The 57,671-nt window shown below is 44.1% G+C and carries 55 protein-coding genes and 1 pseudogene (2 of these 56 only partly in view); 20 read left to right on the top strand and 36 right to left on the bottom strand.

The features are described 5' to 3' along the window. From OCU36_RS15485 to OCU36_RS15495, 3 genes are all read left to right on the top strand, one after another. A protein-coding gene (locus tag OCU36_RS15485; RefSeq protein ID WP_261840439.1) for a DUF3833 domain-containing protein crosses the window boundary here: on the top strand, positions 1 to 45 show its end. It extends 498 nt beyond the left edge of the window; only the last 45 of its 543 coding nucleotides appear in the window; the start codon falls outside the window, past its left edge; it ends in the stop codon at positions 43 to 45. A gap of 240 nt (positions 46 to 285) precedes the next feature. After that, positions 286 to 549, top strand: coding sequence for a hypothetical protein (locus OCU36_RS15490; protein WP_017061275.1), 264 nt, complete (start codon positions 286 to 288; stop codon positions 547 to 549). 131 nt (positions 550 to 680) lie between these two features. After that, positions 681 to 920 carry an RNA recognition motif domain-containing protein gene (locus OCU36_RS15495; RefSeq protein WP_261840440.1) on the top strand — a complete coding sequence of 80 codons (240 nt, stop codon included), beginning with the start codon at positions 681 to 683 and terminating at the stop codon, positions 918 to 920. A 136-nt stretch (positions 921 to 1,056) separates the two neighbouring features. On the opposite strand, the gene OCU36_RS15500 is transcribed toward OCU36_RS15495, so the two are convergent. Together OCU36_RS15500 and OCU36_RS15505 are read right to left on the bottom strand one after the other, a co-directional pair. Next, entirely contained in the window at positions 1,057 to 1,401 is a 345-nt protein-coding gene (locus OCU36_RS15500) for a ribosome recycling factor family protein (RefSeq protein ID WP_261840441.1), read from the bottom strand. A gap of 92 nt (positions 1,402 to 1,493) precedes the next feature. Next, positions 1,494 to 2,429, bottom strand: a complete 936-nt coding sequence (locus OCU36_RS15505) for a LysR family transcriptional regulator (RefSeq protein WP_261840442.1) — start codon at positions 2,427 to 2,429, stop codon at positions 1,494 to 1,496. A 117-nt stretch (positions 2,430 to 2,546) separates the two neighbouring features. Between OCU36_RS15505 and OCU36_RS15510 the strand changes: the two genes are divergently transcribed. The 3 genes and pseudogenes from OCU36_RS15510 to OCU36_RS15520 all read left to right on the top strand — a co-directional run bounded on the left by OCU36_RS15510 (position 2,547) and on the right by OCU36_RS15520 (position 5,682). Further along, positions 2,547 to 3,230: an SDR family oxidoreductase gene (locus OCU36_RS15510; RefSeq protein WP_261840443.1), complete on the top strand. Its 684-nt coding sequence runs from the start codon at positions 2,547 to 2,549 to the stop codon at positions 3,228 to 3,230. Positions 3,231 to 3,316: 86 nt separating this feature from the next. Next, positions 3,317 to 4,517, top strand: a pseudogene (locus tag OCU36_RS15515) (MFS transporter). A 76-nt stretch (positions 4,518 to 4,593) separates the two neighbouring features. Then, on the top strand, positions 4,594 to 5,682 hold the full coding sequence (locus tag OCU36_RS15520) for an alkene reductase (RefSeq protein WP_261840444.1): 1,089 nt from the start codon (positions 4,594 to 4,596) through the stop codon (positions 5,680 to 5,682). Positions 5,683 to 6,000: 318 nt separating this feature from the next. Here the strand turns inward: OCU36_RS15520 and rlmJ are convergent, their stop codons facing one another. The 5 genes from rlmJ to OCU36_RS15545 form a co-directional block, all read right to left on the bottom strand. Next, on the bottom strand, positions 6,001 to 6,867 hold the full coding sequence (gene rlmJ, locus OCU36_RS15525) for a 23S rRNA (adenine(2030)-N(6))-methyltransferase RlmJ (protein WP_261840445.1): 867 nt from the start codon (positions 6,865 to 6,867) through the stop codon (positions 6,001 to 6,003). A 200-nt stretch (positions 6,868 to 7,067) separates the two neighbouring features. Beyond that, positions 7,068 to 8,006 carry a protein translocase subunit SecF gene (gene secF, locus OCU36_RS15530; protein ID WP_261840446.1) on the bottom strand — a complete coding sequence of 313 codons (939 nt, stop codon included), beginning with the start codon at positions 8,004 to 8,006 and terminating at the stop codon, positions 7,068 to 7,070. A gap of 2 nt (positions 8,007 to 8,008) precedes the next feature. After that, positions 8,009 to 9,808, bottom strand: coding sequence for a protein translocase subunit SecD (secD, locus tag OCU36_RS15535; RefSeq protein WP_261840447.1), 1,800 nt, complete (start codon positions 9,806 to 9,808; stop codon positions 8,009 to 8,011). Positions 9,809 to 10,142: 334 nt separating this feature from the next. Continuing rightward, positions 10,143 to 10,607, bottom strand: coding sequence for a hypothetical protein (locus OCU36_RS15540; protein WP_261840448.1), 465 nt, complete (start codon positions 10,605 to 10,607; stop codon positions 10,143 to 10,145). Between the two features lie 467 nt (positions 10,608 to 11,074). Next, positions 11,075 to 11,509, bottom strand: a complete 435-nt coding sequence (locus OCU36_RS15545) for a carboxymuconolactone decarboxylase family protein (protein WP_261840449.1) — start codon at positions 11,507 to 11,509, stop codon at positions 11,075 to 11,077. A gap of 127 nt (positions 11,510 to 11,636) precedes the next feature. On the opposite strand from OCU36_RS15545, the gene OCU36_RS15550 reads away from it, so the two are divergent. Beyond that, on the top strand, positions 11,637 to 12,551 hold the full coding sequence (locus tag OCU36_RS15550) for a LysR family transcriptional regulator (protein WP_261840450.1): 915 nt from the start codon (positions 11,637 to 11,639) through the stop codon (positions 12,549 to 12,551). A gap of 144 nt (positions 12,552 to 12,695) precedes the next feature. Here OCU36_RS15550 and OCU36_RS15555 read toward each other — a convergent pair whose 3' ends face one another. The 3 genes from OCU36_RS15555 to OCU36_RS15565 form a co-directional block, all read right to left on the bottom strand. After that, entirely contained in the window at positions 12,696 to 13,595 is a 900-nt protein-coding gene (locus OCU36_RS15555) for an NAD(P)-dependent oxidoreductase (protein WP_261840724.1), read from the bottom strand. A 343-nt stretch (positions 13,596 to 13,938) separates the two neighbouring features. Next, complete coding sequence (locus OCU36_RS15560; protein WP_261840451.1) at positions 13,939 to 14,655, bottom strand: YebC/PmpR family DNA-binding transcriptional regulator; 717 nt, start codon at positions 14,653 to 14,655, stop codon at positions 13,939 to 13,941. A 96-nt stretch (positions 14,656 to 14,751) separates the two neighbouring features. After that, a complete protein-coding gene (locus tag OCU36_RS15565) occupies positions 14,752 to 14,961 on the bottom strand; it encodes a DUF3283 family protein (protein ID WP_004732615.1) in 210 nt (69 codons plus the stop codon). A gap of 89 nt (positions 14,962 to 15,050) precedes the next feature. On the opposite strand from OCU36_RS15565, the gene OCU36_RS15570 reads away from it, so the two are divergent. Beyond that, the gene (locus OCU36_RS15570) at positions 15,051 to 15,248 is read left to right on the top strand and encodes a hypothetical protein (protein ID WP_261840452.1); all 198 of its coding nucleotides are present in this window, start codon (positions 15,051 to 15,053) and stop codon (positions 15,246 to 15,248) included. Here the strand turns inward: OCU36_RS15570 and OCU36_RS15575 are convergent. Further along, complete coding sequence (locus tag OCU36_RS15575; RefSeq protein ID WP_261840453.1) at positions 15,216 to 15,554, bottom strand: 4a-hydroxytetrahydrobiopterin dehydratase; 339 nt, start codon at positions 15,552 to 15,554, stop codon at positions 15,216 to 15,218. The two genes, OCU36_RS15570 and OCU36_RS15575, sit on opposite strands and share 33 nt — an antisense overlap. Further along, positions 15,544 to 16,338 (bottom strand): phenylalanine 4-monooxygenase, encoded by a 795-nt coding sequence (phhA, locus tag OCU36_RS15580; RefSeq protein ID WP_261840454.1) that lies wholly within the window; start codon positions 16,336 to 16,338, stop codon positions 15,544 to 15,546. The genes OCU36_RS15575 and phhA overlap by 11 nt, the downstream gene beginning before the upstream one ends. 199 nt (positions 16,339 to 16,537) lie before the next feature. Here phhA and OCU36_RS15585 point away from each other — a divergent pair, with 199 nt between their 5' ends. Beyond that, positions 16,538 to 18,574 carry an acetoacetate--CoA ligase gene (locus OCU36_RS15585; RefSeq protein WP_261840455.1) on the top strand — a complete coding sequence of 679 codons (2,037 nt, stop codon included), beginning with the start codon at positions 16,538 to 16,540 and terminating at the stop codon, positions 18,572 to 18,574. Between the two features lie 477 nt (positions 18,575 to 19,051). Further along, positions 19,052 to 19,981 carry a carbamate kinase gene (locus OCU36_RS15590; protein ID WP_261840456.1) on the top strand — a complete coding sequence of 310 codons (930 nt, stop codon included), beginning with the start codon at positions 19,052 to 19,054 and terminating at the stop codon, positions 19,979 to 19,981. A gap of 729 nt (positions 19,982 to 20,710) precedes the next feature. On the opposite strand, the gene OCU36_RS20165 is transcribed toward OCU36_RS15590, so the two are convergent. The 5 genes from OCU36_RS20165 to uxaC all read right to left on the bottom strand — a co-directional run bounded on the left by OCU36_RS20165 (position 20,711) and on the right by uxaC (position 26,462). Beyond that, positions 20,711 to 20,980: a Tn3 family transposase gene (locus OCU36_RS20165; RefSeq protein ID WP_261840457.1), complete on the bottom strand. Its 270-nt coding sequence runs from the start codon at positions 20,978 to 20,980 to the stop codon at positions 20,711 to 20,713. A 101-nt stretch (positions 20,981 to 21,081) separates the two neighbouring features. After that, positions 21,082 to 21,831, bottom strand: coding sequence for a GntR family transcriptional regulator (locus OCU36_RS15600; protein WP_261840458.1), 750 nt, complete (start codon positions 21,829 to 21,831; stop codon positions 21,082 to 21,084). Positions 21,832 to 22,018: 187 nt separating this feature from the next. Continuing rightward, positions 22,019 to 23,506: a UxaA family hydrolase gene (locus OCU36_RS15605; RefSeq protein ID WP_261840459.1), complete on the bottom strand. Its 1,488-nt coding sequence runs from the start codon at positions 23,504 to 23,506 to the stop codon at positions 22,019 to 22,021. Next, a complete protein-coding gene (locus OCU36_RS15610; protein ID WP_261840460.1) occupies positions 23,499 to 24,977 on the bottom strand; it encodes a tagaturonate reductase in 1,479 nt (492 codons plus the stop codon). Before OCU36_RS15610 ends, OCU36_RS15605 begins: the two co-directional genes overlap by 8 nt. Positions 24,978 to 25,046: 69 nt before the next feature. Further along, the gene (gene uxaC, locus OCU36_RS15615; protein WP_261840461.1) at positions 25,047 to 26,462 is read right to left on the bottom strand and encodes a glucuronate isomerase; all 1,416 of its coding nucleotides are present in this window, start codon (positions 26,460 to 26,462) and stop codon (positions 25,047 to 25,049) included. A gap of 287 nt (positions 26,463 to 26,749) precedes the next feature. Here uxaC and OCU36_RS15620 point away from each other — a divergent pair, with 287 nt between their 5' ends. The 4 genes from OCU36_RS15620 to OCU36_RS15635 are packed head-to-tail and all read left to right on the top strand — an operon-like array spanning position 26,750 to position 29,649. Continuing rightward, a complete protein-coding gene (locus OCU36_RS15620) occupies positions 26,750 to 27,271 on the top strand; it encodes a TRAP transporter small permease (protein WP_261840462.1) in 522 nt (173 codons plus the stop codon). Between the two features lie 21 nt (positions 27,272 to 27,292). Continuing rightward, positions 27,293 to 28,654, top strand: coding sequence for a TRAP transporter large permease (locus OCU36_RS15625; protein WP_261840463.1), 1,362 nt, complete (start codon positions 27,293 to 27,295; stop codon positions 28,652 to 28,654). Between the two features lie 16 nt (positions 28,655 to 28,670). After that, positions 28,671 to 28,934, top strand: a complete 264-nt coding sequence (locus tag OCU36_RS15630; protein WP_261840464.1) for a hypothetical protein — start codon at positions 28,671 to 28,673, stop codon at positions 28,932 to 28,934. After that, complete coding sequence (locus OCU36_RS15635; RefSeq protein ID WP_261840465.1) at positions 28,903 to 29,649, top strand: TRAP transporter substrate-binding protein; 747 nt, start codon at positions 28,903 to 28,905, stop codon at positions 29,647 to 29,649. Before OCU36_RS15630 ends, OCU36_RS15635 begins: the two co-directional genes overlap by 32 nt. A 344-nt stretch (positions 29,650 to 29,993) precedes the next feature. Here OCU36_RS15635 and maiA read toward each other — a convergent pair whose 3' ends face one another. The 14 genes from maiA to OCU36_RS15705 form a co-directional block, all read right to left on the bottom strand. After that, complete coding sequence (gene maiA / locus OCU36_RS15640; RefSeq protein ID WP_261840466.1) at positions 29,994 to 30,683, bottom strand: maleylacetoacetate isomerase; 690 nt, start codon at positions 30,681 to 30,683, stop codon at positions 29,994 to 29,996. Between the two features lie 38 nt (positions 30,684 to 30,721). Continuing rightward, on the bottom strand, positions 30,722 to 31,759 hold the full coding sequence (locus OCU36_RS15645) for a fumarylacetoacetate hydrolase family protein (RefSeq protein WP_261840467.1): 1,038 nt from the start codon (positions 31,757 to 31,759) through the stop codon (positions 30,722 to 30,724). A 9-nt stretch (positions 31,760 to 31,768) separates the two neighbouring features. Then, positions 31,769 to 32,929: a homogentisate 1,2-dioxygenase gene (locus OCU36_RS15650; RefSeq protein ID WP_261840468.1), complete on the bottom strand. Its 1,161-nt coding sequence runs from the start codon at positions 32,927 to 32,929 to the stop codon at positions 31,769 to 31,771. After that, on the bottom strand, positions 32,922 to 33,995 hold the full coding sequence (gene hppD / locus OCU36_RS15655) for a 4-hydroxyphenylpyruvate dioxygenase (RefSeq protein WP_261840469.1): 1,074 nt from the start codon (positions 33,993 to 33,995) through the stop codon (positions 32,922 to 32,924). Before hppD ends, OCU36_RS15650 begins: the two co-directional genes overlap by 8 nt. A 359-nt stretch (positions 33,996 to 34,354) precedes the next feature. Continuing rightward, positions 34,355 to 35,014 (bottom strand): HAD family hydrolase, encoded by a 660-nt coding sequence (locus OCU36_RS15660; protein WP_261840470.1) that lies wholly within the window; start codon positions 35,012 to 35,014, stop codon positions 34,355 to 34,357. A 1-nt stretch (position 35,015) separates the two neighbouring features. Continuing rightward, positions 35,016 to 36,035, bottom strand: coding sequence for an ABC transporter ATP-binding protein (locus OCU36_RS15665; protein WP_261840471.1), 1,020 nt, complete (start codon positions 36,033 to 36,035; stop codon positions 35,016 to 35,018). Further along, positions 36,035 to 36,820 carry an ABC transporter permease gene (locus OCU36_RS15670; RefSeq protein WP_004732591.1) on the bottom strand — a complete coding sequence of 262 codons (786 nt, stop codon included), beginning with the start codon at positions 36,818 to 36,820 and terminating at the stop codon, positions 36,035 to 36,037. The genes OCU36_RS15665 and OCU36_RS15670 overlap by 1 nt, the downstream gene beginning before the upstream one ends. Further along, positions 36,820 to 37,713 (bottom strand): ABC transporter permease, encoded by an 894-nt coding sequence (locus OCU36_RS15675; protein ID WP_261840472.1) that lies wholly within the window; start codon positions 37,711 to 37,713, stop codon positions 36,820 to 36,822. Before OCU36_RS15675 ends, OCU36_RS15670 begins: the two co-directional genes overlap by 1 nt. Continuing rightward, the gene (locus OCU36_RS15680) at positions 37,710 to 38,597 is read right to left on the bottom strand and encodes an alkaline phosphatase family protein (RefSeq protein ID WP_261840473.1); all 888 of its coding nucleotides are present in this window, start codon (positions 38,595 to 38,597) and stop codon (positions 37,710 to 37,712) included. The genes OCU36_RS15675 and OCU36_RS15680 overlap by 4 nt, the downstream gene beginning before the upstream one ends. Before the next feature lie 61 nt (positions 38,598 to 38,658). Continuing rightward, positions 38,659 to 39,762 (bottom strand): ABC transporter substrate-binding protein, encoded by a 1,104-nt coding sequence (locus OCU36_RS15685; protein WP_261840474.1) that lies wholly within the window; start codon positions 39,760 to 39,762, stop codon positions 38,659 to 38,661. Between the two features lie 273 nt (positions 39,763 to 40,035). Continuing rightward, a complete protein-coding gene (locus OCU36_RS15690) occupies positions 40,036 to 40,890 on the bottom strand; it encodes an amino acid ABC transporter ATP-binding protein (protein WP_290334990.1) in 855 nt (284 codons plus the stop codon). Continuing rightward, the gene (locus OCU36_RS15695; protein WP_261840475.1) at positions 40,883 to 41,563 is read right to left on the bottom strand and encodes an amino acid ABC transporter permease; all 681 of its coding nucleotides are present in this window, start codon (positions 41,561 to 41,563) and stop codon (positions 40,883 to 40,885) included. Before OCU36_RS15695 ends, OCU36_RS15690 begins: the two co-directional genes overlap by 8 nt. 151 nt (positions 41,564 to 41,714) lie before the next feature. Next, on the bottom strand, positions 41,715 to 42,356 hold the full coding sequence (locus tag OCU36_RS15700) for an amino acid ABC transporter permease (protein WP_261840476.1): 642 nt from the start codon (positions 42,354 to 42,356) through the stop codon (positions 41,715 to 41,717). A 130-nt stretch (positions 42,357 to 42,486) separates the two neighbouring features. Next, the gene (locus OCU36_RS15705) at positions 42,487 to 43,353 is read right to left on the bottom strand and encodes a transporter substrate-binding domain-containing protein (protein ID WP_261840477.1); all 867 of its coding nucleotides are present in this window, start codon (positions 43,351 to 43,353) and stop codon (positions 42,487 to 42,489) included. A 238-nt stretch (positions 43,354 to 43,591) separates the two neighbouring features. Between OCU36_RS15705 and pdxR the strand changes: the two genes are divergently transcribed. After that, complete coding sequence (pdxR, locus tag OCU36_RS15710; RefSeq protein ID WP_261840478.1) at positions 43,592 to 45,106, top strand: MocR-like pyridoxine biosynthesis transcription factor PdxR; 1,515 nt, start codon at positions 43,592 to 43,594, stop codon at positions 45,104 to 45,106. Between the two features lie 168 nt (positions 45,107 to 45,274). Here the strand turns inward: pdxR and OCU36_RS15715 are convergent, their stop codons facing one another. Next, entirely contained in the window at positions 45,275 to 46,591 is a 1,317-nt protein-coding gene (locus tag OCU36_RS15715) for an aspartate aminotransferase family protein (RefSeq protein WP_261840479.1), read from the bottom strand. 362 nt (positions 46,592 to 46,953) lie between these two features. On the opposite strand from OCU36_RS15715, the gene OCU36_RS15720 reads away from it, so the two are divergent. Then, on the top strand, positions 46,954 to 47,649 hold the full coding sequence (locus OCU36_RS15720) for a sulfite exporter TauE/SafE family protein (protein WP_261840726.1): 696 nt from the start codon (positions 46,954 to 46,956) through the stop codon (positions 47,647 to 47,649). A 12-nt stretch (positions 47,650 to 47,661) separates the two neighbouring features. Beyond that, on the top strand, positions 47,662 to 48,414 hold the full coding sequence (locus tag OCU36_RS15725; RefSeq protein WP_261840480.1) for an SDR family NAD(P)-dependent oxidoreductase: 753 nt from the start codon (positions 47,662 to 47,664) through the stop codon (positions 48,412 to 48,414). Positions 48,415 to 48,491: 77 nt separating this feature from the next. Here the strand turns inward: OCU36_RS15725 and OCU36_RS15730 are convergent, their stop codons facing one another. Beyond that, positions 48,492 to 50,867: a response regulator gene (locus OCU36_RS15730; protein ID WP_261840481.1), complete on the bottom strand. Its 2,376-nt coding sequence runs from the start codon at positions 50,865 to 50,867 to the stop codon at positions 48,492 to 48,494. Positions 50,868 to 50,954: 87 nt separating this feature from the next. Between OCU36_RS15730 and OCU36_RS15735 the strand changes: the two genes are divergently transcribed. Next, entirely contained in the window at positions 50,955 to 51,713 is a 759-nt protein-coding gene (locus OCU36_RS15735) for a substrate-binding periplasmic protein (protein ID WP_261840482.1), read from the top strand. A 197-nt stretch (positions 51,714 to 51,910) separates the two neighbouring features. Here the strand turns inward: OCU36_RS15735 and OCU36_RS15740 are convergent, their stop codons facing one another. Both OCU36_RS15740 and OCU36_RS15745 read right to left on the bottom strand, forming a co-directional pair. After that, positions 51,911 to 52,396, bottom strand: a complete 486-nt coding sequence (locus OCU36_RS15740; protein WP_261840483.1) for an NADAR family protein — start codon at positions 52,394 to 52,396, stop codon at positions 51,911 to 51,913. A gap of 282 nt (positions 52,397 to 52,678) precedes the next feature. Next, a complete protein-coding gene (locus OCU36_RS15745) occupies positions 52,679 to 52,873 on the bottom strand; it encodes a PA3496 family putative envelope integrity protein (RefSeq protein WP_004732575.1) in 195 nt (64 codons plus the stop codon). 481 nt (positions 52,874 to 53,354) lie between these two features. Between OCU36_RS15745 and OCU36_RS15750 the strand changes: the two genes are divergently transcribed. After that, a complete protein-coding gene (locus OCU36_RS15750) occupies positions 53,355 to 53,894 on the top strand; it encodes a transcriptional regulator (RefSeq protein WP_261840484.1) in 540 nt (179 codons plus the stop codon). A gap of 355 nt (positions 53,895 to 54,249) precedes the next feature. On the opposite strand, the gene OCU36_RS15755 is transcribed toward OCU36_RS15750, so the two are convergent. Beyond that, entirely contained in the window at positions 54,250 to 56,223 is a 1,974-nt protein-coding gene (locus OCU36_RS15755; protein ID WP_261840485.1) for a replication initiator protein RctB domain-containing protein, read from the bottom strand. 1,257 nt (positions 56,224 to 57,480) lie between these two features. Between OCU36_RS15755 and OCU36_RS15760 the strand changes: the two genes are divergently transcribed. Further along, positions 57,481 to 57,671: the 5' portion of a ParA family protein gene (locus OCU36_RS15760; protein ID WP_261840486.1), read on the top strand. 1,027 nt of this gene lie beyond the right edge of the window; 191 of the gene's 1,218 nt are visible here — the first part of the coding sequence; its start codon is at positions 57,481 to 57,483; the stop codon falls past the right edge of the window.

A 57,671-nucleotide genomic window follows, 5' to 3' on the forward strand; every position in this document is an offset into this window, starting at 1 on the left:
GGCTTTAAAGTCGGAGAGATCATTTTATACATCGAGAAGATTTGATTTAACTGCTGTTTCTGACTCTCAGTTTCAACATGATAGCCGCAGTACACAACCAAACAGCTCACAACGAAAATTGTGGGCTGTTTTATTAAATCTCTCAAATCACATATCTGCATGCTCAAGCCACTGTGCTAAGATGCGCCACCAGCATACAAATGGGCGAGACTGACACTAAGCAGTCCCTATTTGTTTCGCTAAGCGTAGATTCCCTACCATGAATAATTGAAAAGGCTTTAAAGCATGAGCAAGTTGACCTCAGCGGAGCGTAAAGCTCGCGACAATGAACGTTTCTCACAACGCGTAAACGACCGCAGAGAAAAGGGTGAAGACGTAGTTGCTTACGCACTGACCAACAAAAAAGCTGTAAAATTCCTGACTAAGTCAGAGAAAAAACGTTTCAACGAAACGAGAGCGACTCTGCAAGAAGAGAAGCGAGTGAAAGAACAAGAAGAGCTTAACCGAATCGAAGACGCATTCACGATCAAACAGTTCGACGACGAATAACCACGTCTGATGACTCAAAAGCGCGGGCTCTGCGTAGTAAAACCAAGCAAGCGTGATCTCAAATTATTATGCCAGGGTGGGCACAAAAATGTGCGACAATGCCCAGCGTACATTCATATTCAAGGTTTATTATGAAACTTCTCGTTCGTAACCTATCGCGCTCTACATCTGAGCAAGACATCCGTGTGCTATTTTCTGAGTTCGGCTCAGTAAAAGAGTGCAGCCTAGTTTTAGACCAAGAAACTGGCGAATCTAAAGGCTTTGCTTTTGTTGAAATGCCAGAGCACGAAGAAGCTAAAGCGGCACTCAACAAGCTGAACATGACTAAGCTTGGCAAAAACACGATTCGTGTAAAAGTGGCTAACTCTTAATCGAATAAACACTTTATAAGCTGTATGGTTTAGCAGCACAGATGATAAAGCCCGTAACGATATGACGTTTTCCAGCGCAATATCGTTACGGGCTTTTTGCTGATCGCGATTCTCTTTTTACACGGTTCGAATACGCCTACAGTCCTTCGTGTTCATCAATAGCACGTCTTGCTTCTGCCATTGAACATCCAGATTCCATCACCAGTTGAGCAACGGTCATTGAAGGTGTCGCGGCCAACAGAGATGCCAAACACACCACAGGTTTCGGCAGGACTTTGTCGATAGCAATGACTATCCAACCATCTTTCTCATGAGTTAACATCGTTTTAAATTCAATGAGTTGATGTTCTTGAGCGACCAGTAACCAATTACGTGAACGGCGAACTCGTTTCAACTGACATCCACATTCCGCAGCACTTGCCATCAGTTGACTTTTATCACTGACACGATGCACAAAACTATTCAATGGGACGCTAAACATATTTCCTTCCAAGAGCTCACCAGATCTCTACTTTTATCTCTGTCCGTTATCTGGCTTTAAGTTACTAAGAGCGATGTGGCCATGGTGTTCGATTACCCTTCATTTGATTTTTCGACCAAGCAGTTAAACCTCTCGAAAAGAAAATCCAAAAACAAACGAATCCGCTTCGGCTGATACTTTTTACTGATGTATACCACGTTCAAATCGGCACTGGAGACGGAAGTGGAAGTATTGAAGTTCTTCATATAACCATTTAACAACGTCACTAAACGCCGATTGTTGATATCCCCTTGCACATCCAAAACCGATTTGAGAGCAATCCCCTCGCCTTGTAACGCCCAATAACGAATCACTTCACCGTCATCCGAAAATCGCTTAGGAACTACCGTTACAGCCTTCTTCATGTCATGATCTTGGAAGTGCCAAGTCTTAAGTTCTTCGTTGCTGCGAAGCATCGCCAAACACGCATGATCAACCAAATCTTGAGGTTTGATGGGGGTACCATGTTTCACAAGATATTCTGGTGATGCACACAATACACGTCGACTTGGTGACAAGCGTCTTGATATCAAACTGCTGTCGACCAACTCACCATAACGGAGCACAATATCCATTCCAGATTCTGCGATATTGGATAAGCGATCGTTCAAATACAAGTATGGAATAACGTCTGGATATTGCTGACAAAACTCCGACAAAATAGGGAGAATATATTGCTTACCAATGTCCTTTGGCGCTGCGATTTTTAACGGGCCTTTTACTTCCCTAACCCCATTTTGGATCAAGTTCTCAGCTTCACTAACGTTCTCGAGTATCTCAAGACACGCCTTATAATACAGCTCACCAGAATCGGTCAAAGACACATGTCTCGTGCTTCGGTTTAGCAACTTCACACCATATCGCTCTTCAAGTGCCTGAAGCCTTGTCGTCATAGTGGCAGGAGATAAACCCAATTCACGTCCTGCTGCAGCCAATCCATGATGCTTAACGATACCCACAAACATTGTCATATCGGAAAATTTGTCCATTCTCATCTCCTACTATTTGAAAATTTCAAATAATGATTTCGCATTTTAACCAATTATCAAAATTAGTCGAATAAATATAATACTAACTATCAATAGAACAATGCAGGAATTCAGAATATGAAACATAACCATACCAAACAAAATAAAACAACCTTTGTCATTGTTGGTGGTACATCAGGTATCGGTAAAGCTTTAGCGATGCAACTGAAAAACGAAGACCACATCGTACACATTGCTAGCCGACATACCGGTCTGGATATCAGTGATGAAAAATCTATCTGTAATTACTTCGAATCGATTGGCGTCTTTGATCATTTAATCGTAACGGCTGGCTCATTCGCACCGGGTGGGAAAGTCACCGACGTTGCCACCGAGGATGCAAAAACGGCTTTTGACACCAAATTCTGGGGAAGCCTAAATGTTGCCAAACATGCTGCGCGTTATATCACTTCAAATGGCTCAATCACGCTAACAACCGGCATGCTATCTCGCAAAGTGGTTGCCGGTACGTACGTAAAAACAGCCATCAACGCCGCACTTGAAAGCGTGACTAAAATACTCGCGAAAGAGTTATCTCCAATTCGAGTCAACGCGGTAAGCCCGGGACTCACCATGACAGATGCATACAAAAACATGGACGATGCAGCTCGCGCAACTATGTACGATAACGCTAAACAACAGCTACCGGCGGGTAAGGTAGGAGAAGCTGAAGATATTGCAATGGGTTACCTATTTGCAATCAACAACCCATACGTAACAGGGTCTGTCATCGATATTGATGGCGGCGCGTTACTCGGGTAATCAGAACATTTTCCAAAAGAAACAAGAAGTAATCGTAAGGGCGTACATATCAACGCCCTCAACAAAAAACCACATTGGTAAACGTCATGAAACAAGAAAAGATACCATTTCAAGTTTGGATATTAACACTCGCGGCTTTTGCGATAGGTACTGCTGAATTTGTTATCGCAGGTATCCTTCCACAAATCGCGACGTCCCTCTCTATCACAGAAGGTCAAGCCGGATACTTAATCAGTGCGTATGCGCTTGCTATCGTTATCGGTGGACCAATCTTAACCATCTACCTTGCACGCTTTAATAAAAAAATGGTGCTTATCGGATTAATGGCACTGTTCATTATCGGTAACGTGTTATCCGCCTTAGCGCCAAGCTACCCATTATTGTTAGCAAGTCGCGTTATCGCTGGCCTTGTTCAAGGTCCTTTTTATGGTATAGGTGCCGTTGTAGCAACTAACCTAGTGTCTGAAAAAATGGCTGGTCGCGCGGTGGGTCAAATGTTTGCAGGTCTAACGCTTGCTAACGCTTGCTAACGTTCTTGGCGTTCCTGCGGGTACGTGGGTTAGCTTGCAATTCGGTTGGCACACCACTTTCTTTAGCGTGGCTGCACTTGGCACTATTGCGATGATCTCAATCCTAACGTCAATCAAATCAGCAGGTCACAGTGAAGCGAAAGACATTAAAACTCAGCTATTGGCGTTTAAAAATCCAATACTACTGATCAGTTTAGCAATCACCGCTTTCGCTTGGTCTGGCTTCATGACACTTTACGGCTACCTTGCTCCTATCGCAATGCACATCACAGGTTACAGTCAAGAATCAGTGACTTGGATCTTAGTCATTGTTGGGGTTGGCTTAATCATTGGTAACACTTTAGGCGGACGTTCTTCAGATAAAAACCTGGGTAAAGCATCCATGTTTTGGGCTATCGCGATGATCGTATCATTAGTGATTGTTGGCCTTGTGGTCGGTAATAAGATTCTGTTTGTTGCAGCGGCATTTGTCTTTGGTATTGCATCATTTGCCAACGTTCCAGCCATGCAGCTTCGAGTGATGAACAACGGTGGCGAAGGCCAAGAGCTAGCAGCAACAGCCAATATTTCTGCCTTTAACTTGGCGAATGCCTTCGGTGGCTTCTTAGGTGGCATTGTACTTGACAGCCAACTCGGGGCAGGAATGATTCCTTTCGCAGCCGTTGTTGTTCCAATTATCGGTCTGTTCTTAATTGTGAAAGCGAACCGAGCTGAAAAACAGAGCACCCCAGAATTGGCGCCAACAACAGCTAATTAATTTCAATGTGCCGATGTCAAATTCACACCAACATTGGCACAGGCACAGCAACCCATCTTTCCTAGAGGTAAATACCATGAGTAAGTTATTCGAAAACACAGAACTGAAAGATCTTAAGCTACAAAACCGTGTTGTTATGGCACCCATGACACGCGCTCGTACTAGCCAACCAGGAAACGTACCCAACGACATGATGGCGACGTACTACCAACAACGTGCCAGTGCAGGGCTAATCATCTCTGAAGCGACACAAATCTCAGATGACTCTCAAGGTTACTCATTTACACCCGGCGTTTATACCGATGCACAAATCGAAGGTTGGAAGTCAGTAACAACCGCAGCAAAAGCACAAGGTGCCGCGATATTCTGCCAACTATGGCATGTAGGCCGCGTGTCACACCCTACCTTTCAAAAAGGCGAGCTGCCGATTGCCCCTTCAGCATTAGCACCAATAGAAACTCAGGTTTGGATCGCTGATGAGAATGGCAACGGCAACATGGTGGATTGCATCCAACCAAGAGAGATGACCCAAGCAGACATCGACCGTGTTGTTCAAGATTTTGCTAACTCAGCGAAAAAAGCGATCGAGGCAGGGTTCAATGGCGTCGAGATCCACGGTGGCAATGGTTACCTGATTGACCAGTTCCTAAGAACCAACTCAAACAAGCGCACCGACAACTACGGTGGCACTCGTGAGAATCGACTTCGCTTTTTGATTGAAGTGGTTGATGCGGTGATTGAAGCGATTGGTGCTGACAAAGTGGGCGTACGTTTGGCCCCATTCATCACCTTCAAAGACATGAACTGCCCCGATATCGTGCCAACGATTTTAGAAGCGTCAAAAGCGCTACAAGATCGCAATATCGCTTATCTGCATCTATCAGAAGCCGACTGGGATGACGCACCTGTTATCCCTGAAAGCTTCCGTGTGGAATTAAGAGAAATATTCTCCAACACCATCATTGTTGCAGGCAGCTACACACCAGAGCGCGCCGAAGAAGTATTAAGTAAAGGCTACGCCGACCTCGTCGCATTTGGTCGCCCATTCGTAGCAAACCCAGATTTGGTATCACGTCTACAAAACGGCAGCGAACTGTCAGAACTCGATGGTGCCACTCTGTTTGGTGGTAACGAAAAAGGCTATACCGATTATCCAGCGTTGTAGTCGGTTTTGATGAAATGATCGCTTCTAATTTTTAGGCGACATTTCAGGCAGACAAAAGAAAGGCTCGCATGACTAGTGCGAGCCTTATGCAGTTTAGGGGGTAAACCACAATATCGTATTAATCTGGAACTCATTATTTCACTTATGAACCAGTATGCACCTGAGCACATCAGTGCCCTATTTTTAAATCATTCACTAAAAATAATCAATCAATCAAAGTTAGCGTTTCGTCAATTTAAATCGCATGAATACCAATAATTGAGTGATTCAAATCTAAACAATAACCATAACATCCAGATCAATAAGCCTCTCCTTTACCTATAAACTTCTCATTTGCCAATAACCTTCGCCCTTAGTGGCAAGTTGGCGGTGTAAATAATCGAGCGTATCTGCGACCATACCAGCAATGCCTTGTGGTGGATTGAACAACAATAAACCACTGCCTATAAGGCGATCATCCCCCTTAGGATCTCGAAGGCGAAGCTCTGACTTAATCGGACTTGGTAGCAAGCCATCTTTCACCGCTGTCACGCAGTGGTTGAGAATCAGTGAGCTCTTATCATCCGTGTAAAGCGGATACCAAATCAAGGCAGATACCTTCTCAGACTGCTGATACGCCTTAACCAAGGCATCAATGACTGCCAGATATTCAGAGTCGGTTTCATAAGGTGGGTCGATAACAATCAAGTGATGATCATCGTGCTTTGCGATGTCGTCAGGTAGTGCTTTCAAGCCATCGCCCGCGGTAATGGTGAGCTTACTTGAAACATCGAGATCGCGTTGCAGCTTCTCAATATTGGTTTGTAATAGGTCGGCTTCATCTTGCTGAATGTCTGAAAAATAGAAGCTATCTTGGCTGCGGCCTTGTTGGTAGGTGATGGCTGCAGAACCCGGATAGAGAGAGATAAGTTGATTCGGGTTGTAGTATTCCAGTACCGACATAAAAGAGCTGAATGCCGGAGGAAGATAAGCCTTATTTCGCCATAAGTACCCGACCCCTTCAGCAAACTCACCAGCATGATTGCTTGGTGCGGTAGTGAGGTCATAACACCCTGTACCAGAGTGGGTGTCGATAACATTGAGGCGTGAATGTTGCTGCATTAATGACTGAACAAGTGCACTCAATACTGGATGCTTTAGCGCATCACCATGGTCGCCTACATGACATTGATGTCGATATTCCATTCCCTTGCCTCATTTCTACGAACGTCATCTAAACATACTTCATATCATGAGGGCTTGCCTGCTCAATCCATCGTTTTTTGAAATAGGCTCTCTTTTCTGTAACTGTTTGACTCTTATAAAAAATAAAGCCCCTCGTTTTGTTATAAACGAAGGGCTTGTTGACGTTACTGGCTAAGTCGTACAGTTAATCAATAGAAAGCCTAAGGGTACTCGCCCTCAACTTCTACTGGCACTTTCACTTGATAGTGACAAGGCTTTAAGCCAAGTAGCTTAGGCAGCGTGATACCGACAGATACTGAAGACCACGTACCGCTGACAATACCTACAACCAGTGCAATCGCGAATCCTTGCAGCGCAGCACCACCCAGTAGCCAAAGCGCAGATACGGTGATTAGCGTTGTACCTGAAGTCACCATGGTGCGCGAGAAGGTCGCTTTCACCGATTCGTTGAGCAGGTTATCCGTGTCACCATTTGGATTGCCACGCAGCATTTCACGAACACGGTCGGCAATGATGATCGAATCATTCAATGAGTAACCCAAAATTGCCAACACGGCTGCCAATACGGTCAGGTTGAACTCGAACTGAGTAAAAGCGAACAGGCCCAAAATAAGCGTCACGTCATAGATGATCGCGGCAAGGGCGCCTAATGCCAAACGCCACTCAAATCGTACACTCAGGTACAGCATGATCATTAGGAAACACACCAATACCGCCAAGCCACCTTGATCAACCATGTCTTGCCCTACTTGAGGGCCAACCACGCTGCTGTTAAGCACTTTTACTTGGTCACTCACGGATGACAAAGCATCCATTAAATTGGGTTGAGATGCGTCCGTCAGTTGGCTGTAACGGATTGTCCAGCGATCCTGTTCTGCCATACCAACCACTTGTACGTCTTGTTGAAAAGCCGTATCAAGTTTTGTTTTTAACGCATCTTTGGTGACTTGATCAGAGAGTTGCACCTCGGCAACCACACCACCGGTGAAGTCTAGGCCCCAGTTAAAACCTTTCACCGCCACCAGCATCACAGAGCTCATGAACAGCACAATAGAAATCACAGACATCACCTTACGAAGGCGAGTCATGCTGCTGTTTGAAATATAGCGGTCTGAAATCGTCATTTTTGAAGTACTCATGCTTAAATCCTTACATCGTGGCGTTGGTCACGCCCCCAAACCAAATTGATGATCGCGCGTGAAGCAAAAATGCCCGTGAACATACTGGTTAGAAGACCTAAGCCCAGTGTCAGAGCGAAGCCCTGAATCGGCCCATTACCGATGGTGTATAGAGCCACAGCAACGATCATGGTGGTGACGTTAGCATCGAAAATTGATGAGAATGCGCTATCAAAACCACGGTCGATAGCGCTCGCAAAACTGCGCCCTTCTTCCATCTTGTCTCGAATACGCTCGAAGATAAGTACGTTAGTGTCTACCGCCATACCGACGGTCAGTACCAAACCCGCAATACCCGGCAGAGTTAATACCGCCCCCGGAAGCAAAGCAATCAAACCAAACAATGTGGTCATGTTAATCATCAGGGCACAGTTCGCGACCCAGCCAAGACGGCGGTACCATAACGCCATGAACGTTAGCGTAAGGCCAAGACCAAGTGCCAAAGCTGCAAAGCCGTTGGTTACGTTTTCCGCCCCCAGAGAAGGGCCAATGGTGCGCTCTTCAATGATGGTGACAGGCGCGGTTAATGAGCCAGCTCGCAACAATAGAGCAAGTTCCTGCGCTTCACCTAGAGTGCCAGCCCCCGTGATACGGAAACGACTGCCTAACTGAGATTGAATGTTCGCAACACTAATGACTTCACTGGTTTTTTTGCTGTTACCCGCTCTGTCACGGCTGTATTCGCTGTAAACAGTCGCCATTGGCTTGCCGATATTATGGCGAGAAAATTCAGACATTTTCTTGCCACCCGCAGAATCCAACGTGATGTTTACTTCTGCACTACTCATCTCACCAATGCCGCTACGCGCATCGATAATATGTTCGCCGCTTAATACCGCTTTGCGAGCCACCACGACACGATTACCATCGGAATCTGTCAAAGTTTGAGTATTGCGAGTTGCATTATCGTACACCGCATAAAAAGCCAATGAAGCGGTCGCACCAATCACATCTTTTGCAGCAGCAGGATCTTGCACACCTGGAAGCTCAATACGAATACGGCTTTCACCTTGACGCTGAATCGATGCCTCCGTAATGCCTAACTCTTCAATACGGCTGCGCATAATTTGTAGGTTTTGTTGCACCGTTAGGTTACGTAACGTCCTTTGTTCATCTTGAGATTGCTCCAAGGTCAACGCTTTATCTGAACGGGCACGTAACCAATTGGGAAACTCTTCACGAATCAGTTTTTGTGCTTGTTCAAAATCAGCGTCGGTACGAAAGGTCAACTTCACTTGATTGTTCACCACTTCACCACGAGCGTAGCGTACTTGGCTGGTGATCTCGTCGACCACAGATTGCGCTTGTGCGTGATAAACCGGTTCCATGTCTACTTCGAGCAGGAACTGCACACCACCACGTAAATCAAGGCCTAGCTGAATCGGTGCAAAGCCCATGTCAGTCAGCCATTTGGGGGCAGCTGGCTCCATCGCGAGCGCAACTGTCGCGTTATCCAATAGGTACTTATTAAGCACTTCTTTCGCTTTTGCTTGTTGCTCAGCATCTTCCAAGATCACGACTAAACGTTGGCCTTTTTGAAAGGCTGATTTAGCTTGAATGCCTTCACTCGCAAGATATTGGGTAATTTGAGTCGCATCGATGGTCTGTTCAGAGCGGTTGCTGATTTGAACCGATGCATTCTCGCCATACCAAGACGGTAGAGCACTCAGAACCATGATGATAATGGTGGCGATAAGCACCACGTATTTCCACTTTGAGTAGTGGTTAATTTGTTTTCTTGGAATGCGTTTTTTCACAGTCAAGATCTCTTCTTTTTACCAATCACGGTGAATAAATGATCGACACTAGCGAAGGAAAAAGGCTTGAGAACAAGGCAGGATTTTTCGATAAGTAGCTATTCTACAATCAAAAATTCTAACGCAGTTATCGAGCATTTTAACCAGCTAGGGTGTTCAGTTATTTACTACGATTGGTATGTCTAATGTTTTGCGAACACGAGCAAGGCTAATCGCAACCAAAACAAACTGATTGAACGATAGTAATGCCAAAGCTGATGTCGCTATGTTTGTCTTAGTGAATGGGTGAGTTCAATGGGCACAAGGCGACCATTGATACAGCCAATTTAGGGTCAAACGATTAGCTAAGAAGTTCTCGAAAATGTGAGTATTGGATGTTGCCCTCTTTCCACCCCGAAAGCCGGGAGGACGGAGAACTCACCATACTGGTCCAGTGCTGCTTAGAATCCAACAACGGGGTGTTGAAGAGCAGAGAAGCCAGTAATGAAGGAGGGGAGAAATCGATAAGCAGATGGTAAGCAGGCTCAAGATCGGCCCCGCTCTCTTGCTCATTAAGTAATAGACGTCGGTATGTCGTCGCTTGGAGACTTGATTTAGAATCATGGTAATGGGATCGGTCACCTAACGCTGAACCACCCAACTGAACTTTTTCACACTCCAAATAAGCGGATGAATCATCAATCCCGACTTGTTTACACAGCTGACTAACCGAAGATGTCTCTTGAAGAGCATCCATGTTAAAAGGCTGAGAAAGAAACGAATAGCCGTTAGTGTTCACAAAGCCAAGGCTCAGTAAAAACAACATGAATACTAATCGTGTACCGAGTTTAACCAATGAACAACTATCCCGAATGATGCAAACAGCGACAATATATAACAGCCCACCAAGTTACAATTGATTTAAAATCACAACCCAACATATTTGACACTGCGCTGACAATCGAACGCACTCCAATCAAAATCAATCTTAATAAAAAAGCCAAACGACTTCATGTTTGGCTATTGTCCATCCCCAGAGATTCAGGGCTAAAACGTGACTTTTTGAAAAAGCACGCTAGTCAATAAGTGTCACTTTTAGGTCTCAAAATATTCTTCAATTGATAGTCACATGAGCCGGTATCGGCCTCGACAGCCTTTTCTTTACCTTGGTTAATAGCCGAAACATTCATCACCACTGAACGAAAAATTCGACCTAATTAATTTAAAAGATTACAAGCTTAAATAGCCTGTAACCTTTTCATTTTCAGTTACATGCACATGTTATGATTATTATCAGTGAGTCATCTTTGTGGCCAGTGCAAATCGATTCCAAGCATTAATCATGATGACTTGCATCATAGATTGTGCGAGTAACTCCTCTCCTAATAAGCTTAGGCATTGCTGATAAGTCGTATCCGAAACACCTGTATTCGAAATCAGCGTCATTTCATCCGTTAGGGTCAAGATAGCCTGCTCCGTTTCATTGAACAGTGGTGACTCTTGCCATGCTGCGAGCGCAAACAATTTTTGCTGTGAGATATCAATCTTCAATGCTTCAGCTGTGTGCATTTGAATACAGTAAGCACATTTGTTGATGATTGATGCTCTGATTTTGATCATCTCTTTTAGTTCGCTAGATAATTCCACATTAGATAAATAGCCTTCAATTGACAGCATTGCGCTTAAAGCGTCAGGTTGAACTTGCGCGAGGTCGATACGTTTTAACATTTTGCCACCTAAATTTGATTAATGAATATCGCTATCAATGCGACAGATCCATTGTGCATAATTCGATATAAAATCAGAATACGCGTATTATATGAATCAGTTGTGCACAAAACGCAAAGGTGAATATGTGTTAGAGCTAATCAAAATATTTGACCAAGTCGTGGAGTCTGGAAGCTTTTCTAAAGCTGCTCAAGCTCTCAATATGGCTCCTTCTTCAGTCGCAAGAAATATAGATAACCTGGAAAGTAAGATTAAATCTTCGCTTTTTAAACGCAGTACACGGCAGCTAATTCTGACTGAAGAAGGGCAATATTTTTACCAACAATCCGCCAAAATCTTGCAAGATAGCAATAGACTGCTAGAAGAAATGCAAGGCAATCAAGTCGCTCCAGAAGGGGTACTACGAGTTTCAGTTTTTGAAAGCTTTGGTAATTTGTGTCTGACTCCATTAATTCCAGAGTTTCTTGAGCGATACCCTAAGATACAAGTTGAGTTAGAGCTGGATAACAACGTCGTCGATTTAAACAGTGAAAATATTGATGTGGCTATCCGTATTGGCACACCACAAGACAGTCGACTCAAAGCTCGTCACCTACTGACAAATAACGCGTCGTTGGTCGCTGCTCCATCGTATATTGAAAAGTACGAAGCGATCGATAAACCCGAAGACTTACAAAATCACAACTGTCTATTGATAAGCCATGAGCGACAGAAAAATTATTGGTACTTTGAGAAGAGTACAGTTAACAAAAAAGTACGAGTGACCGGGAATTTGATATCAAAAGGTGGCTCACCGCTTTTACATGCCGCGCTTAGCGGAGTAGGCGTACTTTTGTTGTCTGACTGGATGCTAAAACCGTACTTGGAAAATGGGCAGCTAAGGGAGTTACTCCCTCAATGGACATCAATGCACAGTGAGCAAGGAAGTGGCGAAATCTTCGCAATATATAAGAATGTTCAATACCCAAGGCCTCATGTCCGTTTGTTTATTAATTTCTTAGTTGAGAAATTAGAGCCGTTGAAGCGCATATCCCAGCCTTAGTTTGGCTTGGATAAATTGCTTTCAGGGGCTCCGAGTTTCAAAACCAAAACTTTGCTTATACTTCTATACAAACCAAACAAAAATAGCCGCTAATCAGCGGCTATTTTGAGCAGTCTAAATGAAGCTTCTATTGCTTCGATCTTTCTACTTCTTCGTCTCTTCAACCACCGCTTTCATCAAGACTGACGTGTCCATGCGACCTTGCCCTTCGGCAGACAGCGCTTTGTAAGCGTTGTTGATCTTTTCAGTCAGTGGAAGCTGGATGCCTTGGCGCTCTGCTTCATCTAGACAGAAACCTAAGTCTTTGATCATCCAATCAATGGCGAAGCCGAAATCGAACTTGTCTTGCGCCATTGTGGTAGCACGGTTTTCCATCTGCCATGAACCCGCAGCGCCGTTTTTAAGGCAATCAACTAGCGTTTGGATATCCAAACCTGATTTCTCGGCAAGTACTAAGCCTTCAGAAAGACCATTCAATACACCGGCAATGCAGATCTGGTTAACCATTTTTGCGCGTTGGCCTTGACCGACTTTACCCATCAGAACTGACGACTTACCGTAAGCTTCGAACACAGGTTGTAGATCATTGAAAAGCGCTGGTTCACCACCACACATAATGGTTAGCACGCCGTTCTCTGCGCCCGCTTGGCCACCAGAGACTGGTGCATCCATAAAACGAACACCCGCTTTCTTCGCCGCCACTTCAAGCTCTTCAGACAGTACGGCTGACGTGGTGGTGTGATCGACCAGAATTGCATTTGGCTTCATTGCAGCAAGTGCACCTGTTTCGCTGGTTGTCATGCTACGAACGTCATCATCGTTGCCGACACAAACCAATACTACGTCCGCTTCCGCTACACACTCAGCCACAGATTCTGCCGCTTTACCTTGATGTTTATCAGCCCAGTCTAATGCTTTACTGTGAGTACGGTTGAATACCGTGACTTCAAAACCGGCTTTAACTAGGTGGCCTGCCATTGGGAAACCCATAACGCCTAGTCCGATAAAACTTACTTTCATTTTTTTCTCCTTTTCATTGACCAAGTCATTGCGATGAAAAGATCGAACACGCTCAATCAGTGCATCACTATACAGGGTCAAAGCCTTTGGCTGATGGTTTCTCTCTTTGTACACTAATTACGCTTGACGATCACCCCGATGATACTCAGAAAGCACTTGAATTAAATTCATCTAGGGATAAAGCTGACCATAAAATGAGGTTCAGTGACAAATCAAGACCAAAGAACACTTCCCCAGTCGAACATCATGGAACGATGATCAAGGTAAAATCGATCATGACCGCATAAAAAAACCGAGCTTTAAAGGCTCGGTTTTTATTCTACATTCGACTCACAAGAGCGAGGCTATTATCAATGATAGATTGATATTACAGCTCAGCGTTGTGGTAAACCTGCTGAACGTCATCACAGTCGTCAAGCATGTCTAAGAACTTCTGGAACTTCTCAGAATCTTCTTCCGCGACTGGCGTCATGGTTTGAGGCACGAAAGTGATCTCCTCAACATCTAGAACTAACTCTGGAAACGCGTTAGTTAGTGCCGTCTTCGTTTTGAAGAACTCAGTTGTTGGAGCAAAGACAGTGATTACACCATCTTCTAGCTCAACGTCTGTTACGTCTACATCATCCATCATTAGTGTTTCTAGGATGACCTCGTCATCTTCGCCTTTGAACTGGAATACAGCTTGGTGAGCGAACATGTGAGAAACCGAACCTTCAACACCGATTTTCGCGCCAGTCTTAACGAAACATTGGCGAACGTCTTGGAAAGTACGGTTGCCGTTGTCAGTTAGACAGTCAACGATGACGCTTGTACCACCTGGGCCAAAACCTTCGTAACGAGCTGGTTGGAAGTCTTCACCGCCACCGCCGTTCGCTTTATCGATCGCTTTGTCGATAACGTGAGCGGGTACTTGGTCTTTCTTCGCTTTAGCAATCAGGTGCTTAAGAGGTAGGTTCATGTCTGGGTCAGAGCTGCCGTTCTTAGCCAGTACGTAAATCTCTTTACCGTATTTAGAATAAACTTTAATTTTTGCGCCTGCAGTTTTCGCCATTGAGGCCTTGCGCACTTCAAAACTTCTTCCCATCGGGATCTTCTCTCTGATTCAATTAACGGTGCAAATTCTAGCAAATTACTGTGTCATTTCAATTCTACAGCACTGCTGGGCAAGGTTTGTCTGCGGTTATGCGACACCCATTACCCGTTTGTATTTTTCTACAGACTGATCAAACCAAGCCTTTTCTTCTGGGTCACCTAGCTTCATTGCTTCTTCAACAATGGCTTCAGGGCCACATTTCGCTTGCTTCAGTTTCCATACAAGAAACGATGCTTGCTTATCCAGTTCGATTTTATTTTTCTCGCTGGGTGGAAGGAGTGAAAGGTTGATAGACATGATTAGCCTTCGTCTGTAATACACTTGGCCGAGAAATATATCATAGAGCAGCCTCATAAAACCAATACTATGAGTAACAGAAAGGGGTTATGAGGCAAGAAACCAAGCAAGTCGCTGATGCAGGTCAAGCTATGTTGAGAGAAGTTTTGTACCCCTTGATGAGAAAGTATGACGTATTCGACTCACCTAATGAGCTGAATAATGAGATGTTCGAATCACTGTGGCTAGAGAAGTACCTCTCCAGCCCAGAAAAGCTATTCACTCTCCGCGAACACATCGCAGCGTGAGGCGCAGATGAAATCATTCTTGTGTAGGCCTTTGATTGAGTGGCTCCACCAAGTGACGGTGACTTTGCCCCACTCCAATAAGATCGAAGGATGGTGGAGCTCTTCTTCTGCCAATTCTGACACTTTGTTACTGAATGCCCATGCTTGCTTGTAGTTCTTAAACTTGAACACCTTCTCAAGCTGCGGGATGCCGTCTCTTTCGATGATCTGCCAATCAGACAACTCCAACAGCAAAGATTGTTGTTGATCTTTACTAAGGGCAATCGCGTCGATACTGCAGGCTTCGCATTTTTGTTCATTCAACATGGGTGGGTTCCTTGGGTTCAAAAAGTGGTGGTAGTAACCCCGCGTCGATGGCGAGATCAGCTTGCTGTAACAAGTTTTCCTGACTGATGTTAAAAAGCTCAGACAGCTCATCAATCACGTAATATTTCGGTTGTATAATGTCGATGCGATAAGGGGTTCTTAACACCGTTTGCAGCTCGAACCGCTCACGAACCGCCAAATCACCACCCAACGCATACATGGTTTCCGCCGGAGACGAGAGAATGCCACCGCCATAGATTTTCAGCCTATCGCCCTCTTTGACTAAACCGAACTCGACCGTAAACCAATACAAACGGGCCAGATAAGCGCGTTGCTTGGATGTCGCGGCTTGGCCTAGTTTTCCATAATGCTCAGTGAAAGCTGCAAAGTCGGCATTGGTGAGCATGGCACAGTGGCCGAAAATTTCATGAAAGAAATCAGGTTCCTGTAAGTAATCGAACTCGTCTCGCGTTCTCAGAAATGTTGCAACTGGGAATTTCTTATTGGCGAGCAAATCAAAGAAACGGTCGAAATCGATCAATGCAGGCACAGGTTGAACTTGCCAACCTGTTGTTTCCAGTAGCACTTTGTTTATCTCTGGAAGCTGGGGAACTCTGTCCAATGGCAGATCCAGCAGAGTCAGGCCGTGCAAATAGGCATCGCATGCGCGGTCATTAATGACATTCAGTTGCCTTTTCACTAAGTCGTGCCAAATGGCGTCTTCTTCGAGGCTCCACTCAACCCATCCCTCTTGGCTCACGGGCTTAGAATGATATTGAGTCATTACACACCTCCTTTCGAATGTCTCACTTTAAGCCTATCTCCACTCCTTATATCCGCCAATTTGCACGATTTTTCGAAACAGGTGATCGCGTAGCATTTTGTTTACACAATTCCAACAACCCCTTATTTTGCTGATCTTTTGACTTTGTAAAACCTAAATACCAGACTGAAATCGTTAACTTTTTGTTAAAGGTAAAAGAATGCACGAGAGCAATAAGCCCATTTGGCAACCCAGTAACCAGCGTATCGCACACGCCAACATAACCCGATTCATGGATAGCCTTGATCAGCAGAGCGTATTCAAGCAGGAGTTGAAAAACTACACCGAGCTTCATCAATGGTCTGTGGACCAGCCGGAGTCGTTTTGGCAGAACGTGTGGCAGTTTTGTGGAATGGTCGGTTCGCAAGAAGGTGACATCAAAATTCATGGTGAGAGCCGCTGGCAGCAGCCGAAATCGAATCGCGATGCGGTGTGGTTTCCGAATGCTCAAGTTAACTACGCCGAAAACTTGCTGCATTCAGCAAAAACGTTGCCAAACGAGCTTGCGATTTGGTTTGAGAATGAACGTGGCGAGCAGCAAAGCTACACATGGCAAACCCTTTGTGAGGAAGTCTCTAGCGTTCAACTATGGCTCGTGGATTGTGGCGTACAACAAGGCGATGTGGTCGCCGCTTATACCCCTTATCTGCTACAAACCGTAATAGCGATGCTGGCAACCACCAGTTTGGGAGCGATTTGGACATCAACCTCGCCTGACTTTGGTGCCGAGAGTGTGATTGAGCGATTTGGCCAAGTGAAACCTAAAGTGCTGTTCACCTGTGATGGCTACACCTTTAATGGCAAAACGTTCGATATGACGGACAAGAACCGTGAAATCATCGAGCACTTAAACGCGCTAAAACAGGTGTGTCAGATCGATTATTTGAAACCGAGTAATGACTTTGAGAAGAGCGATTTAGAGAAGAGCGATTTAAAGAAAAACAAAGTTGAACATGATGTGTCGATTCTAAGTTGGAACAACATCATCAATCACTATCAACCACAATCTATGCGATTTGTGCGTGTCGGCTTCAATGAACCGCTGTTTGTGCTCTACTCTTCCGGCACAACGGGCAAGCCTAAATGCATTGTTCATTCTGTCGGTGGCACCATCATCAACCACCTAAAAGAGCATCAGCTTCATTGCGATATAAAGCCCAACGATCGCGTGTTCTACTACACCACTTGTGGTTGGATGATGTGGAACTGGCACATATCTGCACTCGCCAGCGGTGCTTGTTTGGTGATCTTTGATGGTAGCCCGGTTTATCCGCAACCCAACGTGCTATGGGATTTAGCACAGCGTACGGATGTATCGCTGTTTGGCACCTCAGCCAAGTACCTAGAGGCGATTGAGAAAGCGGAAATCTCACCGATCGACAGTCACTCTCTTCCCCACTTAAGAACAGTGTGCTCGACGGGTTCAGTGCTCTACCCTGAGCAGTTCGATTACGTCTACAAGCACATCAAACAAGATCTGCATTTAGCGTCCATTTCTGGTGGTACGGATATTTGTGGCTGTTTTGTGTTGGGTAATCCTATCTCGCCTGTGTATCGCGGCGAGTGCCAACAGGCCGGGCTCGGCGTCGACATCAAGATGTTCAATTCATCTGGCCAAAAGGTCAATCAAGAACGGGGCGAGCTAGTATGCACCAACTCCCTACCCAACTTCCCCGCAGGCTTTTGGAATGACACCGGAGAGCGCTATCACAGCACCTATTGGAATAGGTTTGATAATGTGTGGCATCACGGTGATGAAGTCGCACAGAGCGAACATGGCGGCTACCTGTTCTACGGGCGAGGCGACACCACACTCAACCCTGGAGGCGTGCGAATTGGTACCGCGGAAATCTATCAACAAGTGAACACCATTGAGGGCATTGTTGATTCGATAGCCGTCGGCAAAGACATCGACCGCAACGAGCAGATATGGCTGTTTGTTCAACTGCAGCAAGGTGTGGATCTAGATGATGAGTTACTGGCAGTCATCAAAGGTAAACTCAAATCATCATGCTCACCAAGGCATGTACCAAGCCAGGTATTTGCGATCAGCGACGTACCAAAAACACGTTCTGGCAAACTGGTGGAGTTGGCTGTCAAACAGGTGATCAATGGCAACAGTGTCGAAAACCTCGGAGCGATTGCTAACGCCGAGGTTTTGGATGAAATAAAACACCTTGTGTCGCTTGAGTGTTGAGCCTTAGAAAGTGGCTAACTATCTGCAATTCTCATTTGGCTATCAGATACCATCTGAAGAGAAGCCCCACCATTTCAGTTTGACCCCTTACCTTTCCTAACGTTCTTAATGAGATCTGAACGTCATATTTAAAATAAAAATAGACAATTATTCATTTTATGGTTTGAGATAATATTCACTAAATCCGAATCATTTATACAAAAAAAGAGTCCACCACTGGATTATATCCAATCTTATGGATATTTAATCGAATTCTAATAATGACCATTTCCACAACGCCATTTCTAGTGAAATGATAATTTGATAGCTATCACATTTAGAACAGTTATTTTCCCATACTATCTCAGCATGTTAATTACTTGATAGTAATTAAAAAATATAACCATTGTTATTAGTAATCTTGAATTAAATTGTAAATAACAAGCGGTTAATCCCTACTTAAAATAAAATCATTATCAAATGATCGGAGACATTATCATGCGCATAGTATTAGCTTTGGGCGGTAACGCTCTTTTAGCAAGAGGCCAAGCATTAACGGCTGAGAACCAACGTGAAAATATAATCAAATCAGCGGCGAGTATCGCTGCGATTGCACGCGAGCATGAGATTGTTATCGTTCATGGCAATGGCCCACAAGTGGGTTTGTTGATGGAGCAAAACGCGGCTTATCACGAATATTCGCCAGAGACGACCCCGTACCCAATGGATGTACTAGGATCTCAAACCTGTGGCATGGTGGGCTACATGTTGCAACAAGAGCTAAGAAACATTGACCCTGAATTAGACGTAGCGACGCTAGTCACGCAAACTGAAGTATGCAAAAAAGACCCTGCGTTTGCTAACCCGACTAAATTTGTTGGCCCTGTATATACAGAGCAACGAGCTAAAGAGTTAATGGCTCAAAGCACAATGCAGTTTAAAGCTGATGGCGAGTACTACCGTCGCGTTGTGCCTTCTCCTATGCCAAAAAACATTGTTGAAATTCAGCAAATTGAAACTCTTCTAGATACAGAAAATCTTGTTATCGCTTGTGGCGGCGGCGGTGTTCCCGTGAGTATTGAGCATGGTAAGAGTACTGGCGTAGAGTGCGTAATTGACAAAGACCTTACGGCTGAATTACTGGCTGAAAAAATCCATGCCGACTTATTTATTATCCTAACTGATGGGTCGATTTTCCGTAACTATGGTAAAGAAGACCAAGCCGAAATGAAGCAAGCAACGCCTGCTGGTTTAGCAGAATTTTCATTCCCTGCTGGTTCTATGGGGCCAAAAATTGATGCCGTTTGTAAATTCGTTGAAGCTGGATTGGGTAATGCAGCGATTGGTTCATTATTTGATTTAGATAAAATAATTACCAATGAAGCTGGTACTCTGATTACGAAAGGCGAAGGTATTGTTTATTATTAATATTATCAGGTAATCAGTACCCATAATATAAAAACAATTACACAAGCCTCTTATTTAATTATAATGAGGCTTATTTTATCAAGGCTATTGTAATGGTGAACTAGATAAATATTCATGCACTTAGTTCATTCTCCGTTAAAGTAATGAACAAATCACATCTTGAAATATAACAAAGCGTAATTATAACGTGACTTAATCCTAATAATGTTTCTAGTCTGAATTATAATTTAAGACCAAAACAATTCAAGCACCTCTGTTGTCATTTCATATGATCGACCATTAAGTTCGGCATCCCTTTCACAGGGAGACAAACCCACTATCAAATTAACCACTTCCTGATTATTTGCTTTCTCAAACTCCTTAATCAGATTGGACAGTAAGACCTAGTTATAATAAATGGAACGATTGAAGCAATAGCTAGACGTAATTGGTAGTAGAATTTTCAACAATTAAACACGAGTTGAACAAATTGCCGTAGGACTTTATCGTTAACATAATTGAGTATATAAAGGTACTCAATGATTCAGTCATACTCTCTAAGTACGGCTAATATGTGACTGTTCTGCTTGCCATTTGAAAGCTTGATGATGATCGTACTTTATGTCGTTGTTTTACGATTTGATGAGTAAATCATCCTTTGAAAATTTCCCATTCTCGTTTATTTAGTGAGATATAAAACGATTATTGTAGCTTTAAAACTGGGTTTCTCCTTACTCTATAAAAGCATTTTTAACGTGGGGCGAGCTGGTAACCAAATAAGTCAAGAATCGCAAAGTTGACGTTATTAACTCCATGAGTATTAGTTGCCAACGCTTTCTCATCCACCTTAGAGAATCGAGCAAACCCAAGGAGCTCTACATTTTCAATATCAATGTTAAACGAGTACTTTTTGCAGTGAGTGAGTATTGGGTTTTCTGTTTGAAAAGTAAGTAACGCAAAGGTATCAACATCTTGTGGTGTGTTCAAGAACAAGCCAGATTTCTCTGGCTTAATACACATTATACACACTTTAAGGTTACGGTATATCACAAGCGGTGCTTTTGGATACCTACCATATAATAACCATTATTAACAGAAATGGCACATTAGAACGGGAACGCTCAGTCTTTCATTATAGGACTCTCCGAGAACAAATATTTATCGAAGCTATCATTAGAACCTTCGAACATCATTTTTTTCGTATTCTCAATGTGCTGCCACACGCTTTCTTTAGCGGCTTTTGGATCTCTTTTGATTAACGCCTCGATAATCTCATCATGCTCGACGCACCAACTTCTAATTTTGTTGTCAGCAACATGCTCATGCAGCTTTTGCCAATAAGGATTTTCAGCGCGATGGTTGCACATGATTTCAGCGAGATGCACAACAACAGAGTTCTGCGTGCAACGCGCGAGTTGAACATGGAATTCACTATCCCAATATGAATCACGAGAGTAATCATCTTGCTTCGCCTGCTGCTGAATTTTCATCAAAGCAACCAAGTCTTGTTTTGTCGCTTGTGTAGCAGCAAATTCCGCAATATTGCCTTCAAACAACTGCCTAGCCTGAAGTAATTCAAATGGACCACAATTCTTCATGAACGTATCAGCTTTTTCCAATAAATCTCGACCCACAGCTCTTAATGGAGGGTTGGTACTAATTATATGAATGCCCGAGCCTTTCCTGACTTCAACGTAACCCTCTACTTCCAGCATTATCATAGCTTCTCGGATTACAGTTCGGCTTACTTGCATTTTATCAGCAATAATTCTTTCAGCAGGAAGCATATCGCCCACGTGGTATTTGTCTTCAGCTATATCTTTTTTGATGGAGTTTGCCACCTTATTGTACAGCTTCTCACTCGGTTGCATTAAGTAATTCCTTGTCTATCTTCGAACCTCCTATTATACCAAAATGAAACAATCAAAACAGCGTGGAGTTACAATATAGTATCTAGAGGAAGTCTGACCTCAGAAGGCTATACAAAGGAGTCTTTCCTTTTAATCCAGCAAAAATAGCATCCCGCAAAAATTCAAATACGGAATGCTGCGCCAAAACTTACAATGTAACCCCGCTCTTATAAACGGCTATTTCGCTAATATCGTTGAGTTCATTACATGACTTTTTCCCATTGGCCACATCAACAATTAAGTCGATAAACTGCTTCAGTAGGTCTTTCATGGAGACACCATCAACAAGTACACCTGCATTGAAATCGATCCAATGTGATTTTCGATTCGCTAGCTCACTGTTAGTTGCTATTTTTATTGTAGGGACAGCGCCACCATAAGGAGTTCCACGACCTGTACTGAATAGGACCATGTGGCAACCAGAGATTGTAAGAGCCGTCGTGGCTATTGCGTCATTACCGGGAGCGCTAAGCAGATTCAATCCCGATTTAGTAAGGACGTCACCATATGACAGAACATCTACAACGTTGCTTTGACCTGCTTTTTGGGTGCACCCGAGCGACTTCTCTTCCAAAGTGGAGATCCCTCCTACTTTATTACCCGGAGATGGATTTTCATAAATAGGCTGATTATGGTCGATAAAATATTGCTTGAAGTTATTTATCATTGAGACCGTATCGAAAAATACTTTTTGGCTCTCACAGCGATTCATTAGGATTGTTTCAGCACCGAACATCTCTGGAACTTCAGTAAGCACCGTAGTTCCACCATGTGAGATGGTGTAGTCAGAGAATAGTCCTAGCATTGGGTTTGCAGTGATACCAGAAAGACCATCAGAACCACCACACTCCAAACCAAAGTTTAATTCGCTTAGTTTACCAATGACACGAACGTCCTCTTTCATACGCTCGTAAAGCTCTTCTAAATAATCTAGCCCAACTTCTGTCTCATCAGAATAATTCTGACAGACCATGAATTTAACGCGCTCTTCGTCATAATCACCAAGAGTCTCTTTGAATGCTGTTATTTGGTTATTCTCACAACCAAGCCCAATCACTAATACACCGCCAGCATTTGGATGGGTAGTCAAACGCTGGAGCATAAGCTTAGTTGTCTCATGGTCATCACCAAGCTGTGAGCAGCCATACTGATGCGTCAGTACATTAATGCCATCAAAACCATCAATGCCAAATTTCATTTCAAATTCAGACTTGATAATCTTCGCTATGCCGTTGACACACCCAACAGTTGGAACAATCCAAAGCTCATTGCGAATACCAACATCACCGTTCTTGCGTCGATAAATATTTATCTCACGATCTTCGAATTCGCTCCTAGCTACATTTAAGTTAGGATTGTACTTGTACTCATCTAGTGAGCTTAGATTTGTTTTTATGTTGCAATGATCAATTAAATCACCCGCCGCTACTTTGCTTTTTAACATGCCAATAGCGAAGCCGTATTTGATAACATTTTCGCCAGCGATCAAATCAGTCAGAGCAACTTTTTGCGCCTTGCCTATGTCTTGATTACTGACAATATTGTGATTGGCTACTGTAATCTCAGTCCCTTCTTGAATGTCCACCAAAGCGACAGCTACGTTATCTATCTCATTGATTTTTATAAGCTTATCCACAAAATTCACCAGATGCTTTTTGCAACGCAACACGCATGCCTTCACAGACAATATCGGTTGCAAAACCAGACACCATGCGTGTCAAGTCAGGAAATGTATTCAAATCCTGTCCCCAATGGTCTGTATCTGCCAATACCGAGCTAACCAGATCAAATATACTCATCTTCCCATTTTGAACTTCATCCCATGCGCTACTGTAGAAGCTAATGAACTTAACATCGTCATTAAGCGGATACTTTTCATTTGCTCTTTCGCCACGATAGAACGTGATTAGCGCTGCTAATGAGAACGTAAGATAAGTAGGTGGAACTTTGTTCTTCTTAGAATAAGTGATTAATTGAGGCAAGATTCTGGTCTTGAATTTAGTCATACCATTCAAAGAAATTGAAAGCAGCAAGTGACGGATATATGGGTTCTTAAATCGGCTTTCTACGTCTTCAGCAAACTCAATTAACTCATGTTCTGGTAATGATAAATTCGGAATGATTTCATCGAACATAGCATTACGCATGAACTTAACCATTTGTTCGTCATCCATGCTTTCGCCAACTGTATCCAATCCAGCTTGGAAAGCAACCGGAACAAGAGCAGTGTGGGCGCCATTTAAGATTGCCACTTTACGCTCTTTATAAGGCTTAATATCATCGACGATCTTAATATTGAGCCTACTGTCTACAGGCAACTGGTCAAGGCAAAGTTCTTTTTCAAGCCATTTAGGTGCTTGAATGACAAATGAATAAAACCATTCAGCATTAACTACAAAATTGTCTTTATACCCAAATGCTTGCTCAAGCTCTTTAATTTCATCTTTTGGATAGCCAGGGACTATTCGGTCTACGAGTGTGGAGCAGAATGTATTTGCATTGTTAAGCCAAACGCGGAAACTTGGTGATAAACCCCATAAATCAACGTAGCGATTGAGTATCTGCTTCAGCTCTTCGCCATTGTAATCAATAAGCTCGCACGGAATAATCACCAAACCTTTATCCATCACACCATCAAATGCCTCAAAGCGTTCTAGAAGCATCAATATCAACTTAGCAGGGAAGCTGCTAGGTGGCATATCAGTGATTTTGTCGTCTTCATTAAATGTAATTCCAGCCTCAGTCGTATTAGATACAACAAAGCGAACATCTGGGTTCTTGGCCAATTCGAGTATTGACCCAAATTCTTTGTATGCTGATAACTCATTGTTTATTGAAGTTATGATTCGCTCTTCAGCTCTTGGCTTTCCTTCATCGTCTAGACCGCGAATTAGAGTTGTGTACAAACCGCTTTGTGTGTTCATTGAAGGCGGAAAATCAGAGTCGATCGGACGAATCACGCTGATGCCAGCATTAAAGTCTGTTAACTCATTAAGAATGTCGAATTGCCAATCAACAAAAGCGCGCAAAAAATTCCCTTCGCCAAACTGGAGGATTCGTGTTGGATAAGATGGAAGCTTGAAGTTATCTCGATGTAATTGTTGCATAGTTTTATTCTCGTTCGTCGCACTGACTTGGGTTCAGGCACGACAATTATTAACTTGGGGTGTAGGGGATTATTCTTTAACCGTAATACCAAAGTAGTTTTTGGCATTGTGATAGCAGATGTCTTCTACCATCTTGCTCAGTAAATCAAAATCATTTGGCGCTTCACCTTTCACCACCCAGTCGCCAATCATTTGGCACAGGATGCGGCGGAAATACTCATGTCGAGTGTAAGAAAGGAAGCTACGACTGTCCGTAAGCATGCCCACAAAGCGACTTAATAAACCAAGCTGGGATAACTGCGTCATCTGACGCTCCATGCCATCTTTCTGATCGTTGAACCACCAACCAGAGCCGAACTGAATCTTTCCTTCAACTCCACCTCCCTGGAAATTGCCGCACATAGTGGCCAAAACTTCATTGTCACGGGGATTCAAGCAATAAAGGATTGTTTTAGGCAGAGCGTTTTCTTTATCAAGAGCGTTTAGAAGTCGAGACAATGGAAGTGCAACCTCTCCGTCATTGATAGAGTCAAACCCTGTATCAGCCCCAATCAGCTTGAACATACGCTCGTTATTATTACGCAATGCACCAATATGATACTGCTGAACCCAGCCTCTCTGCGAATAACGTCTACCCAAATGAATAAGAACCGCTGTCTTAAATTGAGCAGCCTCGTGGGCACTAACAGTAACACCAGAAAGGCGCTTACTAAGAATAAGGTTTAGCTCAACCTCTGAGGCCTCAGCATAGGAAACAACATCCAAAGCATGATCTGAAATACAACACCCATGCTCTGCAAAATGCTGCAGGCGCTTATCTAACGCAATGCACAGCTGTTCAAAACTGTGTATTTCGGTGTCAGACACCTCAGCAAGTTTTTCAATGTAATCCGGAAAAGTGTCGAGATGGACATTGAATGCCTTATCAGGACGCCAACTTGGAAGCATCTGAACATCAAAATCCTTATCATCGGAAACTTTTTTATGAGCACTCAAATCATCAATAGGATCATCAGTAGTACCAACCATCTCTACGTTCATCTGCTTCATGATAGAGCGAGCACTAAACTCTGGACTGGCAAGCATCTCATTACATCGATGCCAGATTCTATCTGCAGTTTTTCCGTTTAACATTATGTCAGTAATACCGAATGGCTTGCGCAGTTCTAAGTGTGTCCAGTGGAAAATTGGATTTCCAATAGTGGCGGGAACCGTATTAGCAAACGCCAAGAATTTGTCTTTGTCACTTGCATTGCCAGTGCATAAATCCTCGGTAATGCCATTACTGCGCATTGCACGCCACTTATAGTGATCACCGCGCAGCCAAATATCAGTTAAATTTTCAAAACGATAGTCATCAGCCACCTGTTCAGGAGGAAGGTGGCAGTGGTAGTCAATGATAGGAAGAGCAGCGGCTAACTCGTGATAAAGGCGCTTAGAGATGTTGTTATGCAGTAAAAAATCTTCAGTAAGAAAGTGGCTCATATATCAATCCAGTTGTTATACCAATATTTCAACAAGCTTACATTAAAAGTAATTCAGCACAAGGCTTGCTAATAATAAATATTGATTAACTTGACACAACACAAAGAAATTAATGAAGTTTATCACCATTAATAGATCTCTCATCACATAAATACAAGTTGTCATACCATTGTTTGTAAACTTTGATCTTGCCATGATTTTTTGTCATTTAAGTATGTAATGATCGTTGTACTTAGTTATAGAAACTTAGCTAATTGACTTGTAACCTAAAAACATAGAGAAACAAAATGATTATTGATGTAATCAATGGCTATATTGATAAAGCACTTAGAGCTTTGCTAGCATTCTTCATGGTAGCAATGATTGTCGCGGTAACGTGGCAGGTGTTTTCTCGATTTATCCTGAATGACCCTTCCAACCTGACAGATGAGCTGTCGCGTTACCTATTGATATGGATTGGCGTACTGGGTGGTGCATATACGCTATCAATTCGCCGCCATCTTGCCTTGGAAATTTTATACTCCCGAGCAAGCCAGAAAGGTAGATTCGTCTTATCTATCATTACGAATTCCTTGGTATTGCTAATCTCATCAGTCGCTTTTGTTTACGGTGGCATGACCCTAACCTTAACAACATTATCCAATGGGCAAATATCTCCGGGCATCGTGATTTTCGGGAATAACCTGTTAATTGGATACATCTACTCAGTTGTTCCCATCGCCGGAGTCTTGATCTCTTATTTTGCGACTTTAGATATCATTAGTTCAGCCACTTCTTTATTAAAACTTCACCAGAAAAAAAATGGATAATTTGGGGATAGGAATAGTTTTATGACTTTATTAGATTTACTCTTCACGCAAGAGTTTTTATTGAATGCCCCAGACTTCTTTTATGAAGTATTTCCAGTAATTGTACTTTTTGGTGCACTCGGATTATTACTCCTCCTTGGTGTTCCAATCGCATTCGCGATCGCTCTAGCTGCTTTTGCTACGGTATTTGTTGATTTCCCACTAAATCAGACATCAATGCTTATTTCACAGAAACTTGCAAACGGCTTGAACAACTTTGGCTTGCTAGCCTTGCCATTCTTTATTGTCGCAGGGAACTTGATGAACCGTGGCGGTTTAGCCGTTCGTCTAATCAACTTTGCAATGCTACTGGGTAAAAGGTTTCCAGGCGCACTTTCCCACGTGAACGTAATTGCGAACATGATGTTTGGTGCGCTATCTGGTTCTGCTACAGCTTCTGCAGCCGCGGTTGGCGGAATCATGCGCCCTATGCAGGATGAGAACAAATATCCACGTCCGTTTTCAACTGCAGTAAATGTTGCATCTTGCCCTGCAGGCCTGTTAATCCCGCCATCAAATATCCTAATTCTGTTCGCATTGGTGAGTAGTACATCAGTTCAGTACCTATTCATTGCAGGTTATGTTCCGGGCATCATGATGGGGTTAGCCATTATGCTTGGCATCTTTTTGTTCGGTCGCAAGAACGGCATACCAACAACTAAGTTCGAGTTCAAAGAAAAGGCTAGTAAAGTTGTCTTTGATGCACTACCGAGTTTAGGCTTAGTCGTAATCATCATGGGAGGTATTCTTGCGGGTATTTTTACAGCAACAGAAGCATCAGCGATCGCTGTCGTTTATGCGCTTCTTCTAGGCTTTGTCTATAGAGAATTAAAAATCAGAGACCTTTTTCCTATCATCATTGATAGCGTGGTAACTACATCAATCGTATTGCTCATGGTCGCCACTTCTTCAGCGATGTCATGGTCTATGGCGAATGCAGACATTCCAGTATTCATCTCTGACTTCATCCTTTCAGCGTCAGAAAATCCACTGATAGTTCTACTACTAATGAATATCGTGCTGCTTGTTATTGGTACTTTCATGGATATGACTCCAGCAGTACTTATCTTTACGCCGATTTTCTTACCTATCGCAACGTTGATGGGTATCGATCCAATTCATTTTGGCATCATCATGGTATTCAATTTATGTATTGGTATCTGCACACCTCCAGTAGGGACTGCACTCTTTGTTGGATGCAGTGTGTACGACACTAAGCTTGGTGAAGTTGTACCTAAGATGCTCCCTTTTTTCTTACTGATGGTAATGACCCTCGGTCTGATCATTGTCTTCCCATCTCTATCCCTTTGGCTACCTGAACTAGCAGGTTATGTCCGTAACTAATTCATAGGAAATGAAAATGTATAAGTTAACCAAAGCAGTAATCGCAGCTGTAATATCGATGTCAGCAGTTGTCTCCACCGGCGCACAGGCATCGCTTAAATTATCTCATGCCTTACCAACAGAGCATCCAGTGCATCAATCACTAGACTGGTTTGCTAAAGAAGTTCGAAAAGATGCAAAAGTTCGCGTTAAAGTTTATCCAAACGGAACACTTGGTAATGAAGCAGAAGGTCTTCAGATGGTTCAGAATGGTTCAGAATGGTACTGTTGCATTTACTAAAGCTAGTGCAGCAACATTAAACACATTCTCTAAAGACTATATGTTGCTTTCATTGCCATATCTGTATTCTAGTCGCGAGCAATATCTGAATGTTCTGAATGGCCCTATTGGTCAAGAAATACTAGCTTCATCTCGTGATTCTGGTTTCATTGGTCTTGCATTCCTTGATGCTGGTGAACGCAGTTTCTACACAAGCAAGCCCATTAAAACTCCAGAAGACCTTAAAGGCATGAAGATTCGTATTCAAAACTCAGCGATTTCTATCGATACAATCCGTGCACTAGGCGGAACGCCAGTTCCATTACCATATGGTGAGCTATACTCAGCAATGCAGCAAGGTGTAGTTGATGGAGCAGAAAATAATATTCCATCATACTTCTCTTCACGTCACTATGAAGTGAAGAAAGTCTATTCACGCGATATGCATACAATGGTTCCTGATGTACTAGTTATATCAACTAAAGTATGGGACACGTTAACCAAAGAACAGCAAGAAGGGATCCGTAGTGCCGCTCAGAAGACAGTCGCAATCCAAGAAGCTAACTGGGCTGATTACGAAAAAGAGGCCGTAGAGATGCTTAAAGGCTCTGGTGTAGAGTTTGTTGATAGCGATGTCCCTAAATTCCAAGAAGCAGTTAAGCCCGTTTACGAGAAGTTTAAGAAAGAGAACCCAGATCTAGTTCCTCTTTTGAATGAAATCCAAGCTACTAAATAACAACTGACGTTTGGGCACATCACTTAGCGTTTTGTGCCTTTTTACAAAAAACATATCTAACAAAACAAGTAAAACAAAAAATATGGTTCTCTTCGTACTGCTCGGTCTGTCTATTAAATTGAAATATTAAGGTTCAGGAAATAACCCATCACTGGCAGCCTCTATTAATAAAGAGCTAGCGGTTTACATTGGACTTTTCGCTAAAATGGGCACCAACCTCTAACATTGTTTACACTATCACTAATAGATACCATATGGCGTAAGACGATAGCCTCGAAACTGCTTATTTCAAGAAACAGTTTTGGTAACGCAAGCGGCGAGTATTTGCGTTTACATCAGTGAATCTACATGGACTCATTCGCATCCACTTGATACTCAGGCATCGCATCGATAAAGGCGGGTAACTGGTTACACGCTTCAACAATCGAATTAATCAACGGATACGGCGACATATCAACGCCAAAGCGCAGCGCGTTATACACCTGTGGCACCAAGCAGATATCGACAATACAAGGCGAACCAGTGAGGCTATAAACGGAATCACCGTGTGTTTGACGATGCTTAGAAAGCTTCTCTTCTAATGCCGAAAAACCTTGGCTCATCCAATAGTGAAGCCAGTCTATTTTCGCCTCTTGCTCACACGACAACTCTCGCTCCAAATACTGCAACACACGCAGGTTATTGAGAGGGTGAATTTCTATCGCAATATCCTGAGCCATTGCCAACGCTTGATAGCGCAGTGGTGTTTGATCTGGAATCAACAAGGTGTCTGGGCTGCTCTCACACAAATAGTTTTCGTCCAAGTATTGCAAAATAGTCAGTGACTGATTGAGTTGAACTTCACCATCCACCAGCACAGGCACTAATTCACTGGCGTTGAGCTCGCGATATTGTGGATCATGCTGCTCGCCGCCATTACGCAGCAAATGCACCGATTTAGACTCATAGTTAATCTGCTTCAAGTTTAACCCAATACGTACCCGATAGGCTGCCGAAGAGCGCCAGTAACCGTAGAGTGTCATGTTCTTATTCATACAATGATCTCGCTTGAGCTGAATCTCTATAATATGGACTATAACACTCGATATTGACTCACTTTTTGGTCAATAGCACCAAAAATCGAGCCACCGGCTGCATCGAACATCTCTAGTCGAATCGAATCACCAAACGACATAAAATGGGTCGACGGCTTACCATCGCGAATCGTCTCTATCATTCGTACTTCAGCAATGCATGAATAGCCCACGCCACCTTCAGCAATTGAGGTGCCATAATCAGTGCCCTGCTTATTCGATACCGTGCCTGAGCCAATGATCGCGCCTGCCGACAGCGGGCGAGTTTTCGCTGCATGCACAACTAGTTCGGCAAAATTGAAAGTCATATCGACGCCCGCATTCGGACAACCAAAAGGCTGGTCATTGTAGGTCGATATCAGCGGTAAATGCACCTTGCTGCCTTTCCATTGTTCACCAAGCTCATCAGGTGTTACCGCAACCGGAGAGAACGCCGAAGACGGTTTAGATTGGAAGAAGCCAAAGCCCTTAGCAAGCTCTGCCGGAATCAAACCACGCAAAGACACATCGTTCACCAACATCAACAGGCGAATCGAATCTTGCGCTTGCTTAGCACTGGCACCCATAGGTACATCACCGGTGACAATCGCGACTTCTCCTTCGAAATCGATGCCCCATTCGTCGCTGGCAACTTCGATGTTGTCACGAGGGCCGATAAATGCGTCGGAACCGCCTTGATACATGAGTGGATCGACCCAGAAGCTTTCTGGCATTTCAGCACCACGCGCTTTACGCACCAACTCAACGTGGTTGACATACGCGCTGCCATCCGCCCATTGATAAGCGCGTGGCAGAGGCGATTCACAATATTGAGAAGCAAACACTTCACTGCCAGTCACATGCCCATTGTTTAACGAACCGTATAACTCTTGTAACTGAGCAACAACGCTGTCCCAGTTATCCAACGCCACTTGCATAGTGGGTGCAAGGTGCATTGCATGGAAGATTTCTGTGGCAGCTACACACTGTTTGAGATCTTTACTCACGACCATCAACAGGCCATCACGAGTACCATTTTTCTTGGTTGCTAATTTCATCCTTGTCCCTTACTTCTTATTGTCAGCCACTTCTTTCAAACCAGAGTCTTGCCAACTGTAGACATATTCTTTGTTCTCAACGCTATCGAGTTCATCAGAGAACTGCAGTGCATGGCGAGTATCGATCATCACCGCGACTTCATCGGTGAACTTCTTCTTGTGCGCTTGCCCCGCCTTAAAGGCTTTGGGGTGAGGGCCATGTGTGAAGCCTGCCGGGTGGAAAGTCACCATGCCCGCTTCAATGTTGTCGCGACTGAAAAAGTCACCAGCGTGATAGAACAGCACTTCGTCGTAATCGTCATTGTTATGGTAAAACGGCACTTTCAATGCGCCAGGATCGCTCTCAATTGGGCGTGGCACAAAGGTACACACCACAAAGCCTGCGCCAACAAACGTCGTATGCGCAGAAGGTGGTAAGTGGTAGCGATGTGACATCAGCGGTCTGATATCGCGCCAATTCACTTTCACCACCGCTAAGTCGCCATGCCAGCCAATTGCATCCAATGGATTGAACGGATAGGTGATCACGCTGACTTTATCGTGGCGTTTCACCTGAACCTGAGTTTGATTTTCTGAGTACTGAGCGCGGAATTGATCGTTGATTGAAGGTATGTCGAGCACAGCAGGATCAAACACCGCGTGATTACCGACCATGCCTTTCTCTGGCAAGGAATAAGCCGCGTCAGTGTTCTCAATCATCAAAATAAACATCGGCTCGCTTGGCTCCAAGCGCCAGTTGGTCGAGCGCGGGATCATCACGTAATCCCCTTCACTCAGTTGTAAATGGCCATAGTCGCAGTAGAGATCAGCACTGCCTTGGTGAATGAACAACAGCTCATCACCGTCAGAGTTACGCACTAAAAAATCCATCTTCTCATTCATGCGCCATACACGAATTTTGCAGTCCGCATTGTGTAAAAGGTGAGGCACAGCCCAAGGGGTTATCTGGCTGGCTTTTTCCACCAGCGTAAAATCAAAAGCGCGAGGACGCAGATCGCCCTCCCACTCCGACCAACCTGTAGGGGCATGTTGGTGATGAAAATGAGCGGCAGGGCCGAAGAAACCACTTCGACCGGCTTCTCGCTCATAAATTGCCTCTACGGGAAAATCGGCATGCGCTTGTTTAGAGCACACCCCCTCCCTATGAGGAAACGAGATCCATTTATGCATCGTCTAATACTCCTCGACGAATCTGGTCCTCTTCAATCGATTCAAACAGCGCCTTGAAGTTGCCTTCGCCAAAACCTTCGTTGCCTTTACGCTGGATGATTTCAAAGAACACAGGCCCAATTACCGTCTGGGTAAAAATTTGCAGCAAGATGCCGTCTTTGGTCGGCGCGCCATCAATCAGAACCCGTAAGTCACGCAGCAAGTCGGTATCTTCACCGTGGCCCTTCACACGCTCGTCGACTTTCTCGTAATAGGTATCAGGGGTTGGCATAAAGTCCATGCCGCGATCACGCAGGGTTTTCACCGTTTTGTAGATGTCATCGGTTGCGAGCGCGATGTGTTGGATACCTTCACCGTTGTATTCGCGGATGAACTCTTCAATTTGTGATTTGTCGTCTGAAGATTCATTGATTGGGATGCGGATCTTGCCACATGGTGAGGTCATGGCGCGGCTCACAAGGCCTGTCAGCTTACCTTCAATGTCGAAGTAGCGAATCTCACGGAAGTTGCCGATACGCTCATAAAACCCAGACCACACGTCCATATTGCCTTGCTTCACGTTGTGCGTGAGATGGTCGATTTCATACAAGCCAACATTGGCTTCGGCCATACGCTGTTCCGCATCATCATAGAATCGGAAATCGACGTCATAGATGCTCTGCTTGCCATAGCGATCCACAAAATAGAGCAGGCTTTCACCGATGCCGTAAATGGCAGGAATGCTCAGCTCCATCGGCCCTATTTGTGTTTTGTACTCTTCACCACCGCCCTTGAATGCTTGCTCCATGGCCGTCGTTGCATCATTAACACGAAACGCCATGCCACACACGGATGGCCCATGCACCTTGGCGAACGCTTCCGCTTGGCTGTGTGGTTGTTCATTAACGATAAAGTTGATGTCACCTTGTCGATACAGCCAAGCCTCTTTTGAGCGGTGCTTGGCAATCTCAGTAAAACCCAGTGACACAAACAGCGCTTTAAGTTGCTCAATTCCCTTGTGGTCAACGGCGGTGTATTCAACAAACTCGAATCCATCCGTGCCAAGCGGGTTGTATGACTCCACCATGAACTGTCTCCTTGTACCTATTGGTTTTTTGTTACGTGATTTATGTCCTTAATTAAATTTGGCCCACAAGCGGAAAGATTGGAATGGATGGAAGGAAATGGGCAATAACGCTAAAAACCCGTTAAGTTGTAAATTATTTGTTACACGGAAAACCTCGCAACAACAAAATGAGAGCTATCAAGGGATTAAAAGAGGGTGGTTTGATTTACAGCAAAGCAGGAATGTTATTGAATTGTTACATACAGCTTTTTATCAGCTAAGGTGATAAATCGAATATTAGACTGATGATGCAAAAAAGCCGCTGTAGTCAGCGGCTTGATGAGTTCTAGAAAGAACCTAATTCGAATATAAGGTTCGCGTTAATCCCAGTCGAGGATCGACCAGTTCGGTTGATCGGCTAGCGCTTTCAAACGCGGGCATGGGTTTACTAGGTAAGCAAAATCAGCGTGCTCACACAAAGGTAAGTCGTTGATTGAATCCGTATAAAAGTGAATGTCTGAGTAGTTGGTGTCTTGATTGTCTAACCACTCTTTTAAACGCGTCACTTTACCTTCACGGTAGCTTGGCACACCTGATATTTGAGAAGTAAAACGGCCTTGGTTTTCAATCAAATCAATACCGAGTGCGTTCTCGATACCAATCTTACGGCCGACCGCTTCCACTAAGAAAGTCACGCTGGCAGAGATGATCAACATATCGATATCATCATTCTCAAGCTGCGCAATCAAGGGTTTAGACTGCTGGAACTGTCTAGGCAAAATATGCTGTTCAACACACTCTTCCACCAATGCCGTCACTTGCTCTGTTGGCATATCGGCTAACGGCTGCATGGAAAACGTGAGGTAATCTTCCATGTTCAGCTTGCCTTCCGAATACAGGCCCATTAAGCGTTTATCTTCTTCAATAAAATTGGGCGCAGTGGCAATGCCCTTTTCAACCAAGAACGCATTCCAGAGCATCGCTGCATCGGCATTGATCAGCGTTTCATCCATATCAAATACATACAAAGGTTTGAACATCTTAGGCTCTCACAGGTTGAATTTCGTTAAGGTTAAACAGGAGTTCAAGTTGGCTGCCGTTTGCCAACAGTCGTTCAGAAGAACGGTTAAGTAAGTCGACGGTTAATTCACATTCATCGACGTCCACTTGATAGCGAATCACGTTACCCAAAAGCTGGTGGTTACGAATGGTGCCCGTTTTCGGCGCGGAGATATGCTCGCCATACTGTCGGCCTTGATCTTTAACGTAGATAGATTCAGGACGAATCGCCACTTTCCACTCGGTTTCAATGTTGAAAAGTTGCTTGGCTTTGTTCGCTTGCACCAGATTGTAGTGCCCCATGAACCCAGCAACAAACTCATTGGCAGGTTGAGTGTAAATCTCTTCGGGTGTCCCCGCTTGTACGATCTCACCTTTATTCATCAAGAAGATGCGGTCAGACATGATCATCGCTTCTTCCTGATCGTGGGTCACGAAGATCGTGGTCAGGTTCATCTCTTTTTGGATGTCTCGGATCTGTTGGCGTAGGTGTTTACGGATCTTCGCATCCAGCGCTGAAAGCGGTTCATCGAGCAATAGAATGCGCGGCTTGACCACCAAGGCTCTTGCCAAGGCGACACGCTGACGCTGTCCGCCCGATAGCTGATGCGGGTAGAACTTCTCTTTGCCCGTTAAGTCCACCAGCCCAATCACTTTCGCGACTTCGCGCTTAATCTCGTCAGCAGCAAGCTTTTTCATCTTAAGGCCAAACGCAATATTGCCTTCAACCGTCATGTTCGGGAACAGCGCATAAGATTGAAACACCATGCCGATGCCACGCTGTTGCGGCACTTGGTGGGTGATTTCTTCGCCGTTGACCCAGATCTCGCCACCATCAACAGGATTCAGGCCTGCCAAGCTGCGCAGTAGAGTCGATTTACCACAGCCACTTGGGCCAAGCAGCGTGATGAATTCGCCCTTCTCGATGGAAAATTCAATATCTTCAAACACCGTGTTGTCACCAAAGCTTTTGGTGAGGTTTTTCGCATTTACATAGCTCATTATTTTGTTCCCTGGCTGAAACGACTTGCCAACCAAGTCAGTAAGAAAATAAACAGGAAGTACGTCATCACTAGGGCTGACGTGAAGTGGCCGCTGGTTTGACGCATGTTGTATAGGTAGATTTGAAGTGTCTCGTAGCGTGTACCCACCAAGATGTTGGCGAACACGAACTCGCCCAATAGGAACGAGAACGACAAGAACAGTGACGCCATTAAGCCTTTCTTAAGGTTTGGCAGAATAATCAACAGGAACGCCTTGGTGGTGCTTGCACCGAGCAGGTGAGCAGCATCCATCAAGTCATGCAGGTTGATCGCTTCAAAGCTGTTGGCAATCGCGCGGTACATGAATGGCAGCGCGATGGTGAAGTAGGTACCAATCAGAATCCATGGTGTGCCAATCAGTGAGATTTCGCTGTCTGCATACAGCTGAAGCAAGCCAACCGACGACACCACAGGTGGCACAGCAAATGGCAATAAGATCAGGATATTCATCACCTTGTCGAGCTTCGGGAAATAGTAAAACACCACGAAAATCGCAGGCAGAACCAACACCACACTCAATGACAGCGCCGCCACACAGATAAACAGTGAACGACCAAAAGCCTGCAAGAAACGAGGATCGGTCAGCAGGTTGATGTACCAATCCAACGTGAAGCCATCCGGCAGGATCGTCGCGCCCCATCGAGAAGAGATCGAGTAGATAAAGGTCGCTAAGATCGGGATCATCATGATGCCGACAATCGAATAGACAACCGTTTTATGAAAGCGAGTATTGACGGTGTTCATTACTTTCTCTTCCCTGCGTAGCTTTTGCTGATCAGCCATTGGTTAATCACGGTGATGAAGGCCAGCATCGCCATCAGCATTACGGAAATTGCGGCGGCTAGGTTGGGTTCTAGGAACAAGTCACCCGATACCAAGCTCGCGATACGGATCGTAATCACGTTGTAGTTACCCGACGTTAACGCATAGACACTCGCATACGCACCAATCGCGTTAGCAATCAGGATGATGAAGGTACCGAATAAGGCTGGCGATAACACAGGCAGCGCTATTTTGGTCCAGTACTGCCAAGTTTTCGCGCCAAGTAATGCCGAAGCCGCTTGCCAGTCGTCACTCAAGGCATCGAACGCTGGGTACAGCAATAAAACCGCCAATGGGATCTGGAAATAGATGTAAATCGCCAGCAAACCCCACTTGCCGTACAAGTCAAAATCACCCAGTAAACCGTACTGCTTGAGCAACAAGGTAATCGCACCATTGGTGCCTAAGATGATGATGAAGGCGAACGACAGAGGCACGCCTGAGAAATTGCTGCTCATGTTGGTGAAAGCAATCACCGCATCGCGGATTTTAGAATCAACGCGGCGCAATGAGGAAACGAGCAGAGTCGCGATCGCTAAACCAATAAGACTCGACCAAATCGACAACCATAAACTGTTACCGAAAGCCTGTATCATGAAGGCAGAATCGAATATTTCAGAATAGTTTTCGAGAGAGAGCTCATCGTCGTCGTAGAAGCTATTGATCAGCACCCAAACCATAGGTGCCAGTTGGAACAGATAGAAAAATAGCGCGAAGGGCGCAAGCCACAAAGCGGGCTTGAAACGTTGAAACAAAGATTTAGTTTTGGGTTGAAGCGCAGAGCCATCGCTCTGTGTGATGACAGAACTGCTCATAGGGCCAACAATTCCTGAGTGTAAGGTTTATCGTGTTCAAGGTTGAGTAACTGACAGACGCTGCCGCAGATGTCGGTCTGTTTCACTAAACACTCTTGGTGTGTGAACTTATCGCCAATCACAAAAAAAGGCACTTCACGTTCTTCAGGCAGAATGCCACCGTGAGACAAGTCATTGTTCATGCCGTGGTCACTGGTGATGATCACTTGATAACCATCGTCTACCCATTGCTCAAGATAGTTTGATAGGTAGATATCCGCACCACGTGCACTATTACGGTACTGGCGAGAATCCAGCCCGTGCTTATGTCCCATGTCGTCAATGTTCATTGGGTGAATCAACAAGAAGTCCGGCTGATGAGTGACACGCAGATGCTCTGCATCCAAGAACAAGGCTTCATCTGGGTAATGATCCCAGTGGTAGAAACAGCCGTGTTGGATGTTCATGGTTTCATCGTTGGTGAAACGGTCGCGTACGGCATCAAAGGGCGCTCGGTTATACAGCTCACTCACCCAATGATACGCAGCTGCTGCCGTCACCTTGTTCTGTGACTTCGCCAAGCTAAATACCGACTCGTGATTCGACAAACGCACAATTTGGTTGTTAATGATGCCGCTCTCGACCGGGCGAACACCGGTTAAAATGCACTCATACAGTGGGCGTGACATAGATGGCAGTTCACATTGCACCGGGTAAAGCGTGGCACGCAGCTTGTTTTTTTGCGTACTCATGGATTGCGAAGTGCTCTGCTGATTTTGGGAAACGTTGTCGTTACTTTTTATCAAGTCACTGAGTTCTAGAAGGCCATTTAGGTAACCCATGCAATCACGGGCTACCTGATAATTCAGTCCATCTAGAACAACAAGGATAACCTTATTGCTCATGGTCTATTCTCTATTGCTTGTTTCTATAAGCCACCTATTTAAGGTAGCGTGTTAAGCGGAATTATTGCTGATGAATCAATACGTTTTCTTGCCATTGACGAGGCAGTTTTCGCGCTGACTTTTCCCATGCTGAGAAGTCAGTTACAGGGTGAACATTGCTGTATTGATCGTTCGAGATCAGCTTGTCTTGTACTGATTTAGGCAGTGTGATGTTGCTGCGAATTGGACGCGCATAACCTTCTGCTAGGTTGATTTGACCTTGATCGCTGAAGATATATTCACGAGCCAACTTAGCCGCGTTCGGGTTTTTTGCGTATTTGTTGATGATGGTGGTGTAACCAGAGATCACAGAACCATCTTGTGGAATGCTGACAGTAAAGCGATCATGATCGATCTTGTCGCGGTAGTTCAGTGCATTGAAATCCCACATGATTGCCACTTCCACTTCGCCTTTTTCAAGGTTTGCGATGCTTGGATCGGTGTAAGACAGACGCCCTTGTTTCGCGAGTTCACCAAAGAATTTAATCGCTGGTTTTAGGTTTGATTCGTCACCACCGTTCGCAAATGCAGCCGCTAGAATTGCGTTGTTTGCTTGTGCGGCTACACCTACATCACCGACAGTGACTTTGTAGTCGCCTTTTAAGAGGTCACTCCAAGTTTTAGGTGCATCTTTAACAAGGTTGTTGTTTGAAATGAATGAGATAGTGCCAGTGTAAGCCAACGCCCAGTGGCCATCTTTGTCCTTTGCCCAGTCAGGAATGTCATTCCAAGTGGTCGGTTTGTATGGCTGAGTCACACCTTTCTTCACTGCGACACGAGCAAAGGCAAAACCCACATCACCAATATCCGCAGTTGCGTTTCTTTTCTCTGCTTCAAATTTCGAGATCTCTTGCGCCGAGCTCATGTCAGTATCCTGATGTTTCAAACCGTAGCTTGCTTTTAGGTCTGTCCATGTGCCTTTCCAGTTTGCCCAGCTGTCTGGCATGCCCACGCTGTAAACCGCCCCCTCTTTTTGAGCAGCCTTGACCAGTGATTCAAGATTGGCGTCATTTGCCATTACAGGCGTTGAAAGTGTTGCTGTTATTCCAATTACACCCATCAATTTAAAGGTGGTACCCATCAATTTTTCAGCAGATACATTTGAACGGCTAAGCAAAGTTTTCATTGTCTCTATCCCTCTGGACTCGGTCAGTAAGTTCGCTCTGTATGCTATTGCCGAAGTGTGACCGTTTGCCGTAAGTTATTTGACAGTTAGGGTGCATTTATGTGGCAGTTATATTTCACTTATATGGCAGCAACCGGATTCGGTAGTCATCCATGTAGCCTTGGTCAGTGCCACAAGAGCCTACGAAGTAAAAGCTAACGCATACAAAAACTCCGACAAATTCTGTCGGAGTTTTTTAACGGTCGAACCTTGAAGCTATGCCAGCCATCTAGCTCATGAATCAAGCTTAAGAAACTGTCTTACCCTTGATGAATCTGGGTTAGTGAAAAACTTCTTTGGGTTGGATTGTTCAATCAATATGCCCTTCTCAAGAAACACCACCTGATCTGACACCTGACGCGCAAACTCCATCTCATGCGTCACCACCACCATGGTGTAGCCCTCTTGCGACAGTTTCTTCATCACCAATAACACTTCTTCGACCAATTCAGGATCGAGTGCTGACGTTGGCTCATCAAACAGCAACACATCCGGCTCCATCGCGAGAGCTCTGGCAATGGCGACACGTTGCTTTTGCCCACCCGATAACATGCTTGGGTAGTTCTCTAATTTGTGCGACATCCCCACCTTATCGAGTTGCTTACGAGCCATCTCTTCGGCGTCTGATTTCGCTATCTTCTTAACGTGAACGAGCGCTTCCATGACGTTTTGCAACACGGTTAGATGCGGCCACAAATTGAAGCTTTGGAAAACCATACCAAGGCGCTCTCTGAGTTTCGCCAGCTCTTTGTATTTGAGAGGTTTACCCGTTTCTGAGTTGATACCAATGCGTTCATCACCCATAAAGATCGTGCCGCGCTCTGGCTGCTCTAACCAATTCATGCAACGTAATAGTGTCGATTTCCCCGACCCAGACGAGCCGAGAATACTCACCACATCGCCTTTGTTGATGGTGAGGTTGATGTCTCGTAATACTTCGATGCCATCAAACTGTTTCGACAGGTTTTCAACCTTGATGATCGTCTCACGTTGTTCCAATTGTGGCTCGCACTCAATCACTTCCAAATTTACGCCCAAAGAAGGGTTAATCGGTGCTTCCGTTTCAATAGTCTCTGATTGTTTAAGCATGGCTAAGCCCTCTAAGTTCAACTTTGGTTTGGATTCGTTTGGTGATGGTTTCAAGTGCAATACTCACTGCCCAGTAGAGCGCGATAGCAATGATGAACGCATTCAATGGGATAAAGTACGTTGATTGAATGCTGTTGGCGGCCGCGGTAATTTCTGCGACGGTAATGATGCTGAGAAACGCGGTGTCTTTTAAGCAGATGATGAGTTGGTTAGTGATCAGAGGAACCGATTTAAACAACACATTAGGGGTAATAACTCGGGTAAAGGTTTTGAATTTAGAGAAGCCATAAGCGTGCGCAGCTTCGATGTAACCCGGCTCTAGTCCTTTACGAACCCCTCGAAAAATCTCACAAAAATAGGTACCGTGATAGAGACTTAGTGCGATGATTCCCGCAGTGGTCGCATCGAGTCGAATACCAACTTGAGGCAACCCGTAATAGAGCAGGTACGCTAAGATAAGAAACGGCAAAGTACGCATAATGCCTATCAAACTATTGATGGTGTACTTCACACCGAGTCTTGAGTTTGATGAGCAATGGTTTTCGAGGCAATACAACAAACTGATGCCAATGATGAAACTCAAGATTGAAGACGAAACAAAAAGATTAAGAGTGGTCACAAATCCCGAAGCAAACAGCTCTTTTTGTTGCCAGATAATATTCCATTCTTCCATATTTACTCCTTAAACTTACCTGCTCAATCACGCTTCACAAGCAGGTAATAGTGTTTCTGACCAAGTAGCCATGACGGCTAAATTGTTGCTGCGGTTGATACCAGAGGCATCGCTGATAACAGTAACTACGATTGATAACCGCTGTAGACACTTACGGCTGCAGATAAGTCGCTCGGTTTTCAGCCATAGCTTGCAACTTCACCAACACACCAATAATCAACATGTATATAGCACCAGCACACAGAATCGGCCCAAGTGGTTCATAAGTGACCGCAGAGATTCTATTGGTGACACGGGTTAAGTCGACAATGCCGATCACCGCGATAGCTGGGCTGCCTTTGATTAAGAACGACATCTCATTGACTAGTGCAGGTAGGCTCATGATCACCATTTGTGGGAACATGATTCTGCGGAAGTAAGTTATACGTCTCATACCAATGGCTTCAGCCGCTTCCATTTGCCCTTTTGAAAAGTTCAGAAAGGCGTTGCGCCAAATCTCCGCATTGAATGCCGATGTATTGAGTGTGAGTGCTAAAATGGCAGAAACGTGCTTATCTAAATTGATGCCAAATGATGGAAAAGAAAGGAAAATAAACAGAGCCAGTGTCACCAAAGGCGTTGCTCGTGCCCAACTGACATAGATGCCCAACATTTGATCCACAAATGGGATTTTCATCATTCTAATCAAGGCAATCATTAAGCCGATAACGACACCGAATACAATCGATACTGCCGATATCCATGCCGTCGCCCACGCCCCCTGTAGCAACTGTTCCCAAGCGTAATAATCCATAAACGACCTCTTTGATCAGCGACTTATTTCGATAGATTGTGCACAAATGACTCATGGGCTAAACCGCTTTGACCCCATTAGCATGGACACAAACAGTCGCTAACTGTTTGTGTCGGCACGTACTGATTCGCTATTGAACAGCGATCAGCTTGTGATACTGCTCGACGGAAGTAATGGCTTCTGAAGGGAGTTGGTCGAACGATTCACCGAACCACTTCTTCTGCAACTCTGCCATTTTTCCTGTTTGTTCAAGATGGCGGAAAAACTCGGTTAGGTAAGCCAAAAGCTCAGGATTATTTTTAGGAACTGGCCAGCTCACGAAACCTGGGCCAGAGACCGCTTCGCCTTTTTTGAATACCTTTGACTTCGACTTCACCACCTCGTTAACCGAAACCACACTGTTGATCACATAGTCGATACGGCCGATTGCCAAATCGGAATACGCTTCTGGATAAGATTGATACTGAACCACTTTCCCCAAAGACTTGCCTTGGGCTTCAAGCATTTCTTCCAACTCCGGCAGTCGCTCTAGCAAGGCACTACCCGCTTGTAGCCCCACCGTTTTACCATCTAAATCCGCAACAGTATTGATGTCGTCAGCATCCGCTCGGGTTAAGAAGTAGTGCTGCGCGGAAGCGATCGGTGGAGTAAAGTCGAAGGCCTTTAAACGGGCGTCGGTAATGATTGCGCCGGTTAACGCCACATCGTATTGACCTGCGGATACTGATGCGAGTAACCCAGTCCAAGGTAAGATCTCTTGTTCAATATCGAACTTCGAATATTCACGCAGTTCATCAAGCAGATCTTTATTGATCCCAGCCGGATTACCACGATCGATGTAGTTGAATGGCGAATAGTTATCCTCTGTCGCCACTTTCATAAAACCTTGCTTTTCGATAGTTGCAAGATCGGATGCTTGTGCAACACCAAAACAACCCAGTACGACGGTTGCTGCCGCTGTTGAAACCCATGCCTTCATCGTCATTCCCTGTTTCATGCGCTTTCCTTATCGAGATTATTTGCCTGCCTTTACTTTATGAACGGAATGAGCCGAAGACGTAGAGCCAATTTGGTTTTCAGGTTGGGACAGAACTATTTTTAGGTTAGAGCTGCGCATATTTCTCATTAGATACCGATCAAAAGCCAGTCCTTAAATATCAATATGAACTCTGGCTCGCTTCTTGCTCTTTTATAAAAATAGGACCGAGATTTACTGAGAATAAGGACTGTCTCTCATGGCGATAAATCACAATTGTTTCATCGAGTTTGATTCCAAAAGAAGCCTGCAAGAGCAAGTACGTAGCTATTTGGTGACGGCGATATTGAAAGGTATTTTTCCTGTGGAAAAAGCGCTTCCGTCTTGTCGCAAGCTCTCTAGCCAATTAGGGGTATCACGCAATACGGTCTCGCTGGTGTACGATAGTTTGCTCGATGATGGTTATCTCATCAGCAAACCTCGTAGTGGGTATTACCTGTCAGAAAAGTATCAAAATCCAAGCGAAGAAATGGATGCGAACTTGGATCATTTTGAATCAACAGACAACGACAATGCACCGGATTGGAGCAAGCGAGTAAAACTGCAATTGAGCCAATACCCTCGCATCGTCAAACCCTCACATTGGAGCTGCTACCAATACCCATTTATTTTTGGTCAACCCTCTATCAATGACTTTCCATTAGCGCAATGGCGGGAAGCCACAAGAAAGGTCACCTCAGATCCAAATGACCACCGCTGGCTGTGTGACAAGGTCGATAAAGACGTCGACATGCTGGTCGAACAGATACGCACAAGAGTGCTTCCTCAGCGCGGTATTCATGCCCAAAGCGATGAGATCCTCATAACCTTAGGTTCGCAGAATGCGCTCTATTTGATTTCAACCTTGCTCATGAACCATGAGAGCCGAGTCGGAGTCGAGAACCCCGGCTACAAGGAAGCGAATCACACCTTTAATCTCGCTGGCGCGCAGTTACACCCACATCAAGTGGATGAACAAGGATTGAGATTCAATGAGCACTCTTCACTGTGTGATCACTTCTATGTTACGCCGAGCCACCAAGCTCCAACGGGTGTCACCATGAGTGACGAACGTCGAGCTCAGTTACTGGAAATGGCCAAAGCCAATGATGCGGTGATTATCGAAGATGACTATGACGCTGAGTGCAACGTGGAGTGGAATCCTAAGCCCGCGCTAAAAGCCAGTGACAAGGAAGGACGTGTCATCTACATCAGCAGCTTCTCTAAACTATTAGCCCCCGGCTTGAGGTTAGGCTACATCGTGGCACCTGAAGAGTTAATCTACGACCTTAGAATACTGCGGAGATTGATGTATCGACATGCGCCAAGCCGCGTTCAGATGGAAGTCGCGCACTTTATTGAACAAGGCTACTACGACAGCTTTGTGAGGCGCTTTAGGGAGAACACGCGCCAGCGCTGGAAGCTGATCAACGATGCCGTGTTAAAATACTTACCTGACTGTAAGCGACTGGCTCAAAGCGAGCAGGCCAACTCTCTGTGGCTACAAACCCCCAGCCACATCAATAGCCAGCGTTTAGCTTCACGAGCCGCCCAAAAAGGCATATTGATTGAGACAGGCTATTCGCACTTTATGAGTAATACCGAAACGAAATCGGGCTGTGAAGCATTGTCAGAATATGATCCCAACTCCTATTTTCGACTGGGCTTTCACGCTATCGATAAAGATCTGATCGCCCCCGGCATCAAAGAGCTGTCAGAAGTGATGAAGATCTAGCATCACTAAAGCGCAGTTTGACCAGAGTGATTAAGTGGAAGAACGTAAAAAAGAGCATCAGTCGATGCTCTTTTGTCGTTTCTGAAGGTTAAGTTCGACACATTAAAAAGAACAGGGAATCCTTTACCAAAGTGCCTTGGTTACTGCGCTGGCTATCTGATTAAACAATTAAGAAGCGATTTCACACAACACTTCATCAATGATCTTGACGCCTTTTTTAATCTCGCTTGGCTGAATAACCAAAGGTGGCGCGACGTGAATGCGGTTATTCACAATGAAAGTCAACAGACCTCGCTTGGTCAATTGCGCTTTCAATTGCCCCATTTTTTCATTGCTTAAAGGTGTTTTACTTTCACGATCTTCCACTAGCTCTACTGCCCAGAACATCCCTTTACCACGTACATCACCAATTATAGGATGCAACTCTTGAAGGTTCAGCAGAAGCGGCCCTAAAACGCTGTTACCGACGTTATCAGCATGCGTGACAATGCCCTCTTGCTCCATCACATCGAGCGTTGCGACGATCGAGGCCATCGCCAAAGGGTGACCAGAATACGTTAATCCGCCCATAAAGAAATTCGACTTAAAATACTCAACGATCGGTTCACTGACCACCACACCACCAGCCGGTACATAACCCGAGTTCACCCCTTTCGCGAAAGTAATCAGATCTGGCACGACATTGAAGTGTTCAAACGCAAACCACTTACCCGTGCGACCAAAGCCGACCATCACCTCATCGAAGATCAGTTGAATGCCATGTTTGGTTGCCAGCTCACGCACGCCGACAAGGTAATCTTTGGGCGGAATGAGAAAGCCCGCTGTTCCAGGAATGGTCTCTAGAATAATCGCCGCAATCGCCGTTGGTCCTTCGCATTCAATCACTCGCTCTAAATGCTGCAGGGCACGCTCACTCTCTTCAGCTTCAGTCGCCGCGTTGAATTCGCTTCGATAGAGAAATGGATTGAAGAAGTGAACGTGCCCACGGCTATACTCGTTTGGAATTCGACGAAAGTCCCCCGTCGCAGCAATAGCAGTGCCTGTATTGCCATGATAAGAACGGTAAGCAGAGAGTACCTTGTCGCGCCCTGTGAATTGTCTCGCCATGCGAATCGCATTTTCGTTAGCGTCTGCGCCTGCATTGGTAAAGAATACCTTCTGAAACGTGCTGGGGGCTTTCGACAAAATGCGCTTGGCCGCCAAACCACGAGTAAGGTTTGCGGTCGCAGGGGCAACGGTCACCAATGAGTCAGCCTGATCTTTAATCGCTTTGATCACTTGTGGATGCTGGTGACCAATATTGGTGTTAACGAGCTGGCTACTAAAATCAAGGTACTCTTTACCTTCGTAGTCCCACATTTTGCACCCTTGCCCACCCGCAATGGCGATAGGCTCAGCCGCTTCTTGAATCGACCAAGAATGAAATACGCTCTTGTCGAGGTCGATAATATCTTGGTTCACAAGCTGTTCTGTTGATACTTCCATTTCATCGTCTCCATTAACAACACTAGATTCACAGCCGCTCGTGCTTGGCTTGTCTTCGCGAATGAAAGACGCGAAACACGACATTAAAAAGGCTGCGCTATCGGATGGAATAATCTTCATCCCAAACAGGGCGGAGCTCATAGTGTCAGTTTCAACAAAACCGTGGGCCAGTGAATCAGCCCAAACCTAGTCCCTAATCCAACCAAAGGCCTGACCCAATCCAATCGTCGATCTGGCTCTATTCAAAATTCTTAGGTGTGAATAGATTGAAAGGCAGACGAGACAAGTCTCATCAAACACTAATTAATGCAGCAGTAACTTCAAAAGCAAAGAGGAGAACAAGAGTGGAATTAGGGTTGGCAATGACATTGATTCTGTTTGCAGGAGTAGTGCGAGGCTATTCCGGGTTTGGGTTTGCGATTATCGCTGCGCTCTCCCTAAGCTTTATTGTTCCACCATTGCAAGCGGTAGCCATCGCTATCCTATTGGATTTTCTAAGCTCTTTCCCTCTGCTCAAACAAAGTAAAACCACCATCAATATGCGGCTTATTACCCCGCTGTGTATTGGTATGTTGGTTGCGGTGCCTTTCTCGCTGTATTTCATTAGCACGATATCGGAATCGGGCTTGAAGGCCTTTATCGCAATGATGTCTTTGGTCGCTGGCTCACTGATTATTTTGGACTTACGCCTCACTTGGTTACACCAACGACACGCGTTTTGGGCGGGAGCAATTTCAGGGTTTAGCATGACCACAGCCTCTTCGGGAGGGCCGCCATTAGTGACGTATTTGATGAACCTGACCATTAAAACCAGTGAGCAGAGAGCCACTGCGATTGTGTTTTTTCTTCTGAGTTCAGCGATTTCACTGATCGGCTTCATATGGATTGGCGCATTAGATCAAGGATCATTCACCACTGGCTTATGGCTATTACCAGCCGCTTTGGTTGGCAATATACTGGGTCAAAAACTGTATCTATCAGTACCAAACTTGTCTGCAAAAACAACGACCGCGCCGATTTTGATCGGCATGGCACTACTTATGTTAATTTCAAATTAGAAGGATGTATTTATGGATAAGATAGCGTTCATTACAGGGGCAACCTCTGGTTTCGGCAAAGCGGCGGCAAAACGTTTTGCAAAGGATAACTGGTCGTTAGTGTTGTCTGGTCGTCGAATCGAAAGGCTACTCGACCTAAAGGCAGAATTAACGGTGCCTGTACATGTCATTCAACTCGATGTCCGAGATGCAGATGCTGTAAAACAAGCCATTGATTCACTACCCGCTGAATTCTCATCAATTACCGCATTAGTTAATAATGCTGGCTTAGCCTTAGCACCAGAAGGTGCGCCCGATGTGGATTTAAAAGACTGGCACACAATGATCGACACCAATGTCACTGGCCTAGTCAATGTCACTCACGCGCTGCTGCCTACGTTAATTAAAAAAGGCGCAGGAAGCTCTATCATCAATGTTGGATCCATTGCCGGACAATGGCCCTACCCAGGAAGCCATGTGTATGGTGCCAGCAAAGCATTCGTAAAGCAGTTTAGTTACAACCTACGTTGCGACCTACAAGGCACTGGAGTTCGTGTCACAGACCTCTCCCCTGGCATCGCAGAAACGGAATTTACTCTAGTAAGAACCAAAGGTAACCAGACGGCTTCAGACAATCTTTACCAAGGCACCACGCCGTTGTCAGCAGAGGACATTGCCGAGCAGATGTTTTATATCGCAACCTTGCCAGATCACATCAACATAAACCGAGTCGAAGTGATGCCGACCCGTCAAGCATGGTCTGCATTCGCAATCGATAGAGACTAAGTTCAAACCGACACAAACAAAAAAGGTGGTCTTTTCAGACCACCTTTTTACCCTATATTCAATATTCTCGGATTACTCTAAACAATTTTCTGCTCATGCTCCTTGGTCGGTTCAGCCTCATCAGACAAGAACCCTGCAACGATCTCTCTCAATGTCCCCTGATTAACCGGTTTGGATAAAAACTCATCCATACCGACATCAAAGCACAGGTGCTTGTCTCTCTGCACAACGTTGGCTGTTAATGCAACGATCGGAACATGCTTTGAAGAACCCTCTTCGAGCGCTCGGATCTGCTTGGTCGCTTCAAACCCATCGAGCACTGGCATCTGACAATCCATAAAAATCATCACGTATTCGTTAGACTTAAATTTCTCAACACCAATTTTACCGTTATCGGCAATATCAACCTCAAACCCAAGCTTCTTAAGCATCATCTTGGCGACTTGTTGATTCACTCGTGAATCCTCGACGACCAACACCTTACCGCCAAATGAGGCTTTCACGGTTGCGGATTTAGGTTTTTGTTTAACTTTAACGATAGATTTGGGTGGTGGTGTCGGTTCATTGTCCTTAAACAATACTTCACCTCGATTTGGGTAGGTAAAAGTCGAGGAATCAGGCTCTCTCATGAGGACTTCAGTCAGCGTCCATTTAAGTTGGTTATCTTGATAAGGACGAGCGATATAGGCAACAAAACCCACTTGTTTAGCTCGTACTTCGTCTTGTTTTCGTGGATCTGCTGAGATCATAACCAACTTAGGACACGTTTTGCCAAAACGCTCTATCAAGCTTCTTGCTAATTGGAATCCATCAATAGACGGCATCACTTTATCAATCAGTACAAGATCATAAGGCGATGACTTAGCCACCGATTCTGAAACTAACTCTATCGCTTGGCTGGCCGTCTCGCAGCTATCAGAAACAACACCAAACAGCTGCAGTTGTGCTGATGTTATGCGCATGTTTAATGGACTGTCATCAACCAATAAAACCGAAACTTTATTAAAATCGATTGTGCTCTCATCGACATACACGCACGGTTCAAAGTCAGCAACAAAATAGAACGTGCTTCCTTTGCCCTCTACACTGTTTAGTTCGAGCTTACTGCCCATCAAGCTAACGATCTTATCGCATATTGTCAGCCCCAGCCCCGTACCGCCATAAATACGGGTGGTACTACCGTCGGCTTGTTGAAATCTATCGAACACCGATTTTTGCTTGTCTTCAGCAATACCGATTCCGCTATCCGTTACCTCAAACCTCACCCTCAGTTTTTGGTCGGGTTCTATCACACTCTCCAAATGAATCGAAAGCGTGACATGGCCATGCTCGGTGAACTTAAGCGCGTTGCCCACTAAGTTGTTAAGCACCTGTCTGAGTTGAGTGCCATCACCGATCACCATAGTGGGAATCTTAGGATCAATGGCGAGCTCAAATCTAAGCCCTTTCTGTTCTGCTTTTATTTTAAACGTTGACTCAACATCAGCCACAATGCCCATTATTTTCATCGGCTCTGATTGGAGCTCTAATCGGCCAGCTTCAATCTTCGAGTAATCAAGAATATCATTGATTAGATCGAGTAACGTAAGCGAGGAGGTATTGAGCATATCAACATACTCTTTTTGCTCTTTCGGCATCTGCATTTCAGAGAGCAAAGACGAAAGACCGATAATGCCATTCATTGGGGTACGAATTTCGTGGCTCATATTGGCAAGGAATTCACTTTTATTTCGATTAGCTACCTCAGCGATATCTTTTGCTTTTTCAAGCTCTTGGTATTGTTGACGAATGCGTTCAATCGACTGATTGTAGCTAATTTCTAGTGTCGAGATCTCATCTTTATAAGTCGAATCAATTGGTGTTAAGTGACGCGGTTTACTGTCTTCGATCTGTTGCTGATTGATCTGAGAAGATATGGTGACCAATCGCTTCACAACAAGGCGATAAACGATCGTTAAGCACACGATAGACAGCAGGAATATTTTAACCGCTTCAAAGGAGAGTAACAACAATACTCTCTCCTCAAAATCGTTGAGGATCATGCTTAAATCGGACTGCACGGTTAACTTCGCGAGGGGGTAATTTTTCCCCCCCATTTGATGTACCATTTCCCAAGACTGGGAATAAGATTGGCCTTCGGTCTTTTGACCTAACTCTAGAATTTTTTCATCAGGACTTTCTATCACCAAATAGCTCACAGAAGGAAGACGGGAAATACCTTCAGCTTGTACAAGTAACTGCTCACGGTCTTCAACCCACAAACTTGCGGTTAAGCCAGAGAGGTATCCAGCTTTAATTTGCTCAATCTGAGAGCTAATGAAAGAAACCCTATTTTGGTACTCAACATACAGCCCTAGACCGGTCACTATCACAGTGAATAAGGTGCTTATCACAACTATAGCTCCGATAAGTTGTCGCGAGAGTCCAATATAACGCTTTTCTTTTTTCACCATGTACACATTACCATTGTTGTTCCCCTAGCAAACTACTGTTACTCAACTAGTATAGTAGTAGTCATTGATTGAACAATAGGGAAAGTTATGAAACGTCGTCTTATGTTAACATTCATGGTTGTTTTTTTTTCAAACGGGTATACTTTTGCAAGCGAACCTCTTGATTACTACATTATTTCAAGCCAAGCACAGCCTTTTCAGATTGAAACTGACGGATCCTCCCACAGAGGCATCGTTACAGATATTGTGAAAGCGGTATTCGATGACAGTCAATATGAGCTCAACTACCACACTTATCCTTTTAACCGAATGATCGACAAACTTGACGCAAGAGAAAACCCTAACTGGGTAACTTACGGCAGCCCGAGTTGGGGAAACATCCAGTCTGTCAACCTGTCTGAGGAACCGATTTACAATGTAAAACACGTATTACTCAGCAGTGGAAAAAAACCATTTGAGTTTAAGACCATTGACGATTTATACGGAAAAGCAGTGGTATTACTGATTGGGTTTGAATACCCAAATTTAGAACCTTACATCAAGCAAGGCAAGCTCAACGAAATTCGAGTGAAAGATTACAGCGCGGCTTTTCGTGTCTTAAACCGAGCTCCGGGTGATACGGTTTTTGTTGAGATGGAATCAAGAGTCAAATACAACCTAAACGAGCAAAAATTAAATTTTGATGACTACCAGATGCAAGATTTTGGTTCTGTGATCAACAACTACCCTATCCACTTAGCTTTTGACCCTAAGATGGATCCTAAACTGCAAAGCTTCATCAACCAACGCCTCGCTCAAATGAAAGATGATGGCCAACTCGACGACATCGTACAGCGTTATTTGTAACACCAGCGTAACGAAGAATTGAGCAACAGATTGAACAACAAAACAGATAGCTTGGTAACGCACTTTAACTATCGTTGAGGCTTAACTATCTAGCATCTAAAAGGCCGCCCTGCTTAACTTAATACGCCATTACAGGACGGCCTTTTCAATATACCGTTAGGGCAAACATAAATATGCCCGCTATCAGAATCAACGAATCAATGCGAAGCAATCGAATGGCGTTGCTGAGAACGAAGTTGTTGGCGCACTGCCATCAGGATCTTGCCTAAATGGTTCTCGCCGGTTCCATCTCCGCCATCGCCCCAAAAGTGGTCTTTGTGTGAATGTTCTTTGATCACCGAATCGCCAGTGTTGATAAGAAACCGCGCAAACTGTGGATTCTGGCTGAACTTCTCAGCAACAATGAATTTCATAACGTCAACACGAATGTCATACCAATCTTCACGAATTTGGTCTGCATAGTCACGGCTTAAAGAGAAGGCCTCGGCAGGTGTACTGGCTTCAAAAATAGTATTGCGCAACGCTTCCGAGGTAAATTTCATCGCTTGGTAATAATGTTCGCTGGTTGCCCAAATTTGACCATCAATCTCAATTGGACAAGCTGCAAAATTGGAAAGGTATCCATTTGGGTCTTCCGGTTCATAAAACAACACTTCTGTGGCTTGAGTCACTGCATTAGACATAGCTTTATCCTCACCAACGATATTCAATATTTCACTTCAACTTTAAAATTAGTGGTGTTGTATTTTACTGTCAAACAACTTGGTTCAAGAGTCAGTTATCGAGCCGTTTTTAGTTGTTCAACACAATTTGTAAAGGGAGAGGGTGGATATCTAACAGGGGGTATAAGCGTTGTTTTTACTGAGGGGATGTATGTGCAAAAAATGAAAAAAATGAAAAAAATGAAAAAAACAATATAAATCAAAGGGTGGCATTGAACCACCCCCTTAAAACCATCAGAGATATTAGTGAATAAGACCGAGCTCCCTCGCTTCTTCAAGACTAAAACCACTTTCTCTTATTTCTCTCAACGCCTCAATACGACGACGAGCTTCAGCTGACTTCATTTTCTTCTCTGGTTTGAAAGAGACTTCTTCTTCAGCATCCCACTTATTGGCAATGTTTGTCATTTCATCATGGTTGATAGAATTAATGGACATATTTTCCTCCGAAAGCACCATGTCATGGACAGGTAATCTGTAGCAAATGCTATTTCGCTTGTTAAGCAGTTCTGCACTGAAATGTGATGATTCCGACGCTTCATAAAGCTAATTAACAAACGGCTCATTTAAACTTTGCCAAAGCCATTTTCTGCAATTACATTAAAAGAATTACCCGTAAGAAATATGACTTGATCTAACTCTCATTTTCCCCATTGTCATTTCTCTATTTCCTTTGAAACTTCGCCGAAATAACCCAATCTCGATGGCTAGGCATCGCGTTCTCTTTCACGCCCATCAGCCCAGCAAAATAAAACTATTGTCTCGTAAATCTTATTGCCTCCCTTATTCTTTGGTTTGGCGAACTCATAAAAAATGAGCCAAACTACTTAGCAAGCATAGAGTGCATGCAGTAATGAAATACAATATGAAGCCAAATGCTTTTCAGACAATCATTTTGTTAAAAATGGGAGAATAGTATATGAGTGAATTAGACACTTGGTTAGAGCGTGTCAGCGATTGGTACAAACACCGAAAGCATGATCAAGTGACGCAGTTAGAGCCGTTGATCTTAACACCTCCAGATACGCTCTGGGGGCCTTTGATCAGTGATAAACAAAGCAAAGGCATTGCATCTTGGTTAGATGGGTGCCTGAGAATATTTACCTTCTATCGATATCGACACGCGAAATGGGAAGGAACGAACTTATACTTGAATTCATCACCGAATAGTCTTAGCGCTGTTGACCCCCACAATCAAGAAAAAGCCTATCAATATCTCATGTTCGCTTACGGGAAACTTCAGGCCGTCACATGTAACCCCAAAGCCGAACCAGCCTTACAAGAGTGGTGCATACAGCGAATACAACACTTATGTGTGCTAGCTTTAGAGTTTGCCAACCAGCAACCAGAACCACGTTGGCAAGAGGAATCGAAACAATTGATCGAATCGCACGTTCGCTTTATGGCAAATCAACATCAAAGCGACGATCATTGCCCAATTGAACACCAACTTCACTGATCAATCCTTTCGATCAAATCAAAACTCAATAAAGCGACTGAGATCAAAAGCCGTATTTATCCTTGATCATGCTTCGTTCAGGAATAACACAAGCTATTGAATTAACGAAATATTATAAATTTCAGGCAAAAAAAAGCGAGTCCCTAAGGAACTCGCGAAAATCTATTCAGTATGATGTAACAAAAATATGAGCCAATTTATTAATCACAAGAAAGGACAAAAGTTGTCTATTCGTGATAAATCATAGTCAACAAGGTGCGTGTTATTGTCATCAATTTGTCAGCATTAGGTGCGATTTTTATCAACTCGTAATAATCATAAAACTATCATTTATATAGATAAAAACAGATTTTAATTAATGCCCAATCGCCATCTCATCAAGCGCAATAAACACATTTTCATCTAAGTGCCCCTCATGAACTTGCTTGCACACTTTGCGACGGACCGCTAAACCAGAGATCAAACGTTCAATAGACAAATGTCGGTTACTGTCACGGTTGTTGTAAAGCTCAATCAACTTACTCAACGTTTCGTATGGAACCACATTCTCTCCAACTCTCAACCAATCAAGCTTCTCAATGAGCTCTGAGCACTCTTCTTTGATTGAGGCATGTGAATGCCCGGTCATTGCTGATAAAGCGGTTATACTGCGTTCTAGAGCCTCTGCAGAGGTATATCGAGAGAGAGTTATCATAATCTCGTCAGCATTAATCTCAACAGAGTGCTTACGTTGCTTTACTCGACGCCCTAATTTGCCTCTTGGCGACGGTGTCTTGCGTTGAATGGGTTCAAATTCACCATCAATAATTTCAGACAGCTCTTCTAACTTCTGCTTAGACACCATCTCGTTACGAAGTGGATTCGGTAACGTAGGGGCCATATTCCGTTTACCCGCGTTAGTGGTACGGGCTCTTGAGTACCGCAGTACCTCTTCAACATTACACTTAATATCCACTTGATAATCAATAATTTTCCCCTTTTCTATCAACGACATAATCGTTAAGTGGTAACCCCACAAGTTAACCAAGAAGGTATCGTCTTGCTCACCGACTTCACCCAATTTTCTGAGTTCTCGGACCAGATCCATTGAGAAACGGCGCCAATCAATATTACGAGCCAATTTTTGATTCAGCTCACTCAGTAACATACTGTCTGTATGACGACGTGCCATGCGGCTTCTGAAGTAAGAATACATTTGGAAAACCAAGGTGTGCTGCTTCAGAATTTCCGGTGGGAATAAGAAGAAATAGTCGCGTGTTAGTAGCTCTTCATAGAACGAAGGTTCCCAAACAAGAATGTATAGGTTTGGTTTAATACGAATTTCGCCGTCAGAGCCCTCTGTAGGCGCTTCTTCCGATGCGGTAATGGTTCTAGCTAAGAATCGGAAACGGTCACTCTTAAAGCCTTCTGGCATGTTCTCACTTAACCAACGGCCAGTCAGCTCATGCAGTTGGAAATCTGTATATTCAATACGATCAATACTGTCACGAATCGAGTCACGAGCTGGGCCACTGTCTTTCTTGCCACGTAAAGACAAAATATCAGTGATGTAGAGTGGTGTTTTGTTCGGAGTGTGCTTAGCGTCTAGGTGGTAATCATCTTGATGATGATCATGATACTGAACCGTTAAGGTAAATAACGCGAATAACGTCATCAGATCATCAACCGTCATAATATTTTTAGATGATCGCGTCTCGATCACTGCGCGAGTACCGGAGATCGAAACCATCGATTTCTGGTAACTCTTACGCGTTCTAGGGGGGGCCAACGCTTGATCAATGATTCCAGCCCAATTGGTTGGCGAAACAATAAATTGATCCGCTTCATCTTTCATTGTGGGGGGAGTATTAAGCCCATGTTCATTCAGTAGCCGTTTATTTACTTTGGTTTGAGCGAGGGCTTTAGAGCGCTTTTGTTTTTCATTTTGCTTGACACTTTCGGTAACTAAGCTGGTAGCACCCAGTACTGATATTAACTGATTAGGGTTAACAAAACGATGCAACATGGTTTTTCCAGCAAGCCCCTCTTCAAAACGAACTGGAACTTGCTTGAAAAGACCAATACTGACCGCGGCTCTGAGCCTTTGTTGTAGGGCAGCCCGAGTAACTTGACCATCGGTAGATTCGATGATCTCTGTGGTTGAAACGTAGCCGTCTTTGCTACTAAACCCACGCAGTGAAATTAAGTTAAGTAGTTCAACGATGCTTTTGGTGACGCCTTTGAAGTGTTGATATTGTTCAATCCATTCAACTGCGGTTTCAGATACCTCAAATAAATGACCATCTTTGTGGCTTCGTGCCTTAATTAACAATTTATCTTCTGGTTTCATTTTAGATCCGTATCACACTAACCGTAATTTCACTATAGTTCCTGAATGATAAAGAAAGAATGATCATAAATAAAGAGAATTTATTATCTTTTAAATAACTGATCTTTTTGATTAATATGATCTTAAATGATTAAGTGATCTAATGATCTGGCTGAAATTTTCTGTTTAAGCGGTTGAATTTTAAGAATTAAAATAATTACCGTGTGAAAGAATGATCATAGCCAGCTCGCAACGATGATCATTATACGAAAGAAAGCATGATCATAAAATGTCAGAACAATGATCATTAAGTCATTGTAAGCATGATCATTATTGATTCGAAAGCATGATCATTATTCTTGTACAGCTTATCCACAGTCCAACATTTGTCATGGTTTTCTTTATGAACCCTAAGTCATTAATGGCGGTATTTCGGGGCGTAAATTTTAACGGAACGATGATCAAGAAGCGGCTCTTTTTGTTGTACTCCCCCTTTTCTGCACAATATTTAGTCCGTACTCAGCGTCAACGAGTTGTTTTGATGTATGGATGGCTGAAGCGTATTGCTTTGGAAGCATGATCATAGAATCGTTATGTTTGACTGTTCTCTGTCTGTGTCGATTGAATTATCAATCAATCAAGCCTTGTTATTGTTAAATCCCCATTCCAAAAGCATTTGCCCGTAATTTAGCACTTAAATTACATGCTTCCGTTGTTCTATTTACTTGATCATTTTTCCGTATATTGATCATTTCGATTTAGCACTTATTATGATCAATACGGTTAAAATTATCCCTTGATCATGCTTCGTGATATCACATTATTATTATTTTGTCAGTGTGGTATATCTTGATCATTCTTCCGAATAAAGGTTAACACGGTTTGTCTGATGGTTATTTTTACGGCACGGATATTTTGTTTCGCCTCCCCTTCTCGTCATTTTCTGTTCGTAACTGATGAAAGGGGTGCCTATTTCAACTGAAAATTACATGAACCGTAATCTATGGTTGTATTTCAATCGTTCCGAGTTTTTTGATTAATCTATTTACATTGTAAATTCGTGACAATGTAACACTTTAAATGTGAGGTAGAAATGACACGGGTTAGAGGTGAAAAAATACCGTTTTTTTGTGCTCCTCTAACACGTCATATCATTAAATTGTAATAATAGAGTCTATTTTATGTGATTTAACTCATAAATGAATGTTCATGTTTTTGTTGATTTTGGTGTTAATCGCTGTACAATTTGTTCTTAGTTAATCATTACGGGAACTGGCAATGAAAAGAGAACAAACGATTGATAAGCTCTATCAGTTAGCCGAACAAACTCAACAAGTTCAGGCTGACCGCATTGAGATTATTTTGGAAGAGCGAAGTGATGAACATTTCCCTCCAATGTCTAAAGCGATGATGGAGACTCGTTCGGGGTTAACTCGTCGAAAATTGGATGAAGCGATCACTAAGCTTGA

The sequence above is a fragment of the Vibrio artabrorum genome, assembly GCF_024347295.1.
In the GTDB taxonomy this organism is placed as follows: domain Bacteria; phylum Pseudomonadota; class Gammaproteobacteria; order Enterobacterales; family Vibrionaceae; genus Vibrio; species Vibrio artabrorum.

What these genes read in the sequence shown, in the direction of transcription:
- OCU36_RS15560 (WP_261840451.1), bottom strand. Translation starts at nt 14,655, where the DNA reads ATGGGAAGAAGTTTTGAAGTGCGCAAGGCCTCAATGGCGAAAACTGCA.
- OCU36_RS15695 (WP_261840475.1), bottom strand. Translation starts at nt 41,563, where the DNA reads ATGGAAGAATGGAATATTATCTGGCAACAAAAAGAGCTGTTTGCTTCG.
- phhA (WP_261840454.1), bottom strand. Translation starts at nt 16,338, where the DNA reads ATGACTCAATATCATTCTAAGCCCGTGAGCCAAGAGGGATGGGTTGAG.
- OCU36_RS15590 (WP_261840456.1), top strand. Translation starts at nt 19,052, where the DNA reads ATGCGCATAGTATTAGCTTTGGGCGGTAACGCTCTTTTAGCAAGAGGC.
- OCU36_RS15495 (WP_261840440.1), top strand. Translation starts at nt 681, where the DNA reads ATGAAACTTCTCGTTCGTAACCTATCGCGCTCTACATCTGAGCAAGAC.
- OCU36_RS15675 (WP_261840472.1), bottom strand. Translation starts at nt 37,713, where the DNA reads ATGAGCAGTTCTGTCATCACACAGAGCGATGGCTCTGCGCTTCAACCC.
- OCU36_RS15490 (WP_017061275.1), top strand. Translation starts at nt 286, where the DNA reads ATGAGCAAGTTGACCTCAGCGGAGCGTAAAGCTCGCGACAATGAACGT.
- OCU36_RS15745 (WP_004732575.1), bottom strand. Translation starts at nt 52,873, where the DNA reads ATGTCCATTAATTCTATCAACCATGATGAAATGACAAACATTGCCAAT.
- OCU36_RS15690 (WP_290334990.1), bottom strand. Translation starts at nt 40,890, where the DNA reads ATGCTTAAACAATCAGAGACTATTGAAACGGAAGCACCGATTAACCCT.
- OCU36_RS15610 (WP_261840460.1), bottom strand. Translation starts at nt 24,977, where the DNA reads ATGCAACAATTACATCGAGATAACTTCAAGCTTCCATCTTATCCAACA.
- OCU36_RS15755 (WP_261840485.1), bottom strand. Translation starts at nt 56,223, where the DNA reads ATGAAACCAGAAGATAAATTGTTAATTAAGGCACGAAGCCACAAAGAT.
- OCU36_RS15540 (WP_261840448.1), bottom strand. Translation starts at nt 10,607, where the DNA reads ATGTTGTTTTTACTGAGCCTTGGCTTTGTGAACACTAACGGCTATTCG.
- OCU36_RS15725 (WP_261840480.1), top strand. Translation starts at nt 47,662, where the DNA reads ATGGATAAGATAGCGTTCATTACAGGGGCAACCTCTGGTTTCGGCAAA.
- OCU36_RS15585 (WP_261840455.1), top strand. Translation starts at nt 16,538, where the DNA reads ATGCACGAGAGCAATAAGCCCATTTGGCAACCCAGTAACCAGCGTATC.
- OCU36_RS15545 (WP_261840449.1), bottom strand. Translation starts at nt 11,509, where the DNA reads ATGTTAAAACGTATCGACCTCGCGCAAGTTCAACCTGACGCTTTAAGC.
- OCU36_RS15650 (WP_261840468.1), bottom strand. Translation starts at nt 32,929, where the DNA reads ATGCATAAATGGATCTCGTTTCCTCATAGGGAGGGGGTGTGCTCTAAA.
- OCU36_RS15505 (WP_261840442.1), bottom strand. Translation starts at nt 2,429, where the DNA reads ATGGACAAATTTTCCGATATGACAATGTTTGTGGGTATCGTTAAGCAT.
- OCU36_RS15740 (WP_261840483.1), bottom strand. Translation starts at nt 52,396, where the DNA reads ATGTCTAATGCAGTGACTCAAGCCACAGAAGTGTTGTTTTATGAACCG.
- OCU36_RS15705 (WP_261840477.1), bottom strand. Translation starts at nt 43,353, where the DNA reads ATGAAACAGGGAATGACGATGAAGGCATGGGTTTCAACAGCGGCAGCA.
- rlmJ (WP_261840445.1), bottom strand. Translation starts at nt 6,867, where the DNA reads ATGGAATATCGACATCAATGTCATGTAGGCGACCATGGTGATGCGCTA.
- OCU36_RS15750 (WP_261840484.1), top strand. Translation starts at nt 53,355, where the DNA reads ATGAGTGAATTAGACACTTGGTTAGAGCGTGTCAGCGATTGGTACAAA.
- OCU36_RS15630 (WP_261840464.1), top strand. Translation starts at nt 28,671, where the DNA reads ATGTATAAGTTAACCAAAGCAGTAATCGCAGCTGTAATATCGATGTCA.
- OCU36_RS15680 (WP_261840473.1), bottom strand. Translation starts at nt 38,597, where the DNA reads ATGAGCAATAAGGTTATCCTTGTTGTTCTAGATGGACTGAATTATCAG.
- OCU36_RS15670 (WP_004732591.1), bottom strand. Translation starts at nt 36,820, where the DNA reads ATGAACACCGTCAATACTCGCTTTCATAAAACGGTTGTCTATTCGATT.
- OCU36_RS15625 (WP_261840463.1), top strand. Translation starts at nt 27,293, where the DNA reads ATGACTTTATTAGATTTACTCTTCACGCAAGAGTTTTTATTGAATGCC.
- OCU36_RS20165 (WP_261840457.1), bottom strand. Translation starts at nt 20,980, where the DNA reads ATGTGTATTAAGCCAGAGAAATCTGGCTTGTTCTTGAACACACCACAA.
- OCU36_RS15620 (WP_261840462.1), top strand. Translation starts at nt 26,750, where the DNA reads ATGATTATTGATGTAATCAATGGCTATATTGATAAAGCACTTAGAGCT.
- hppD (WP_261840469.1), bottom strand. Translation starts at nt 33,995, where the DNA reads ATGGTGGAGTCATACAACCCGCTTGGCACGGATGGATTCGAGTTTGTT.
- OCU36_RS15645 (WP_261840467.1), bottom strand. Translation starts at nt 31,759, where the DNA reads ATGAAATTAGCAACCAAGAAAAATGGTACTCGTGATGGCCTGTTGATG.
- OCU36_RS15520 (WP_261840444.1), top strand. Translation starts at nt 4,594, where the DNA reads ATGAGTAAGTTATTCGAAAACACAGAACTGAAAGATCTTAAGCTACAA.
- OCU36_RS15500 (WP_261840441.1), bottom strand. Translation starts at nt 1,401, where the DNA reads ATGTTTAGCGTCCCATTGAATAGTTTTGTGCATCGTGTCAGTGATAAA.
- OCU36_RS15570 (WP_261840452.1), top strand. Translation starts at nt 15,051, where the DNA reads ATGAGGCAAGAAACCAAGCAAGTCGCTGATGCAGGTCAAGCTATGTTG.
- OCU36_RS15665 (WP_261840471.1), bottom strand. Translation starts at nt 36,035, where the DNA reads ATGAGCTATGTAAATGCGAAAAACCTCACCAAAAGCTTTGGTGACAAC.
- OCU36_RS15565 (WP_004732615.1), bottom strand. Translation starts at nt 14,961, where the DNA reads ATGTCTATCAACCTTTCACTCCTTCCACCCAGCGAGAAAAATAAAATC.
- pdxR (WP_261840478.1), top strand. Translation starts at nt 43,592, where the DNA reads ATGGCGATAAATCACAATTGTTTCATCGAGTTTGATTCCAAAAGAAGC.
- OCU36_RS15635 (WP_261840465.1), top strand. Translation starts at nt 28,903, where the DNA reads ATGGTTCAGAATGGTACTGTTGCATTTACTAAAGCTAGTGCAGCAACA.
- OCU36_RS15730 (WP_261840481.1), bottom strand. Translation starts at nt 50,867, where the DNA reads ATGGTGAAAAAAGAAAAGCGTTATATTGGACTCTCGCGACAACTTATC.
- OCU36_RS15715 (WP_261840479.1), bottom strand. Translation starts at nt 46,591, where the DNA reads ATGGAAGTATCAACAGAACAGCTTGTGAACCAAGATATTATCGACCTC.
- maiA (WP_261840466.1), bottom strand. Translation starts at nt 30,683, where the DNA reads ATGAATAAGAACATGACACTCTACGGTTACTGGCGCTCTTCGGCAGCC.
- OCU36_RS15735 (WP_261840482.1), top strand. Translation starts at nt 50,955, where the DNA reads ATGAAACGTCGTCTTATGTTAACATTCATGGTTGTTTTTTTTTCAAAC.
- OCU36_RS15660 (WP_261840470.1), bottom strand. Translation starts at nt 35,014, where the DNA reads ATGTTCAAACCTTTGTATGTATTTGATATGGATGAAACGCTGATCAAT.
- uxaC (WP_261840461.1), bottom strand. Translation starts at nt 26,462, where the DNA reads ATGAGCCACTTTCTTACTGAAGATTTTTTACTGCATAACAACATCTCT.
- OCU36_RS15575 (WP_261840453.1), bottom strand. Translation starts at nt 15,554, where the DNA reads ATGTTGAATGAACAAAAATGCGAAGCCTGCAGTATCGACGCGATTGCC.
- OCU36_RS15600 (WP_261840458.1), bottom strand. Translation starts at nt 21,831, where the DNA reads ATGCAACCGAGTGAGAAGCTGTACAATAAGGTGGCAAACTCCATCAAA.
- OCU36_RS15720 (WP_261840726.1), top strand. Translation starts at nt 46,954, where the DNA reads ATGACATTGATTCTGTTTGCAGGAGTAGTGCGAGGCTATTCCGGGTTT.
- OCU36_RS15510 (WP_261840443.1), top strand. Translation starts at nt 2,547, where the DNA reads ATGAAACATAACCATACCAAACAAAATAAAACAACCTTTGTCATTGTT.
- OCU36_RS15685 (WP_261840474.1), bottom strand. Translation starts at nt 39,762, where the DNA reads ATGAAAACTTTGCTTAGCCGTTCAAATGTATCTGCTGAAAAATTGATG.
- OCU36_RS15700 (WP_261840476.1), bottom strand. Translation starts at nt 42,356, where the DNA reads ATGGATTATTACGCTTGGGAACAGTTGCTACAGGGGGCGTGGGCGACG.
- secF (WP_261840446.1), bottom strand. Translation starts at nt 8,006, where the DNA reads ATGAGTACTTCAAAAATGACGATTTCAGACCGCTATATTTCAAACAGC.